The organism is Rhodoferax sp. P2_H8_2, from assembly GCF_056403235.1.
On sequence record NZ_JBFUFW010000009.1, the window covers coordinates 1 to 54,806 of the forward strand.

Genomic DNA, 54,806 nt, shown 5'->3' on the forward strand with positions numbered 1-54,806 from the left:
GATTGACGTCATTTTCGGGACGCAAGGATTGACGTCATTTTCGGGACGCAAGAAATCAGTGTCTACGAACTGACTCAAGCGGGATTGAAGCCCAGCGAATTCAGTATAGGTAAACCAATCTACTCGCGTGGTATTTGGCTTGCAGGGAATCTGGCAATGCCCGATGCTGAGATTGCCCAGTGGCGCCGCGCCTTTGATCAGGTCTCTCAAGATGGCACTTATAGAAAAACTTTGCGTAAGTACCAAATCACTGAACGAACGTGTCAGTAAAGCCGTCCGTCTGATACTCGCACTTTGATGTCAGCTCAGGGGCTATCCGCCGGAGCAACCGCTAGACAGCTTTGTCTCGAATCCGGTCCCCGCGAATTGCATCAATCTCGCAGAAAGTTAGCTCAATGCTCTTCCGCCGGCGTATCCGGCAGCGCCCGTGACCGCAACACGGTCGCCAAAATCCCGCTGGTCACGATGACGGCGATACCGGCCCAGCCCATGGGCGCGATGTGGTCGCCGAACAGCACCAGGCTGAACCCCACGGCAAACACGATGCCCGCGTACTGCATGCTGGCCACCACCAGCGTTGCGCCCTGGCTGTAGGCGCGGGTCATGCACCATTGGCCTAGCGACGCGAGGATGCCAATCGGGATGACCCAAGCGGCGTCTTGCCAGCGGACTGCAGACCAAGGCGTGAATTGGGTGGTCAACATGCCGACGGCGCCGACTACGGCACTGCCCACCGAGAAATAGAACACTGTGCGCTCTTCGGGCTCGCCGACTCTGCCTAGTGCGGTGACCTGCATGTACGCGAGCGCAGCGCCCATGCCGGAGAGCAGGCCTACGACACCGGCGAACAACTGGTTCTGGTCGATGGTGGGTTGCAAGGTCATCACCACGCCGGTGAAGCCCATGAACACCGTGCCCAAGAGCGCGCCTTGCGGTTGCTGTTTTCCGTAGAGCAACGCGCCACCGACGACAAAGGCGGCAACCCAGACGCCACTCATGTAGTTCAGCGTCATTGCAGTGGCCAGCGGCAAGTGCGCGATGGCGTAGAACCAGGAGCTGAGCGACACGACGCCGATGAAACTGCGCCAGACATGCATCATCGGTACCGGCGTGCGCAGGCTGGCGCCGCGTGCGCGCACGACGATGGCCATAAAGATCACGCTGACGATGCCGCGGTAGAACACCAGCTCCATCGTGCCAAAGCTGGCGGACGCGAACTTGATGCCCACGGCCATCAAGGCAAACCAGAACGAAGCCAACACCATCCACAAGGCTTGCATGATTTTTAGGAGGAAAAAGTGCCTGAAAGGCGCGTGGAATGTGCGTAAGCAGCTACTGAAACTATAGCGACGCCAACGACTGCGGTCCGACCTGGCGGCGGTACCACTCGTGGAAGTGCTGCATGCCGTCTTCCATCGGGCTTTGATAAGGGCCGGTTTCGTTGTCGCCGCGCGCAAACAGTGCGGCGCGGCCGGCATCCATGCGCTCGGCGATTTCGTCGTCTTCGATGCAGGTTTCCATGTAGGCCGCCTGCTGGGCTTCGACAAACTCGCGCTCGAATGCGGCGATCTCTTCGGGGTAGTAGAACTCGACCATGTTCATGGTCTTGTTCGGTCCCATTGGGTGCAGCGTGGAGACGGTCAGCACATGCGGGTACCACTCGACCATGATGTGCGGGTAGTAGGTCAGCCAGATCGCGCCAAACTTGGGCGGCACGCCGCCGGTGTAGTTCAGCAACGCCTTTTGCCAGCGCTCGTAGGTCGGTGAGCCGCCGGAGGCGTCGGCCTTGCCGAGGCGGTTGGCCACGCCCACGGTTTGCACCGAGTAGTGGTCCTTGAACTCCCAGCGCAGGTCTTCGCAGCTGACGAACTGGCCCAGGCCCGGGTGGAACGGACCTACGTGGTAGTCCTCCAGATAGACCTCGATGAAGGTCTTCCAGTTGTAGTTGCACTCATGCATTTCCACGCGGTCCAGCACATAGCCGTCAAAGCTCAGGTCGGCGCGCGGGCCCATATTGGCTAGCTGGCTGGCAACGTCGATGCCGTTGGATTCGAACAGCAGGCCGTTCCATTCCTGCAGCTTGTAGTTGTTCAGGTTCAGGCAGGGGTCTTGGGCGAAATGGGGTGCGCCGATCAGCGTGCCGCTCTGGGTTCCGTTGTCACCTGCGTGCGCGCCGCTGTAGGTCCAGCGGTGCAGCGGGCACACGATGTTGCCGCCTGTACCGCTGGGGATACCTTTGTCGTTGTGCGTCAGCGAACCGCGGCCCTTGAGCATCACGGCCTGGCGGTGGCGGCAGACGTTGGAGATCAGCTCCACACCACCGGCGTTACGCACCAGCGCGCGGCCTTCTTTTTCCTGGGGCAGGGCGTAGTAGTCCCCGACATTGGGAACGGCCAGCGAATGGCCCACGTAGCGGGGGCCGTGCTGAAAAATGCGCTGCATTTCGAGCGCATAGAGCGCCGGGTCGAAATAGCTGGATACGGGTAGTTGTGGCTGAGTCGAATGAACTTTCGCCGGAGCCCGCATGGTTACTACGTTTGCGGGCTGCTTCCACTCTTGCGGGAAGCTGTTTTCGCGCAGATTTTGCACAATCTCGGTCCTTAAGGATGCAAAAAACCCCCGATGCGGGGGCTTAGAGGGCAGCTACCTTGAGAGCTGCCGGGGCTGTGGATTGTAGCCGCAGCCCGACGCTGGGCGCACAAACTAAGGGCTTTCAAGGCCTAAAATCACCGGATTGCGCTTTCTCGCGCCCTATTTTCGAAAACTCAATACGCATGCCCAAGGCTTCTCCCGCATCCCCCACCTCTGCCCAAGCAGACCCGGCCAGCTTTGAAGCTGGCATGCAAGAGCTGGAATCCCTGGTCGCCAAGCTGGAGTCCGGCGAGATGCCACTGGAGCAGTTACTGTCGGGTTACCAACGCGGCGCGGCGCTCTTGGAGTTTTGCCGCGGCAAGCTGCAGGCTGTGGAAGACCAGATCAAGGTGTTGGACGATGGCGTACTCAAACCCTGGAAAGCCTCGTGAGTAGCAGTACGGCAATGCTGGCCGAACGGCCCGACGTGTTTGACTTAGCCTCATGGAGCAAGGCACAACTGGCGCGCGTCGAACGCGCGCTGGAGCAGTGGGTCACGGCGGACACCCCACAGGGCGGTGAACATGGCGCACCCGCAGAGTTGGTGGAAGCAATGCGCTACGCCGTGCTGGACGGCGGCAAACGTCTGCGGCCCTTGCTGGTGCTGGCCGCGCACGAAGCGTTGTCTGCCGGTTCGGCAGGTGATGCCGCTGCACTGAGGGCGGCTTGTGCCGTAGAACTGATCCACGCCTACTCGTTGGTACACGATGACATGCCCTGCATGGACAACGATGTGCTGCGCCGCGGCAAGCCCACCGTGCATGTGAAATTTGGTGAAGCCGGCGCACTGTTGGCGGGTGACGCCTTGCAGGCGCTGGCGTTTGAGTTGCTGACGCCCGTTGATGACTCGGTCGAGCTGGCCACGCAGGCGCGCCTGTGCAGCCTGCTGGCGCGCGCGGCGGGCAGCGCCGGCATGGCGGGCGGACAGGCGATTGACCTGGCCAGCGTAGGCTTGCCGTTGAACGAAAGCCAGTTGCGTGAGATGCATGAGCTGAAGACCGGTGCGCTGTTGCAGGGCAGCGTGGTGATGGGTGCGCACTGCGCGCATCCCAGCGCCGAAGCGCTCGCATCGCTGAACACGTACGGCGCCGCGATTGGTCTGGCATTTCAGGTGGTGGACGATATTCTGGATGTCACCGCCGACTCCGCCACACTGGGCAAGACCGCGGGCAAAGACGCAGAGAACGACAAGCCGACCTACGTGTCGCTGCTGGGTCTGGAGCGCAGTCGCGCTTATGCGCAGGAACTGCTGCAACAGGCGTTGCATGCACTGGATTGCCCCACATTGAAAAATGCCCACGCTTTGCGCGCACTGGCCGATATGGTAGTCAACCGCGCCAGCTGATCGACATCCCATCAAATTATTCAATAAATAGGCCTCTAGACCGCATAAAACATGCGTAAGCAGCTACCAAATTAATAGCATGTCCAATACCCCGTACCCTCTGTTGCAAACCATCAACGCGCCCGAAGACCTGCGCCAGGTGCCGCGTGCGGATCTGCATGCGCTGGCCGACGAGTTGCGTGGCTACCTGTTGGACAGCGTCTCCAAAACCGGCGGCCACCTGAGCTCGAATCTGGGCACGGTAGAGCTGACGCTGGCGCTGCACTATGTGTTCAACACGCCCGACGATCGTTTGGTGTGGGACGTAGGTCACCAGACCTATCCGCACAAGATCCTGACCGGCCGACGCGACCGTATGCACACGCTGCGCCAGCTCGGCGGCCTGTCCGGCTTTCCGCAGCGCGCCGAGAGCGAGTTCGATACCTTTGGCACCGCGCACTCCAGCACGTCGATCTCCGCCGCGCTGGGCATGGCATTGGCCGCGCGCATTCAGGGCAAAGACAACCATTCTGTGGCCATCATTGGTGACGGCGCGCTGACGGCGGGCATGGCGTTTGAGGCGCTGAACAATGCCGGCGTCGAAGACTGCAAGCTGCTGGTGATCCTGAACGACAACGACATGAGCATCAGCCCGCCCGTAGGTGCGCTGAACCGGTATCTGGCGCAATTGATGAGCGGCAAGTTTTACGCCGCTGCCAAGAGCGTCAGCAAGACCGTGCTCAAGGGCGCGCCGCCGCTGTTCGAGCTGGCCAAGCGCATCGAGGAGCATGCCAAGGGCATGGTCGTGCCCGCCACGCTGTTCGAGCAATTCGGCTTCAACTACATCGGCCCCATCGATGGACATGATCTGGATTCGCTGATCCCCACACTGGAAAACATCAAGAACCTCAAGGGTCCGCAGTTCCTGCACGTGGTCACCAAAAAAGGCCAGGGCTACAAGCTGGCCGAGGCCGACCCGGTGGCCTACCACGGCCCCGGCAAGTTCGACCCGGCGGTCGGTTTGGTCAAGTCCAGTGCGCCCACCAAACAGACGTTCACGCAAGTGTTTGGTCAATGGCTGTGTGATATGGCCGAGCAGGACACGCGCCTGGTTGGCATCACGCCGGCGATGCGCGAAGGCTCGGGCATGGTCGAGTTTGAACAAAAGTTTCCCGACCGTTATTTCGACGTGGGCATTGCCGAACAGCACGCGGTTACCTTTGCTGGTGGTTTGGCGACCGAAGGCTTGAAGCCGGTGGTGGCGATCTACTCCACCTTTCTGCAGCGCGCGTATGACCAGTTGATCCACGACGTGGCGATCCAGAACCTGCCGGTGGTGTTTGCATTGGATCGCGCGGGCCTGGTGGGTGCCGATGGCGCGACCCACGCTGGTGCGTACGACATCCCCTATCTGCGCTGCATCCCGAACATCAGCGTGGCGTGCCCGGCCGATGAAAACGAATGCCGCCAGTTGCTCAGCAGCGCGTTTGAGCAAGACCACCCGGTGGCCGTGCGCTATCCGCGCGGCGCGGGTGCCGGTGTGGCGACCCAGCCGGGGCTGGAGCCACTGCCGTTCGGCAAAGCCGAGCTGCGCCGCCAAGGCACAGGCATTGCGATTTTGGCCTTCGGCACATTGCTGTACCCGGCGCTGCAAGCGGCAGAGGCCTTGAATGCGACCGTGGTCAACATGCGCTGGGCCAAGCCACTGGATACCGAGATGCTGCTGCAAGTGGCGCGCAGCCATAAAGCCATCGTCACGCTGGAAGAAGGCGCGGTGATGGGCGGTGCAGGCAGTGCGGTGCTGGAAGCGCTGCATGCGGCCGATGTATCGCTGCCAGTACTGCAACTGGGCTTGCCCGACACGTTTATCGAGCATGGTGACCCGGCCAAGTTGCTGGCCCTGCAGGGGCTGGATGCCGCAGGCATACAGCAGTCGATTCGCAAGCGGTTTGCTGCGCTGTTGCAGCCGATGGCGCGCGCGGCTTAATACCCACAAGCAGGCTCTTGCCTTTCAGATAGCTTACGCTGATCCCCGGGGTAAACCCGCAGCGTTTCGCGAGCGTGTGTTCCTACAATTCCGGGTGACGCAACACAACCGGAGAACATCGCATGGATCGTCGTTCAATACTTAAAAACGCAGGCATTGCTGGCGTACTGGCCGCAGGTGCGGCACCCGCGGTACACGCGCAGGCAGCAGTCCGCTGGCGCCTGGCCTCCAGCTTCCCGAAGGCGCTGGATACCATTTTTGGCACGGCCGAAATCTTCGCCAAGCACGTCAAGGAAATGTCGGGCGGCAAGTTCGAAATCTCGGTGCATGCAGCCGGTGAAATCGCCCCCGCCTTTGGCGTGGTCGACGCGGTGCAGCAGGGCTCATTGGAGTGCTGCCACACGGCGCCGTATTACTTCTTTGGCAAGAACGAAGCCTTTGCTTTGGGCTGCGCAATCCCCTTCGGCCTGAACAGCCGCCAGATGACCGCATGGATGTACCAGGGCAATGGCCTGACGCTGATGCGCGAGTTCTATGCCAAGTACAGCATCATCAATTTCCCGATGGGCAACACAGGCGCACAAATGGGCGGCTGGTTCCGCAAGGAAATCAAGACCGTGGCTGACTTGAAGGGTCTGAAGTTCCGCACCGGTGGCTTCCCCGGCAAGGCGATTGAACGTCTGGGCGTGATTCCACAAAACATCCCCGGTGGCGAAATCTATACTGCGCTGGAAAAGGGCACGATTGATGCGGCCGAATGGATCGGACCGTACGATGACCAGAAGCTGGGCTTCAACAAGGTTGCGCCGTACTACTACTACCCCGGCTGGTGGGAAGGCGGTCCTCAGCTGGACCTGTTCATCAACCAGAAGGCCTACGACGCACTGTCGGCCGAGAACAAGGCGATTGTCGAAAACGCTGCGGCCTACGCACACACCGACATGCAGGCCAAGTACGATGCCAAGAACCCCGCCGCGCTGAAGCAGCTGGTGGGCTCGGGCACCAAGCTGCGCCAGTTCCCCAAGGAAATCATGCTGGAAGCGTTCAAGGAAGCGATGGCGCTGTACAGCGAGCTCAACGCAAAGAACGAAGACTGGAAGAAAATCTACGCCGACTACTCCAAGTTCCGCGCTGATTCCAACCTGTGGTTCCGCTTCACTGAAGCGACGTTCGACAAGTTCATGCAAGACCAGAAGCTCTGATCTGGTTGAAAACAAAAAACCGCGCTCGTGTAGCGCGGTTTTTTTATGTCTGCTGTCGAAACTTCGGCCAGAGCAGATTGATCGCCAGCCCGCTCATCACCAGTGCAGCGGCAATGATCTTCCAGGACGGAAGCGACTCGTGCAGGAACCACGCGGAGGCACCCATGCCGAACACAGGCACCAGCAGGGCCATCGGTGTGATCGTGGCGGCAGGGTGGCGTGCCAGCAGCCAACCCCAAGCGGCGTAGCCAAACAGTGTGTTACCCCAACCTTGCCATGCGACTGCGGCCCAGGTTGCCAGATCGGCGTTTTGTACGCCATGAGAGATGCTGTCCCAGCCTTCCATCATGAAGGACAGTGCGAAAAGCGGTGGCACGGCAAATGCGCTGGACCAGACCACGTAAGCCAGCATGTTGGAAGGTGCGCCCTGTTTGGAGGCGATATTGCCGCCCGCCCAGGACATCGCGGCCAACAGTATCAAAGCCAAGCCCAGTACGGTGGTGGTGCCATCCGTATGCAGGCCAATGGTGGCGATGCCTGCGGTCGCCATCAAGAGCGCAAACCACTGGAACATCTGCACACGCTCGCCGTTCAGCCGCATTGACAAACCGATGGTGAAAAACACCTGGACCTGAATCACCAGCGATGCGATGCCGGGAGAGATATGGCCGTTCATGGCCACGTACAACAGGCCGAACTGGCCCATACCAATCAGCAAGCCATAGGCCGCGAGATTGCCGATGCGCACATTGGGTTTGGGCAGGAAGAACATCGCCGGCAACAGCGCGAACGTGAAGCGCAGCGCCGCAAACAGCAAGGGCGGGAGATGGCCCAAGGCGATCTTGATAACGACGAAGTTGGTGCCCCAGACGGCGACCACCGCCAAGGCCAGCAGGAAGTGGCGAAGTGAGAGAGTGGATCGCATGGGTTGATTGTGCCGATTGACTGCCGATTACCGGCGCTGTGCGGCTTGCACATGCTGTTCGAGTCGCTGCATTTCCGCGAGCATGGCCGGGCCGGTCACGTAGAGCACGGCCAGCTTGTTGCCAAAGGTCTTGGTGTACAGGCGCGGCGCAATCAGCCAGTCCAGGCCGGGGACACGGACCAATTTGGCATAGGCCAGTTCATTCAGCGCTACACGTTTGCGCCACACCCAGCTTTGCTCCAGTGTGTCCGCAGTGAGTCGTGTCTTGCCGCGCAGGATGTGCCACTCGGTGAAGAACATCATGGCCAATGCCGCGACGATCCAACCGCTGGATTGCAGGTTTGCCTGCAACACGCCTTGCGACCACATTTGCCAGGCCCACAGCGCGGCCAGCGTCACGATGGCAACGGCCAAAAATTTGAAACTGGCCGAGAACGAAGCGCACTCGAGCAGAGGCTGCTGGGGCCTGAATCCCGTTGCAACGGGCTGGGGCAAAGCAGCAGCGTCGGCGCTACTTCTTGAAGAGGTCGTCAATTTTTTTCTGCTCGTCGTCTGCAGCTTTGTCAGAGGCGGCGCTGCTGGCGGCGGCATCGGGTTGCTGTGCTGGCAATTCGCCGGGCTTCAGTTCAACCGCGGGCGGAGCTTCTTCGGTGGGCATTTCGATCTTGACCTTGTCCAGATCTACTTCCACTTTTTCGTCCAGAAACATGGTGACCGATTGCGGTACAAAAATGACGACCAATACCAGAATGACCTGCATGATCACCCAGGGAATGGCGCCCATGTAGATGTCATTGGACTTGACGGGCACCGGGATGCGCTTGTCCTTCCACAGCGAGTCTGCAATCCCGCGCAGATAGAACAGTGCAAAACCGAACGGCGGATGCATGAAGCTGGTTTGCAGGTTGACGCACAGCAGCACGCCAAACCAGATCAGGTTGATGCCCATTTTCTCGGCCACCGGGGCCAGCATGGGCACGATGATGAATGCTATCTCGAAGAAGTCCAGAAAGAACGCGAGGAAGAACACAAACAGGTTTACGACGATCAGAAAGCCGATCTGGCCGCCTGGCAAGCCGGTCAACAGATGCTCGACCCACTTGGCGCCGTCCACGCCCTGGAATACCTGGCTGAATACGCGCGAGCCAATCAGGATGAAGACCACCATGGCGGTGATGCGCATCGTGCCGGACATCGCTTCCCAGATCAGAGCCTTGGTCAGGCGGCGAGACATCGCCGCCAAAATCAGCGCGCCAACCACGCCCATCGCGCCCGCTTCAGTGGGTGTGGCGATAGCGGTGTTCTGAAACGGCAGGCCGCCCATGGAGCCCAGCACGGTGAAGATCAACACCGCGGAAGGAATGATGCCGCGCAGGCACTTCTTCCACAGCGCCCAGCCATCCAGCGTCCGGTCGGTGACCGGGATACCCGGCAGGTGATCGGGCTTGATGCGGCTCAGTGCGAACGTGTACGCGGCAAACATCAGCACTTGCAGGATGGAAGGACCCCACGCGCCCTTGTACATATCACCCACGGGCTGGCCCATCTGGTCGGCCAGTACCACCAGCACCAGCGAGGGCGGCACCAGTTGGGTGATGGTGCCGGAGGCTGCCAACACGCCCGTGGCGTAGCGCATGTTGTAGTTGTATTTCATCATCACCGGCAGTGAGATCAGAGCCATCGCAATGACCTGGCCTGCGACGGTGCCGGTGATAGCACCGAGGATGAAGCCGACAATGATGACCGAGTAGCCCACACCGCCACGCACCGGGCCGAACAGTTGGCCCATCGAGTCCAGCATGTCTTCGGCGAGGCCACACTTCTCCAGAATCGTGCCCATGAAGGTGAAGAACGGAATCGCCAGCAGCAGTTCGTTGTTCAGGATGGAGAACAGCGAGATCGGCAGATTGCCCATGAAGGCGGCCGGGAACCAGCCCATTTCAATTGCGAAGAATCCGCTGGCAAGCCCTAGTGCGGCCAGTGAGAACGCCACCGGGAAGCCGATCAGCATGATCAGTACCAGCCCGGCGAACATGATGGGGGGGAAGTTTTCCATTTGCATACGCGATACCTGTATTTTTCTTGTTGTTGCGACCGATTACTGCAACGGCTTTTCGTAGTGGGTGTCCATCTCGAACTTGCCTTGCAGGTAGGCCACACGCTTGATGATTTCGGCCAAGCCTTGCAGCAAGACCAACGCAAAGCCCAGCGGCATCGCCAAGGTCACGGGCCATCGAATCAGGCCACCGGCGTTTTGTGACATTTCACCCGAGTTATAGGTGCCCAGGAAGTAGCCCCAGCTTAAGTAGGTCAGTAGGGTAATGACGGGCAGCAGAAAGAAGACCAGACCGAACAGGTCGACATAGACCGGGGCGTTGCGTTTGAGTTTTCCGTAGATCAGGTCAACACGGACGTGTTCGTTCAACTTGAGTACATGGGGTGCGCCCACCATCACCATGTAGGCGAACAGGTACCACTGAATCTCAATCATGGAGTTGGAGCTCCAGCCGATGCCGTAGCGTATAAAGGCATTGCCCGCGCTGATCAGCGCTGCCAATAGCACTGTCCAGGAGGCCAGCACGCCAAATTTCTGGCTGATCCAGTCCATGGCCAATGCAAGTTTCAATAGGACAGACACGTGAGCTCCAAGGTTTGAACGACCCGTGGATGGTGCCTGAATCCACTGTAGAAAACCTGACGAAGGGACTTGGTGTTTACCCTAGCTTCACCTCAGGTTTTGCAAGCGAAGTTACGTGCCAAATAGGCTTCCAAGGCGCATGAATCAGGCGTGAGCAGCTATAAAAAAGCTAGCGGAGCGGATGCCTGCAATGGTCAAAACCAGTGAACCCAATACGTGCACGCTTGCAGTGCCGAGTGCCAGCGCATAGCGCTGTTGGCCCAGCATAGCGACCACTTCTGCCGAGAAGCTGGAGAAAGTGGTCAAGCCGCCCAGAAAGCCCGTGATGATGGCCAGCCTCCACGCCGGGTCCAGATTGGGCATGGCCTGAAAAATGGCGACGCATATGCCGATCAAATAGCCGCCAATCAGGTTGGCCGCCAACGTGCCCATCGGCAGGGCTGTGCCCGCCGTCACGTTGGGGTTGAGCCAAAGCCCGAGTTGCCAGCGTGCCAGTGCACCCAAGCTCGAACCAATGCAAATGGCGACAATGGCAAGCATTACTTTTTGTCCTCGCTCTTATCCTGTGCATAGGCTTGTCCGTTGACGGTCAGCCCGGCGTCCGACAGGCGCTTGGCAACCGCGGGCTTGATGCCTTTGACGCGTTGCATGAAGTCGGCCCAGTCTTTGAACGGACCTTTTTCACGCGCCTTCAGAATGCGCGCGGTACTGGCCGGGCCCAGGCCTTTAACACTGTCCAGCTCCGCTTCGTTGGCTTTGTTGACATCGGTGGCCCAGGCCAGCAAGGGCAGGCACAAAGCCAGGCAGATGACGAGTGATTTCAGCATCGCAAACTCCTGGTGGATTGGGTTTAAGCCTTGCGGCTGGCCAGCCAGTTCACATATTTGCCCACGCCGGTTTGCACATCGACAAACGCGTGGTCGCACCCGGTGGCGCGCAGCGCGGTCAGGTCCGCCTGGGTATAGCACTGGTACTTGCCACGCAGCGCGTCGGGGAAGGGGATGTATTCGACCAGACCCTTGGCAGCCACATCGGCCAGTGGCAAGGCGGCGTCGCCTTTGATGGCACGCAGCGCATTGACGACTGAGCTTGCCACGTCATTGAATGGCTGCGCCCGGCCCGAGCCCAGATTGAAGATGCCGCTTTGTGCCGGATGGTCAAAGAACCACAGGTTCACTGCGACCACGTCATCGACGAACACGAAGTCGCGCATCTGGCCACCGCCGGGATAGCCACCGTATTCACCAAACAGCTTCACTTTTCCTTCGGCCTGGAACTGGTGGTACTGGTGAAACGCGACGCTGGCCATGCGCCCCTTGTGCTGCTCACGCGGGCCGTAGACATTGAAGTAACGAAAGCCAACGACCTGGTTGGTGCGGCCGGCCTTGGTGCGCTCGAAGTTGGCGCCGCATTCGCGGCGCATGCGCTGGTCGAACAGCAGCTTGGAATAACCGTAGACATTCAGCGGCGCTTCAAACGCTGGGTCTTCCCGGAAGGTGTCCGAGCCGCCATAGGTGGCTGCCGAAGAGGCGTAGAGCAACCGCGCGCCGCGCTTCTGGCAGGCCTGAAACAAGTGCCACGACAACGTGTAGTTGTTGGCCATCATGTACTTGCCGTCCTGCTCCATCGTGTCGCTGCAAGCGCCTTCGTGGAACACGGCTTCCACCTGTCCGTAACTACCTGCGGCAAACGCGTCGTAAAAGGTATCGGCGTCTACATAGTCCGCAATCCTCAGGTCGGCCAGATTGCGAAACTTGTCGCCTTGCTTCAAATCATCGACGGCAATGATGTCGTCAATGCCGCGGGCATTCAGGCCCTGGATGATGTTGCTGCCAATAAAACCGGCAGCGCCAGTAACTACGACTCGGGTCATACAAATAGCTCCTCGTACGACACGGTGGCCGTACCAAATTTACCGACCACAATGCCACCCGCCCGATTGGCTAGCGGCATGGCCTCGCGCAGCGACAGGCCAGCACCAACCAGCGCCGCCATCGTGGCAATCACCGTGTCACCTGCACCGGTCACATCAAACACTTCGCGCGCCATCGCAGCGACGCTGAGTTCGCCTTCGTCGTCGTACAGCGTCATGCCTTCTTCACTGCGGGTCAACAGCAGGGCGCTCAATTGAAGCTGCTTGCGGAGATTTTGCGCCTTGCTGCGCAGCTCGTCTTCGTCGCGCCAGCCGCCCACGGCCTGTTGCAGTTCAGCGCGGTTGGGCGTGATGACGGTGGCACCGGCGTAGCGTGAATAGTCCGAGCCCTTGGGGTCGATCAGCACGGGTTTGCCTGCAGCGCGCGCATGGTCGATCATGTGGTGGACGTGGTCCAGCCCGCCCTTGCCGTAATCGGAAAACAGGATGGCCTGTTGCTGCGGCAACAGCTCCAGAAACGAGGCGGTTTGCGATGCCAACACCTCGCTCTTGGGCGTGTTCTCAAAGTCCAGACGAATCAGCTGCTGCTGGCGACCGATGATGCGCAGCTTGACGGTGGTCTGCAGCGCCGCATCACGGCCAAATCGGGGCGTGATGCCGGTCTGTGCGACCAGGGCTTCCAGCTTGTGGCTGGCGTCGTCATCGCCCACCACGGTCAGCAAGGTCGCTTGCGCGCCCAATGACACCACGTTGCTGGCCACGTTGGCGGCACCGCCAATGCGTTCTTCTTCACGCGTGATGCGCACCACCGGGACGGGTGCTTCGGGGCTGATGCGGTCTACGGCGCCGTACCAGTAGCGGTCGATCATTGCGTCACCCACGACGAGGACGCGCGATTTCGCCAACGTGCTTTTTTCGATCTTCATTGTCATAGTTCTTCTACGCGCTTGGGGGGATAGCTGTCCCACGCCTGGCAGCCGGGACATTGCCAGAAGTGTTGTTTGGCCTCAAAGCCGCACGCCGCACAGCGGTACCGGGTCAGCGGCTTGACGGCATGGTCCAGCGCGCGCTGGACCTGGGGGTGGAATTGTTCGTGCTCCAGCTTTTCACCGGCGATCCATTTGCTCGCTGCCACCAGCGAGGGTTCGGTTTCCAGATGGTGCGCATACCAGTCGCGTGCGGTGAGCGCCGCGTCAGGTTTTTGCGCTTCCAGCGCGACGATGGCATCCAACACATCCAGCGAATGGGTGTCGGCGTAGACGGCCTTCAGGCGCTCCAGTGCCGTGGTTTCCTGGCCGCAGGCGATTGCGTATTGCGCCAACAAAGGGGCCAGAAGCGGGATGGCGACGGGTGTATCGCTGAGTGCCTGCAGCAACGTGGCGCAAGCTTCTTTGGTGTGACCCTGCGAGGCCTGCAGTTGCGCCCAGGCCATGCGCGGGCGTGGCGCTTCGGGCGCAGTGGCCATCGCGCGTTGGTACAGGGCTTGCGCTTGCGAGACATCGCCGCCGTTTTGCAGTGCGGCCGCCTGTTCGCACAGGTAATGCGCCAGTCGGCCTTTGAAACTGCCTTGGCCGCTGTTCTCCAGCTTTTGAGCGACCTCTGCAGCATGTTCCCAGTCGCGCGAACGTTCGTAATTGGCGAGCAGTGCCAGACGGGCTTGCGCTTCAAAGCGTGTGCCTTCCAGCTTCAGCAACGCTTCCTCGGCGCGATCCAGCAGGCCAGCCTTCAGATAGTCCAGTGCCAGCGCATGTTGCGCACGGTGCAGGTCATCCGCCACCAGATCGCCGCGCGACAGCAGGTGCTGGTGCACGCGCACGGCGCGCTCGTATTCGCCGCGGCGGCGGAACAGGTTGCCCAAAGCGAAATGCAGCTCCGAGGTGTCCGGGTCGCTTTGCACGGCTTCGATGAAGGCATCAATCGCCTGGTCTTGCTGTTCGTTGAGCAGGAAGTTCAGACCCTTGAAATAAGCCTTGGGCGCTTGGCGGTTTTCCATGCGCAACTGGCGCAAATCCAGGCGCGATGCCAGCCAGCCCAGCACAAAGGCGATGGGCAGGCCCAGCAGTATCCAGGTCAGATCAAAGTCCATGCGGTGCCGGGTTAATGTTCTTATCAGAAGGAGAGGCCGTGGCAGCGATCTGGCGGGCCAGTGCGGCGGCTCGGCGGTGTTGCCACCAGCGTGGCACCATGCCAAGAATGCCAATCACCAGACCCAGCGTGAAGGCGGTGAGAACAATCAGCACCATCGGTACTGTCCATTGGTGGCCGAAGAAAAAGCGCACCGTGGCATCGCCCTGGTTATTCAGGGCAAACGCGAACAGGGTAAAAAAAATGGCCGCTTTAAGTAACCACTTAAAGAGCCATGCGACTTGTTTCATTCATCTCCTCGGTGTCGAGGGGATTCTACCGTTCCAGACCCATCTTGCAGATCAGGTTTTGGTCTTGGATACCAGCTCGGCAGTACGGGTGTCCACAGCCTCACGCAGGGCCTTGCCTGGCTTGAAGTGGGGAACGCGTTTTTCGGGGATCGCAACACTTTCGCCACTGCGCGGATTGCGGCCCATGCGGGGCGGGCGACGGTTGATGGAGAAGCTTCCAAAACCACGGATCTCGATGCGGTGTCCACGTACCAGTGCGTCGTTCATGGCGTCCAGAATGGCCTTGACGGCAAATTCTGCATCGCGATGGGTCAGCTGACTGAAACGGTTGGCCAGTTCTTCAACGAGGTCGGAGCGGGTCATGGTGTGAAAAATCCAAAGATGAAAAAACGACCGGTACCCAAAGAACTCTTGGGGCGGCCGGTCGTTAGATCAGAACAGAATCTAATCAGTTGGGGACAGAGCTAAAGATCTGTCCCGCAAACTTATTAGTTATTGTCCAGCTTCGCGCGCAGCAGGGCGCCCAGGCTGGTGGTACCAGCGTTTTCACGGGCGGAAGACTGGCTCAGAGCAGCCATGGCTTCGCCTTGGTCAGCAGCGTCCTTGGCCTTGATGGACAACTGGATGTTGCGGGTCTTGCGATCCACGTTGACAACCACAGCCGTCACTTCGTCGCCTTCTTTCAGCACATTGCGAGCGTCTTCAACGCGGTCGCGGCTGATTTCGGAAGCGCGCAGGTAACCAATGATGTCTTCACCCAGGTCGATTTCAGCGCCCTTGGCATCCACGGTCTTGACCTTACCGGTCACAACCTGGCCCTTGTCGTTGATCGACACGAAGGTGGTGAAAGGATCGGAGTCGAGTTGCTTGATACCCAGGGAGATGCGTTCGCGGTCCACGTCGACGGCCAAAACGATGGCTTCGACTTCTTGGCCCTTCTTGAACTCACGCACAGCGGCTTCGCCGGTTTCGTTCCAGGACAGGTCGGACAGGTGCACCAGACCGTCGATACCAGCAGCCAGACCGACGAAAACGCCGAAGTCGGTGATGGATTTGATCGGGCCCTTGACGCGGTCACCGCGCTTGGTGTTCTGAGCGAACTCTTGCCATGGGTTGGCCTTGCACTGCTTCATGCCCAGGGAGATGCGACGCTTGTCTTCGTCGATTTCCAGAACCATGACTTCGACTTCGTCACCCAGGGCAACGATCTTCGAAGGAGCAACGTTCTTGTTGGTCCAGTCCATTTCGGACACGTGCACCAGACCTTCGATTCCGGGTTCCAGTTCCACAAACGCGCCGTAATCGGCGATGTTGGTGATCTTGCCGAACATGCGGGTACCTTGGGGGTAACGGCGATTCACGCCCATCCATGGGTCGTCGCCCATTTGCTTCAGACCCAGAGACACGCGGTTCTTTTCGGTGTCGAACTTCAGGATCTTGGCAGTGATCTCTTGACCAGCAGTCACCACTTCGGAAGGGTGACGTACACGGCGCCATGCCATGTCGGTGATGTGCAACAGGCCGTCGATACCGCCCAGGTCAACGAACGCACCGTATTCGGTGATGTTCTTGACCACGCCTTGCACCACAGAACCTTCTTTGAGGGTGTGCATCAGCTTGGCGCGCTCTTCGCCCATGGACGCTTCCACCACAGCGCGGCGGCTCAGCACCACGTTGTTGCGCTTGCGGTCCAGCTTGATGACCTTGAATTCCATGGTCTTGTTTTCCCAAGGAGACAGATCCTTGGTAGGGCGTGTGTCGACCAGCGAGCCGGGCAGGAATGCGCGGATGCCGTTGACCAGAACGGTCAGACCGCCCTTGACCTTGCCGGAAGTGGTACCAGTGACGAATTCGCCGGATTCCAGGGCCTTTTCCAGGCTCATCCAGGAAGCCAGACGCTTGGCCTTGTCGCGGGACAGGATGGTGTCGCCATAACCGTTTTCAACGGAGTCGATGGCCACGGAAACGAAGTCGCCAACTTGCACTTCGAGTTCGCCCTTGTCGCTCTTGAATTCTTCGATTGGCACGTAGGCTTCGGACTTGAGGCCAGCGTTGACAACAACGAAGCTGTGCTCGATGCGTACGACTTCAGCGGTGATAACTTCACCGGTGCGCATTTCCGAGCGTTGCAGAGATTCTTCAAATAGGGCTGCGAAAGATTCAGACATTTGTGTTGCAGTTTGCACTGCGGGGTTAAGTTATCGAACCCCAAGGCCGGTGCGCATGCAGCGCGAAAGGAGCCGTGGGGACCAAAAACCTTTTAAGCGGACTTAAAAGGCTGCTTGCTTTGCCACCAGTCCAGCACGGCCTTGATCGATGTTTCCACCGTCAAATCCGAGTTGTCCAGCAACTGGGCGTCTACAGCGGGCTTCAAAGGGGCGACAGGCCGGGAGGCATCCCGGGCGTCGCGGGCCTCGAGGTCCGCGCGTAAGTATGGGAGTATAGCTGGAATTCCCTTTGAAATCAACTGCTTATAGCGTCTTTCTGCGCGGCAGGCGGCGCTGGCGGTCAAATAGACCTTCAGCGGCGCATCCGGGAAGATGACGGTGCCCATGTCGCGCCCATCGGCCACCAGGCCGGGGAGCTGGCGAAAGCTACGCTGAAACTCGATCAAAGCCGCCCGTACCTTAGGGAAAGCCGAGACTTTGGAGGCGTTCATGCCCGCTTCTTCGGTGCGGATGGCGTCGCTCACGTCTTCGCCGTCCAGCAGTATTTTGGCGCCCCGGAATTTGATCGACAGGCTGTCCAGCAAGGCGACAATGGCCCCTTCGTTGGCCAGATCCAGCGCAATGCCATCCCGGGTCGCGGCCAGACCGGTCAGACGGTAGAGCGAACCAGAGTCCAGAAAGTGGTACCCCAGCTTTTGCGCCAATTCGGCAGCCAGCGTGCCTTTGCCCGAGGCTGTGGGGCCGTCCACGCAGATTACGGGAATGGCTTCCGGCTCGGTCTGGGCGACCGAAAACAGGGCTTCAAAGTAGTCGGGAAAGGTCTTGGCGACACACTTGGGGTCTTCGATGCGGATCGGCAGTTTCGCGGGGTTGAACGCCGCCAACGAGAAGCACATTGCAACGCGGTGGTCGTCGTAGGTATGGATGCTGCCGGTGGTCCAAGCGTCTTTTGTGGCCGGCGGCGTGACCTGGATGAAATCCGCCCCTTCGACGACCGCAGCACCCAGCTTGCGAAGTTCAGTCGCCATTGCGGCAATGCGATCGGTTTCCTTGACGCGCCAGCTGGCAATGTTGCGCAGTGTGGTCGTGCCCTCGGCGTACAGCGCCATCACAGCCAGCGTCATTGCGGCGTCGGGGATGTGGTTGCAGTCCAGATCAATCGCCTTCAGGGGCCAGGCGCCACGCTCAATATGCAGCCAGTTGGGCCCACTCTGGATAGTGGCACCCATCATCTGTGCCGCTTCCATGAAGCGGATATCGCCCTGAATGGAGTCCGCGCCCACGCCCTGAACCCGAATGCCATTTTGGCCGCCAGTGCCTGTCGCAATTGCGCCAAGTGCTATGAAATAGCTAGCAGACGAAGCATCGGCTTCGACGTGCAGCGAGCCTGGCGAGCGCATTTGGGCACCCGCAGGAATCGTGAAGCGTTGCCAGCCGTCGCGTTGGACAGTGACACCAAATCGCGCCAGCAAATTGAGCGTGATTTCAATGTAGGGACGCGAAATCAGTTCGCCGACGACCTCGATCACGATGTCCTGTTTTGCAACCAATGGCAACGCCATCAACAATGCAGTCAGGAATTGGCTGGACACATCGCCGCGTACCTGGATGGGCGCTTCCAGCTTTAACGAAGGCGCGCCAATGTGCAAGGGAGGAAAGCCGTCGTTGCCCAAGTAGTCAATGGAGCAGCCCAGCTGGCGCAGCGCGTCGACCAGGTCGCCAATCGGGCGCTCGTGCATGCGTGGCACACCCGAGAGTTCAAAGTCGCCACCCAGCACGGCCAGGGCCGCAGTCAGCGGGCGCATCGCGGTGCCTGCATTGCCCAGAAACAACTTGGCGGCAGGGTTGGGCAGGTGGCCGCCCAGACCGGTGATATGGACTGTTGCCCCGTCTTCCCGGACCTTGCAACCCAGCGCCCGCAGCGCGATCAGCATCACACGGGTGTCGTCCGAGTCCAGCAGGTCGTGAATGGCGGTTGTGCCTTCGCTCATTGCCGCAAGCAGCAGCACGCGGTTGGAGATACTTTTGGAGCCGGGGAGGGTGACCGTGCCAGAGGCGCCCTGCAGCGGCGGCAGGTCCAGAAACGGAATAGCAAACATGGATCTAAAGTGTTGAGGACAGAGCTAAAGATCTGTCCCGCAAGGTTATTTATTCATCTTGGACGTCATGGTCCAGTTGGCGCGGGTTTCGCTGGCTTGCTCCAGCAGGCCCTCCAGCGCTTCGGCGTTGCCGCTGGAAATCATCAGCTCCAGGGCTTGCAGGTTGCGTTGAAAAATCTTGCTTTGGGCCAGCAGCTCTTCGCGGTTGGAAACCAGAATGTCGCGCCAGACCTTGGGATCGCTGGCGGCGATGCGGGTGAAATCCCGAAAACCGGGACCTGCCAGAGAAAGGTAATCCTGACCCTGGGGCTGACCCGAGATGGCATTCATCAACGCGAAAGAGATCAGATGGGGCAGGTGGCTGACGGCGGCAAATGCGGCATCGTGCTGCTCGGGCGACATCTTCAGAACCCGGCAACCCAGCGCGGTCCACAGGTCCACTGCTTTTTGCAATTGGGCGGTCAGTGTGCGCTCAATCGGCGTCAGGATGATCTGGCGACCTGCGTACAAATCCACATCCGCGTGCTCCACGCCCGACACTTCCTTGCCAGTGATGGGGTGGGCGGGCACAAACGAGCCGATATGTTCGCGCAGTGCGCGGCGGCCCGCGTCAATGACATCGCGTTTGGTCGAGCCGACGTCCATGATCAGCATTTGCGGCGTGACCAGGTGTTTGATTGCCTTGAAAGTGGCCTCGGTGGCAGCGACCGGAACCGCAATCAGAACGATGTCTGCACCAGAGACTGCCAAAAGCGCGGAAGGCGCCTCAATGTCGATCACGCCCATCAGGCGCGCGCGCTCGGTGGTGCTGGGTGACTTGCTGTAGCCAACGACCCGCTTGACCAGGCCGGCACGCTTCATTGCCAGCGCAAACGAGCCGCCCATCAGGCCGCATCCGATCAAACCGAGTTGTTCAAACATAAGGGCCCAGGTTATTCAGTGACGGGATAGGCGCCCAGAACTTTGTAGAAAGCGCACAGGCCTCTCAGCTCGTCCAGGGCAGCGGCGACATGCGGCTGCGATGGGTGTCCCGCAATGTCGATATAAAAGTAATACTCCCATTGCCCGGATTTTGCCGGACGTGACTCGAAACGGGTCATGGAAACGCCATTATTTTTCAGCGGCACCAGCAAATCGTGCAACGCCCCGGGCCGATTCGGCACGGACACCACAAGGCTGGTGCAGTCCTTGGCCGAGGCGGGTGGCATGGCCAGCGTTTGCGGCAGGCAGATCACGGCGAATCGGGTGCGGTTGTAGGCCTCATCCTGGATTGCGTGGGCGACGATGTGCAGGCCAAACTGTGCGGCCGCACGGGGGCTGGCCAACGCTGCCCAGGTCGGGTTTGTAGCGGCCAGGCGGGCACCCTCGGCATTGCTGGAAACGGCGCGGCGTTCAGCATTGGGCAGATGTTGCGACAGCCAGCCCTGGCATTGCGCCAGCGCCTGTGGATGGGCCAACACCACATCAATGTCTTCCAGTGAATTGGTCTGGCGCAGCAGGTTGTGGCGGATCAACAGGCTGATCTCGCCGACGACGTGAACCGGCGAACGCAAAAACAAATCCAGCGAGCGCGTGACCACACCCTCGGTCGAGTTCTCCATTCCGACAACGCCATACTGGGCGGTGCCTGCGGATGTGGCGTGGAACACCTCGTCAAAGCTGGAGCAATAAATCAGGTCGGCAGCACTGCCGAAGAACTCGATGGCCGCTTGTTCGCAGAAGGTCCCTTGCGGACCCAGCACGGCGACGCGCTGAGGCGCTTCGAGCGCCAGGCATGCCGACATGATTTCGCGCCAGATCGATGCGACATGCTGGTTCAGCAATGGGCCTGGGTTGGCGTCCTGGATTTTTTCAATGACCTGGGCCACGCGGTCCGGGCGAAAAAAAGGCGAACCTTCTTTGCGTTTGAGTTCACCGACTTTCTCTGCCACGTGGGCACGCTGATTGACCAAGGAGAGCAGTTGCTGATCGAGGGAGTCGATCTGGGTGCGCAGTGACGCCAGTTCTTCGGTCTGCAGGGGTTGGCTCATGGATTAGTGTTCTCAGACGTGCGGATTCAGGCGTGTTTTCGTTCGAATTCTCGCATGTATGCCACCAGTGCCTGCACTCCTGCCAGTGGCAACGCGTTGTACAGGCTGGCGCGCATGCCGCCCACGGATTTATGCCCCTTGATCTGGAGCAGTCCCGCCTCTTTGGCGCCTGCGACGAAGGCATCGTTGCGCGATTCGTCGCGTAAAAAGAAAGGCACGTTCATCCGAGACCGGGCATTGCGGGCCACGCCGTTCATATAGAAATCCGAAGCATCAATCGCTTCATATAGCAGCTCGGCTTTGGCGATGTTGCGTGCTTCCATCGCCGCGACGCCACCTTGGCGCTTGAGCCACTGGAACACCAGTCCGGCCATGTAGATGGCGTAGGTGGGCGGCGTGTTGAACATCGAGCCGTTGTCGGCGACAACCTTGTAATCGAACGCACTGGGGCAAATGGACAGCGCGTGGCCGAGCAGGTCTTCGCGCACCACGACCAGCGTCAAACCGGCTGGGCCCAGGTTTTTTTGGGCACCGCCGAACGCCAAGCCGACTTTGCTCCAGTCCACTGGACGCGAAGCTACATGGGAAGAGAAGTCGATCACCAGCTCGGCATTGGAGCCAAGGGCTTTCAGATCGGGCAGGGTCTGGAATTCGATGCCGTTGATGGTCTCATTGGTGCACAGGTGTACGTAGCTTGCATCGCTTTGCAGCTCCCATTTCGCGACAGGTGGAATGGCAGTAAAGCCATCGGCCTTGCCGGAAGCGGCAATATGCGTTTCGCAGTATTTGGCGGCCTCTTTGTGGGACTTCTCGCTCCAGCTGCCGGTCACAACGAAGTCAACCTTGCCGGGCTGGCCGGCCGCAGCGCGCAGCGCGCTGAGGTTCATCGGCACGATGGCGTTTTCTGCCAGTCCGCCGCCTTGCATGAACAGGATCTTGAAGTTTGCCGGCACCGCCAGCAGCTCGCGCAGGTCGCTTTCCGTCTGTGCATAGATAGACTGAAACTCCTTGCCGCGATGGCTCATCTCCATCACGCCCATTCCACTGCCATGCCAGTCCAACATCTCGCACGCGGCTTGCTCCAGTACCTCTTGCGGCATGGTGGCCGGGCCGGCCGAGAAGTTGTAAGGTCTTTGCATCAGGCGGAATTTATGTCAAATCGGGCTGCAACGCCCGTACTAAAGGCGTGAGCAGCTATCAAAAACAGAGCGGTCAGGCGTCGTCACTGACGTCGTTGATATCGCCCACAGCATCCGGGTCAGCCACATTGGCGTCGTTTTCCACAATGCGTTGCAGGCCGCCGAGCTTGGAGCCCTCGTCCAGACCGATCAGTGTCACGCCCTGCGTCGCACGGCCCAGTTCGCGGATTTCGGAAACGCGGGTACGCACCAGAACGCCCTTGTCCGTGATCAGCATGATCTCGTCGTCCACATGCACCAGCGTGGCGGCAACTACCTTGCCGTTGCGCTCGGATTGCTGGATCGCGATCATGCCCTTGGTACCGCGGCCGTGGCGGGTGTATTCGGTGATGTTGGTGCGCTTGCCGTAGCCGTTCTCGGTTGCGGTAAGCACCGACTGCTGTTCATCTTCGGCGACCAGCATCGCAATCACGCTTTGCGTGTCGTCCAGCATCATGCCGCGCACACCACGCGCATTGCGGCCCATCGGGCGCACATCGTTTTCGTCAAAGCGCACGGCCTTGCCGCCATCGGAGAACAGCATCACGTCGTGCTTGCCGTCGGTCAGCGCCGCGCCAATCAGGAAGTCGCCTTCGTCCAGGTCCACGGCAATGATGCCGGCCTTGCGCGGGTTGCTGAATTCGTCCAGTGCAGTTTTCTTGACCGTGCCCATGCGGGTCGCCATGAACACGTATTGGTCTGCCGGGAAGGTGCGTTTCTCGCCGGTCAGGGCCAGCACCACAGTGATCTTTTCGCCTTCTTGCAGCGGGAACATGTTCACGATGGGGCGGCCGCGTGAACCGCGTGAGCCAGCAGGCACTTCCCAGACCTTGAGCCAGTACAGGCGGCCGCGATTCGAGAAGCACAGCAGGTAATCGTGTGTATTCGCCACAAAGAGTTGGTCGACCCAGTCGTCTTCCTTGGTGGCTGTGGCCTGTTTGCCGCGGCCACCGCGCTTTTGGGCGCGGTATTCGTGCAAAGGCTGGCTCTTGATGTAGCCGCTGTGGCTCATCGTCACCACCATATCGGTCGGCGTGATCAGGTCTTCGGTAGACAGGTCAAACGAGGAGTGCTCGACCAGCGAACGGCGTGCGCCCAGCTTGGTCTGGCCGAATTCCTGTTTTACATGGCCCAGCTCTTCGCCAATGATGGTGGAGACGCGTTCGGGCTTGGAGAGGATGTCCAGCAGATCTTCGATCTCGGCCATGACTTCCTTGTACTCGGCGATGACTTTGTCCTGCTCCAGACCCGTCAGGCGTTGCAGACGCATTTGCAGGATTTCCTGCGCCTGCGTGTCGGACAGGCGGTATAGACCGTCGTTGCCCATGCCAAATTCTTTTTCGAGGCCGTCCGGGCGATAGTCATCGGCGTTGACCACGCCGCCATCGGCGCGCGTGCGGGTGAGCATCTCGCGCACCAGCTTGCTATCCCAGGGGCGGTTCATCAACTCGACCTTGGCCACCGGTGGCGTCGGTGATTCGCGAATGATGCGGATGAACTCGTCGATGTTGGCCATGGCCACGGCCAAGCCTTCCAGCACGTGGCCGCGTTCGCGGGCCTTGCGCAGGTTGAACACCGTACGGCGTGTCACCACTTCACGGCGGTGCTGCAGGAATACCTCGATCAGGTCCTTCAGGTTGCACAGCTTGGGCTGGCCATTCACCAGCGCCACCATATTGATACCGAAGGTGTCCTGCAACTGCGTTTGCTTGTACAGGTTGTTCAGCACCACTTCAGGCACTTCGCCACGCTTGAGTTCGATCACCAGGCGCATGCCGGATTTGTCCGACTCGTCCTGGATGTGGCTGATGCCTTCGATCTTTTTCTCGTGTACCAGCTCAGCCATGCGCTCTTGCAGGGTCTTTTTGTTGACCTGGTAGGGCAGCTCGTCAACGATGATGGCCTGGCGCTGGCCCTTGTCGATGTCTTCAAAGTGGCACTTGGCGCGCATCACGACGCGGCCACGGCCGGTGCGGTAGCCGTCCTTCACGCCATTGATGCCATAAATAATGCCGGCGGTAGGGAAATCCGGCGCCGGGATGATTTCCATCAAGTCGTCGATGGAGGCTTCCGGGTTGCGCAGCATGTGCAGGCATGCGTCCACCACTTCATTCAGGTTGTGCGGCGGGATATTGGTAGCCATACCCACGGCGATACCGCCAGAGCCGTTAACCAGCAGATTGGGGATGCGGGTGGGTAGAACCAAAGGCTCTTTTTCAGAGCCGTCATAGTTAGGCCCGAAGTCGACCGTTTCCTTGTCCAGATCGGCCAGCAGTTCGTGGGCCATCTTGGAAAGGCGGATTTCGGTGTAACGCATCGCCGCTGCGTTGTCGCCGTCGACCGAGCCGAAGTTGCCCTGGCCGTCGACCAGCATGTGGCGCATCGAAAAATCCTGCGCCATGCGAACGATGGTGTCGTACACCGACTGGTCACCGTGCGGGTGGTACTTACCGATCACATCCCCCACGATACGTGCGGACTTTTTATAGGCGCGGTTCCAGTCGTTGTTCAGCTCGTGCATCGCAAACAACACCCGGCGGTGCACCGGCTTCAAGCCGTCACGCGCATCGGGGAGGGCGCGGCCCACAATCACGCTCATGGCGTAATCGAGGTAGCTCCGGCGCATTTCCTCTTCTAGGCTGATGGGCAGGGTTTCTTTGGCGAACTGGGTCATGGAAGGGAAATCGCTATGTCAGGGACAACCTGCCATTCTACGGCCCAGGGCGCTGTCGCAAACCCGCAACATCCTGGTGCGCATATCCCTTCCTTGGTGCCCTGTGTGCGGCAGAACACCGAAAGTTGTAACAGCTATGGCACAATCGTCCGAACGTCTTAAGTGGTGCTTGTGCCATAGAGACGTCTAACCAAGATTCGCAGCGCCGCTGCAGTTTGCTTCGCTCAAAAGGAAAGTCATGAAATCAATGAATAAAGTAGCCCTCCTGATTGCAACCGCGGCACTCGCAACTGCTGCTGGCGCCCAAGAAATCCACAACTGGAAGAGCGCTTCCGGCGACGTCTGGAAAGACTCGATTGGCCGTTGCTGGCGTGATTCCATGTGGACGCCTGCTACCGCAGCCCCTGGCTGCGATGGCTATATTGAGCCAAAGAAGCCTGAGCCAGTGGTTGCTGCCCCCGCACCAGTTGCTGCTCCAGCACCTGCTCCAGCACCTGCACCAGCTCCTGCCCCCGCACCAGCTCCAGTGGCCAGCAAGGTAACCTATGCTGCTGATGCATTCTTTGACTTCGACAAATCCGTTCTGAAGCCAGAAGGCAAAGCCAAGCTGGACGATCTGGTGGGCAAGGTCAAGGCCATCAATCTGGAAGTCATCATCGCTGTGGGCCACACTGACTCCACAGGTACTGATTCCTATAACCAGAAGCTGTCCGTCAAGCGTGCAGACGCTGTGAAGGAATACCTGGTTGGCAAGGGAATCGAAAAGAACCGTGTCTACACAGAAGGCAAGGGCGAACTGCAACCCGTGGCTGACAACAAGACCAAAGAAGGTCAAGCCAAGAACCGCCGCGTAGAGATCGAAGTAGTCGGTACCCGCGTCAACAAGTAATCAGATTCTCTGATTCTCCAGAAAGCCCGCTTTGGCGGGCTTTCTGCTTTTTGGGAGCATATTTCTTTGGTCGATAATCGCGCCATGACTGAAACTGTGAATGCAGACCCGGCTGAACTGGCCAAGTTTTCTGATTTGGCCCACCGCTGGTGGGACCCGCAAAGTGAATTTCGCCCTTTGCACCAGATTAACCCGTTGCGTCTGGAGTGGATCAATAGCCAATGCCCCCTGAATGGCAAGAAGGTACTGGATATCGGTTGTGGAGGCGGGATTCTGTCGGACTCAATGGCGCGCAAGGGCGCAACGGTGCTGGGCATAGACCTGTCGACCAAGGCCCTGCGCGTGGCACAAATGCATGCGCTGGAAGCGCAAACCCCCAATATTAGCTACCGCGAAGTCAGCGCCGAGAACCTAGCGGAACAGGAACCCGGTACGTATGACGCGGTCACCTGCATGGAAATGCTGGAACACGTGCCCGACCCTTCGTCGGTGGTGCGTGCCTGCGCAGCGCTGGTCAAGCCGGGAGGCTGGGTGTTTTTCTCGACCATCAATCGCAATGCCAAATCCTTTCTGTTTGCGATCGTCGGTGCCGAATATGTGCTGAACATGTTGCCGCGCGGTACGCACGAGTACGCCAAGATGATTCGCCCCAGTGAGTTGACGTCTTACAGCCGCAGCGCAGGCCTGGAAACCGTAGGACTGCGTGGTCTGGAACACAACCCGTTGACAGCGCGTTACTGGCTCAGCGACAACACTTCAGTCAACTACATGGTGGCCACGCAAAAGCCGCTGGGGCTGGCGGCGTGAGGATGTTTGCCGGCGTTGCCGCCATCCTGTTTGATCTGGACGGAACCTTGATAGACAGTGCACCTGATTTGGGTGCGGCGGCAGATCAGATGCGCGTCAAGCGCGGGATGACCTCGCTGTCTCAGGAGTCTTACCGGCCGCACGCCGGGGCAGGTGCGCGCGGTATGTTGGGAGTAGCGTTTGGAATTACTCCGGACCATGCGGACTTCCCGGATATGCGCGAAGAGTTTTTTCGCAACTACGAGCAGCGTATGACGCACAACACGCGCGAGTTCGATGGTGTGGCCGATTTGATCGCAACGTTGCAAGCCAACGCGCTCCCATGGGGTGTAGTGACCAACAAATCTTCCCGATTTACCGACCCGCTGACCCGCGCCATGCCGCTGTTTGCCAGCGCCGGAACGATTGTGAGTGGAGACACTACGCCGCACGCGAAGCCGCACCCGGAGCCCTTGCTGGAAGCTGCGCGACGTCTTGGCGTGGCACCAGAGCGCTGCGTCTATGTGGGTGATGATGAACGGGACATCGTGGCCGGCTTGGCGGCAGGCATGCGCACCGTCGCCGCTACCTACGGCTATTTGGGCGCCAAGTCCGATACCCAGAGCTGGGGAGCCCATGCGCAGATAAATTCTCCGCAAGGGCTCTTGCAATTGCTGATGAAGGACTAAAATACGTTCTGAGGGCCTGCACTGGTTTCGACACGGGTTCGGACGCGCAGCAGGGCATGTCGAGCTGAATGTGCTCGTAAAACTGATTCAAAAAAACTAACTGCAAACGACGAACGTTTCGCACTCGCTGCTTAATCGCACGTGAGCCTCACAACAGTCAGCCGATAGGCTGGGCAAGGGCAACGCAAGTTGTCCCGGCTGTGGGGTAATTTAATTCGGCTGGGCTTGCCTTGGGTAACTTAGGGTGGGTCGAGAAAATAGGTTGCTGGCGATTTGCATAGCGTGCCACTGCGCGATGTGAAAAGCGAGATCCAAATCAGACGGCTACACATGTAGAACTGTTCGAAGAAGGCTTGTGGACGCGGGTTCAAATCCCGCCAGGTCCACCAATTCCCTCTGACAAGAGCCACCGATCCGCAAGGGTTGGTGGCTTTTTTCTTATCCGCTCAATCTGTTACTTTCCCTCGCGTGGCCTTCAGCGTCGACCGCTGGCTCTTGCCTTCCAGTCGCCGCTGGCGTGAGGCCCTGGTTGGCTTGGTGGGTTTGCGCGGAACCGGTGGAGTTGCCACGCTTTGCACCAATTCATGGAGGCGCGCAAACGCGTCCAGCCGGTTCTGATCTTGGGTGCGGTAGCGCTGGGCCTTGAGGACCAGCACGCCCTCGCCGGTGATGCGACTGTCGCGTAGAGCAAGGAGCCTCTCCTTCACATCGTCAGGCAGGCTGGAGGCTGCAATGTCAAAGCGCAAATGAATAGCGCTGGACACTTTATTGACATTCTGGCCACCCGCGCCTTGTGCGCGAATCGCAGTGATGTGGACTTCAGATTCCTGAACGACAAGCAAAGTTTGCACGCTGCATTTTTCTGTTGTGAGGGAGGGGGCGCCAGATGCAAAGACGATGGATTTTCGCCTTACACTGGACGCATCCTACTTTAACCATTGACGGAGGAAGACATGGCCAAAGGTCAGCAAAAATCGAACAAGGAATCCAAGAAACCGAAGAAGGATTCTTCGCCACCCAAGCCGATGACGATGTCTGGCGAACCGGTACGCGCGACCATCGTGACCGCAGTGATGCCCAAGGGCAAGGAAAAGAAAAAGGCGCTCTAAGCCCTCCCAAGCCCGGTCCGCCGGGCTAATGGTTCAGTTCACTTGAGCGGCTGTCCAGCGGGGTGATGAAGGAGTTGTGGTCCCAGCCCGAGGGCAGGCGACTCTCAGGGCTATCGCTGGTCTGGCTCATCTCTGCATCGAGACGGGCAAAGCCGCTGCTCTTTTCGCCAGCGGTGCTTTGGCTGCGTTGCCGTGTGACGGCGGCCTGCAGGTTTTCACGCACGTTTCTGAATCGCATTTCCAGATCATCGCGCCCGACGCCCTTGACGGCGTGTTCACCCAGGAAAGCGGTGCGAATCTGCGCCAGATGCGGCAGATTCTCTGGGTCTACGACCCAGTAGCGCACGCCGCATTGCGCCAGAAGCGTGTGCTTGAGTGTCTGGTTGGACATCGACAGGCCTTGCGGCCCCGGCACATCGACGCAACCAATGACCCGGCCTTCGGCATCGCACACAGTGAAGCTGCAATACAGGCCGTTGAGAATCTTGTACCAGTGGATGGCTTCGGTGGGGACTGCCGGAGTGGTGAAGCGGGTGACGGGCAGCTTGATCAGGATTTGCTGGTCAAACATGACCTTGGTCAGCCAGATCCAGACGCGGCGCTCGCGGCTATTGACCAGCAAACGCAGTTTGAGAGGCCATTCGCGAGGAATCCGCCGTTGTTCCCTGAGCGTCAACTTCTGCCGCCAGAAGACGAGTCCAGCACCCAAGGCGATGCCTGACAGTGCACCGACCAGAAACCATATGAGCATTTTCACCACCCTGAAGTAAGCCCTCTGACGGGGCTTCTTATTGGTGAAACAGTTTACCTGCGCTTCGGTTTTGAAGCTAGTTGTAAATCCTGTCGATCTCCGGCGTGCATTCCAGCAACAGGGCAATCAGCGCAGGGTCAAACTGACTTCCCGCATGGTCGCGCAGGTACTGCAGCGCATCGGCCATGGGCCAGGCCTTTTTGTAGCAACTGGCGCTGAGCAGCGAATCCAGCACATCTGCCACCGCAACGATGCGCCCAGCCTGGCTGATCGCATCGCCGCGCAAGCCCTTAGGGTAGCCCGAGCCGTCCCAGCGTTCGTGGTGCTCCAGCGCGATGGTGGCGCCGAGTGCATGTACAGGCGATGCCGATTGCGAGAGCAGCGCGTGGCCTTCTTGTGCATGGGTCTTCATCAATTCCCATTCCTGCGCATCCAGCGGGCCGGGCTTGACGACGATGCTGTCGGGCACGCAAGCTTTACCGACATCGTGCAGTGAGGCTGCAATCTCCAGCAACTCCACCTCACGCTCCGGTTGTCCCAGTTTGGCAGCCAACAACCCTGCAATAAGGCCGACGCGATGCAGATGCAGTGAGGGCTGGCTGTTGCGCTTCTCGATTGCGCCACCCAGGATCGAGATCGTGGCACGGCGTGCGCGCTCGGTACTGGCGCGAAGCAGTAGCGCGTCGTAGGAAATCGCCACATTGCTGGAGAAAATTTCCAGCAGCTCGCGCGCCATGTCGTTGATGGGCTCGGGGAATTGCATGTAGATCATGCTTTCGCTGCCGGCCTTAGTGCGGAAGTAGCCCGCGTAGTAATACTCGCCGTGGTGGCTGCGCTTATCCCGCAAGGTTTGCTGCAGCGCGTCCTGCACTTCCGGGGGCAGGTTGCTGACCTGTTCATCTTCCATCAACTGCGAGTACGCCTGCGTCGCTGCCAATACCTTGATGCGCCCATTGGCGGAGTTGGCGGTGTAGGCTGTCAAGTGGCTGGCGCACAGGCCCTCACCATTGAGGTTCAGCAGGAAGTTCACCTGCTCCAGCACGGCAGACGCAAAGCTACGCAAATTGTGCGAGTCATAGACCTCAGCGATGGCTTCGATAGAGCGGCGCAGGCCCTGGCGGGCGTGCTCAATGCGCATCAGGTCGCGGTAGGCGCGCAGACCGGCGTAGAAGACCGTTATCAGCTTGCGTCGGGTCAGGTCGGTCTTTTCCTTGTAATCGTTGATGTCATAGTCTTTGATGACCTGCTCTTCCGGCGCCTGGCCGGGCTGGCCGGTACGCAACACGATGCGCACGTTCAGGTTGCCGATGTCTTCGCGGATATACCGTGCCAGCTCCAGTCCGGCATGTTCGGTTTCCATCACCACGTCCAGCAGGATCAGCGCAAAGTCGTTAGGGGCTGCCAGTACGGTGCGCGCCTCTTTGGCGCTATAGCAATGGGTGAATTCCAACCCACGGCCATCCATTTCGAAGCCCCCCATGACCAGCTTGGTCACTTCGTGCACGGCTGGTTCGTCGTCCACCACCAGGACCTGCCAGGCTTGCACCCCAAGGCGCAGCGTGGGCGCAGACTGCTCGTCGGTAAACACCAGATCGTCTGACATGCGGACAACGTGCCTCGTGTGATTGGGGGAGTCCGCCAGTCTACCGGATAACTGCATGAACGAGGCGATACTAGCGGCATGCAATTGCAGGACATTCTTTATTCCCAGGGCTTCGGCACACGGCGTGTTTGCGCCGGTTTGATCCAGCAGGGCCTGGTACAGGTTTATGAATCAAATGAGGCCGAAACGCCCGTCCCCTGTGCGCAAGCAGCTACTGAATTTGTAGCAGAAGGCCTGCGCTTCCGGGTACAGGGCGTGGACTGGCCGTACTTTGACAAGGCCTATCTGGTCCTGAACAAACCGACTGCGACCGAATGCTCGCAAAAGCCGTCGACCTACCCCAGCATCTACACGCTGCTGCCGTCCCCCTTGCGGCTGCGCCCGCAAAAGGCAGCAGTGCAAGGCGTGCAGGCGGTTGGTCGGCTGGACCAGGACACCACCGGAATGCTGCTGTTGACCGACGACGGCAAGTTCATTCACCGCATGAGCTCGCCAAGGCACCATGTGCCCAAGGTCTATGAGGTAACAGTCAAGCACCCGCTGGACGACAAGCAGGTGCAAAAGCTGCTGAGTGGTGTGGTTCTGGATGACGACCCCAAGCCGGTGAAGGCGGCGGCGTGCGAGGCGGTCAGTGAATTCCATTTGCGCCTGACGTTGACGGAGGGCAAGTACCACCAGGTCAAGCGGATGGTGGCTGCTGTTAGCAACCGGGTGGAGGGTTTGCATCGGTCGCAAATTGGCGGATTGCGGCTTCCTGACGACCTAGGGCCAGGCCAGTGGCGATGGCTCAGCGCGGACGATTTGGCTCTGATTTCCGCCTGAAGGGGCATTTTTGCGGGGCGGTACACTAGCTGCCTCTTGCAAAGTGACTCCCTGTGACTATTTTTTCCCGTTTTCTGGCGGCTTTGGCGGCTACTCTGGTGTGGCTGGCTCAGGCGAATGCCCAGGCTCCGTCTCCTCCCGTTTTCGTACTCAACTCGCAGGACGCCAGCGTCAGCGTGATTGATCCTGCCACCTGGAAGGAGCAGCAGCGTATTCCGACGGGCAAGGAGCCGCACCATCTGTACCTGACGCCAGATGAAAAGTCGCTGATCATTGCCAACGCGTTGGGCGATTCTCTGCTGTTTCTCGACCCGAAAACGGCCGCCGTTCAGCGCACCGTGCGCGGCATTCTGGACCCCTACCAGTTGCGTTTTTCTCCCGATATGCAGTGGTTCGTCACGGCGGCGAACCGGTTGAACCACGTGGACATTTACCGCTGGAACGGCAGCGAGCTGACGTTGGCCAAGCGCATCGCTACCGGCAAAACGCCCAGCCACTTGTGGATCGACAGCAAGAGCACCACCATCTACACCACCATGCAGGACAGCGATGAACTGGTGGTGATCGATTTGCCGACACAAACTCTGAAGTGGCGCGGCAAGACGGGCGCGTTGCCCGCTGACGTGTTTGGCACTGCGGATGACAAATTCATCCTGATTGGCCTGACCGGTGGTAAGGGCGTGGAAGTCTATGACGTGACCGGCCCCTCGCCCAAATTGGTCAAAACCATTCCTACCGGTGCTGGCGCGCACGCGTTTCGCAGTGCGGGTGACAAGCGCCATGTATTCGTCAGCAACCGTGTGGCCAACACCATCAGCAAGATCGACACCGCCACGATGACCGTGGTCGACAACTACCCCGCGCCTGGCGGGCCGGACTGCATGGACCTGTCGCCCGATGGCCGCATTCTCTATGTCAGCTCGCGTTGGATTGGCAAGATGACCATGATTGACACCACCACCCGAGCCATTGTTCGGCAGGTTAAAGTGGGGAAATCGCCCCATGGCGTCTGGACACTGGACCATGCTGCACGCTGAACCTCTGCCTTCCGCATTCCGATTTGCTACTGTTTTAGTAGCTGCTTACGCAATATCTGCGGGCGCTGTAGCCCAATCGCGCTGTGAAAAACCGGTGTACCTGACGTTGGATACGGGCCATATGGAAGTCGCGCCACTGGTGGCCGATGTACTGAAGCGCAATCAGGTCCGCGTCACTTTTTTTGCAGCCAATGAGCGCACGGTGACGGGCGACGGAAGCTTGGGCAATTACTGGGGGCTGTGGTGGAAAGCGCGGGGCGCCGAGGGCCACGAATTCGCATCGCATACCTATGACCACGTCTACTGGCGCGGCGACATCAAGGGCGTCAAGCCAAGCTTCCGGATGCGGCCATCGGCTGGCGCATTCGAAGGCCGCGAGTTCACCTGGGACGCCGCCAAATACTGCGCGCAGATTGACCAGGCCGCGCAGCGTCTGGCCGATTTCACGGGCCGAAAAGCTTTGCCGCTATTCCGTGCACCTGGCGGTTTTACGTCACCGCGTCTTTTGGAAGTTGCTAAGGCGTGTGGTTATGCGCATGTGGGTTGGTCTGCCGCGGGCTTCCTCGGCGATGAACTCCCCAGCGAAAAGTTCAGCAACGATGTGCTGCTGAAAAAGGCGCTGCGCGATATCAAACCCGGCGACATCCTGATGGGCCACCTGGGCATTTGGTCGCGCAAGGACCCGTACATGCCGGCCAATCTCGAGCCCTTGATCGTAGGCCTGAAGGAACGCGGTTTCTGCTTTGAGACCTTGCGCGAGCACCCGGCCTACAAAGACTGGATTGCAGCGCATCCTTGACATGGATACGCTGACTGGACTGTTCTCGGACGCGCAGGCGTGGGCTTTTGAAACCCTGCTGCAGCCCTTGATGTTTGCGCTGGGGCTTGGCGGATTTCTGGAGGACGGCTACAGCGCCACAGGCTGGGTGCTGGTGGGGCTGCTGCAATTGCTGGTCATGGTGGTGCTGATCGCACCGCTGCAGCGCTGGCGTCCGGCAGAGCCTACGAGCGACCGCGCGGCTATCCGCGTGGATGTGCTCTACACCTTGATCCACCGCCTGGGACTGTTTCGTCTGGCCATGTTTTTCTCGCTGGACCCGCTGCTCGACGATCTGTTCGGCTGGGGTCGGGTAGAGGGCCTGTCGACTTTCCATCTGGATGATCTTTGGCCCGGCGTGACGGATGGACCTTGGGTTAGCTTCGCGCTGTACCTAGTCGTTTTCGACCTGGTGAACTATTGGATCCACCGCGCGCAGCATGGCTTCAACTGGTGGTGGAAGCTGCATGCGCTGCACCATTCGCAGCAGCAGATGACGATGTGGAGCGACAACCGCAACCACTTGCTGGACGATGTATTGCGCGACGTGATCATCGCAGTCGTTGCATTGGCCATCGGCATCGCCCCGGGGCAGTTTGTGGCCGTCGTTGCCATCACCCAGCTGTTTGAAAATCTGCAACATGCAAATGTGCGCATGTGGTTTGGCAAGCTCGGCGAGCGGCTGTGGATCAGCCCGCGTTTTCACCGGGTGCACCACAGTGTGGAGGCAGACAAACAAGGCGCCAATTTCGGCGTCTTGCTGCCCTGGTGGGACATGCTGTTTCGCACGGCCGACTTCGAACTCAAATACGAACCCACCGGCGTGCGTGACCAGGTGGAGCAGGGTGTCGATTACGGGCGCGGCTTCTGGTCGCAGCAGTGGCTTGGCCTGAAACGGTTGGTGAAGCGATGAATGCAGTGATCGATGCCTTCTGGCGCGCCGCAGCCTATTGCCTGCGCCCGCGCATTGTCTTTTTCTCGCTGGCCCCGCTGGTACTGATGGTGGGCGCGACCGTTCTGCTGGGCAACTTCTTTTGGGAGCCCGCGCTGGAGGCCATGCGCGGTTTGCTCGAATCCACCGCGATGCTGCGCAATATGTGGGACTGGATGGCGCGCGCCGGTATGGGGCCAGCCAAAACAGTGTTGGCCCACTTGCTGTTGATCTTCGGTATCACGCCGTTGATCGTGATGGTCTCACTGCTTCTGGTGACCTTGCTGATGACACCGATGATGGTTCGGCTGGTAGCGCGTCGGCGTTTTGCGGATTTGCAGGTGCTGGGCGATACCGGTTTTCTGAAGGGCCTGTGGTGGTCATTGGTCTCGCTGGCGCTGGCACTGATCGCGATGGTGGTGACGATTCCGCTGTGGCTGATTCCGCCACTGGTGTTTGTGTTGCCGCCGCTGATTTGGGGCTGGCTCACCTACCGCGTGATGGCGTTTGATGTGCTGGCTATTCACGCCACTACCGAAGAGCGGCAACTGCTTTTCAGGGAGCACCGTCTGCGCCTGCTGGCGATGGGCATATTTTGTGGCTACATGGGCGTAGCGCCCAGCATCGTCTGGGTGTCAGGGCCCATGATCGCGGCGATGTTTGTTGTCCTGGTGCCACTGGCGGTTTGGATTTACACGCTGGTCTTCATCTTTTCATCGTTGTGGTTTGCCCACTACTGCCTGACCGCGCTGCGTCAATTGCGCAACCGGCCGCCAGCGCCTCCGGCGACCGTGGTCGAACACACTCTGCGCGAGTTGCTGGAGCCATGAACTTCGGTCTCATCATCATTGGCGACGAAATCCTGTCCGGCAGGCGGGCCGACAAGCATTTGGCCAAGGCGATAGAACTGCTGGGTGCGCGCGGTTTGCAGGTCGCCTACGCAGACTATGTGGGCGATGCGCCTGAGCGCATCACGGCGACGCTGCAACGCGCGTTGGCGTCGGGCGACGTGGTGTTTTCCTTTGGCGGCATTGGTGCCACACCGGACGACCACACACGCCAGTGCGCGGCCAGGGCGTTGGGCGTTCCATTGCAATTGCATCCCGAGGCCAAGCGCCTGATTCTGGAGCGTATGCAGGATGTCGCGAAAGAGCAGGGCACACCTTATGAGCCCGAGCGCGCCGACAACCTGCATCGACTGAACATGGGCATGTTCCCCGCGGGCTGCGAGATCATCCCCAATCCGTACAACAAGATCCCGGGGTTTAGCTGCGTCGGTCAGAGAGACAATTCCCCGCAGGGCCGCCCCAAGGGGAATTCGCCCCCTCGGGGGGCAGCGACCCGCGAAGCGATGGAGCGTGGGGGCATACATTTCTTGCCCGGCTTTCCGGTGATGGCCTGGCCCATGGTGGAGTGGGTGCTGGACACGCACTACGCGCCCCTGTTCCATGCAAAGCCCCATGAGGAGCGTTCGATCATCGTATTTGGCGCAATGGAAGCGACGCTAACGCCGATGATGGAAGCGCTGGAGCAGCAATATGCAGTGAAAGTATTCAGCCTGCCCAGCGTAGACCACCCTGAATTTGGCAAGCACATCGAACTGGGCGTCAAAGGCGCGCCTGAAGCGGTAGCGACTGCATACCCCGCCATGCTGGGACAACTTCATGCCCTGCAGATCGGGCTTGGCCCTGAAATGGTGCGTTGAAAATATTGCACTAATTAGGTGCAAATTTGGTAATCCCGATTTGGTGCATCGCAAGATAGGTGGGCCTGTTACAGAGCCGAATCAAGGTGACAGAACTGCCAAAAATCCGCGCCAACTCAGGGCAGAATGGTGCGCTGCAGTCAAATTGAAAGCGGTCCATTTTTTGGCACAAAAGCTGCATTGAGACTGATGTCCTTGTTTCTACAACCCGTGTGATTTTTTTGTACTAGGAGTATTTGATGGCCAAGACCGTCGCAGACGTGATGAATATGGTGAAAGAAAACGAAGTCAAGTTTGTTGACTTCCGTTTCACCGATACCCGCGGTAAAGAACAGCACGTGACCGTGCCCGTGTCCGCTTTTGGTGAAGACAAGTTCACTGGCGGCCACGCTTTCGACGGCTCTTCGATCGCCGGCTGGAAGGGCATTGAAGCCTCCGACATGCAACTGATGCCTGACCCGAACACGGCCAACATCGATCCCTTCTTCGAAGAAACCACACTGTTCCTGCAATGCGATGTGGTTGAGCCATCCGATGGCAAGGCCTATGACCGTGATCCACGTTCCATCGCCAAGCGCGCAGAAGCCTACTTGAAGGCCTCCGGCATGGGCGACACGGCCTACTTCGGTCCTGAGCCAGAATTTTTCATCTTCGACGGCGTGCGTTGGGCCAATGAACCCGGCAAGGTGTTCTTCGAGATCGACGAATACGAAGCGCCATGGAACTCCGGTACCAAGCTCGAAGGCGGCAACCGCGGCCACCGTCCCACCACCAAGGGCGGCTACTTTCCGGTTCCTCCAGTCGACAGCACGCAAGACATGCGCGCCGAAATGTCCCTGATCCTCGAATCGCTGGGCATTCCGGTTGAAGTGTTCCACCACGAAGTGGCGGGCGCTGGCCAGAACGAAATCGGCACCAAGTTCTCCACACTGGTAGAGCGCGCCGACTGGACGCAAAACCTGAAGTACGTGGTCTGGAACGTCGCCAATGCCTACGGCAAGACCGCGACCTTCATGCCCAAGCCTTACGCTGGTGACAACGGCTCCGGCATGCACGTGCACCAGTCCATCTGGAAAGACGGCAAGAACCTGTTCGCAGGCGACGGCTATGCAGGTCTGTCTGACTTCGCGCTGTACTACATCGGCGGCATCATCAAGCACGCCCGTGCACTGAACGCCATCACCAACCCTGGCACCAACAGCTACAAGCGCCTGGTTCCTGGTTTTGAAGCACCGGTCAAGCTGGCGTACAGCTCGCGCAACCGCTCTGCATCGATCCGCATTCCGTTTGTGGCCAACCCCAAGGGTCGCCGCATCGAAGCGCGTTTCCCCGATCCATCTTCCAACCCTTACCTGTGCTTCTCGGCACTGATGATGGCTGGTCTGGACGGTATCGAAAACAAGATCCATCCTGGCGAAGCTGCTACCAAGGACCTGTACCATCTGCCTCCCGAAGAAGATGCAAAGGTTCCAACCGTGTGCCACAGCCTGGATCAGGCGCTGGGCTATCTGGACCAGGACCGCGGCTTCCTGACCAAGGGTGGTGTGTTCTCCGACTCCATGCTCGATGCCTACATTGAGTTGAAGATGGCTGAAGTGACGCGCTTCCGTATGGCGCCTCACCCTGTCGAATACGACATGTACTACTCGCTGTAAAGCGTGGAGGGTGGCGACGGCTTACAGGCCGTTACAAATCAAAAAGGACTGCGCAAGCAGTCCTTTTTTTACGTCTAAAGTGCCCGAATTGCTTTTGAATAGACCCCGGCCTGCTATGTTTTTTGATGTTTGTCGATTTTTGGAGCATACTGCCCCTCCCTGCGCGCAGTGGAACAATCGAAAGTAAATGAAACCTTTTGCCATTCTTCTTTTATTGGTAGCCACCGGGGCGAATAGTGCCCAGGCGCAGGATCGCATTTACCGTTGTGGCAACGAGTACACCAACACCGTGTCAGAAGCACAGGCGAAGACCTGCAAGCTGATCTCCAGTGCGTCAGTGACCGTGGTGCCCGCGATCAAACCCGGTCCTGCCACACGCCTCGCATCTGCCGGGCAGCGCAGTGATGCGCTGGACCAGCGTGCCAAGGACTCCGACGCGCGCATGATTCTCGAAGCTGAATTGCGCAAGGCGGAGTTGCGCCAGGAAGACCTGCTGAAGGAATACAACCGCGGCGAACCTGAAAAAACGCCACAAGACCTGCGCGAGCCGCGCAAGTACCAGGAACGTGTGGCGGAACTCAAGGCAAGCATCAGCCGCAATGAAAGCGATATTGCCGGCATCCGCCGCGAACTCACACGCGCATTGAACGCGTCCACAAGCTCTGCGGCAAAATAGCAGGCTTGAGCCCTACCGATTCCCACCTGTCGGCGCCTTCCACGGCGCAGTTCCAGTCGTTTGACCTGCTTGCCACGCTGGTGGCGGTGGTCCGTAGCGATGCGACGGTCATCTTCTCCAACTCTGCGCTTGAAGACATCCTGGGCATGTCAAGGCGGCTCATGGCAGGCACCTCGTTTGCCGAGGTGTTCACCGAACCATCCCAATTGCAAAACGCGCTGGAAGGCGCACGCGATAACGAATTTGCTGCGCTGCGCTACGACGCGATGCTGAAGCGCCCGGGTCAGGACTCCATGCCCGTGCATGTGATCATCACCCGCACCGAAGCCGCAGACGAGACCATCGTGGAGATGGTGCCGCAGGAGCAGCAAACCCGCCAGGACCGCGAAGAGCGCCTCGCCGAGCAGGCACAGACTAACAAGGAACTGATCCGCAATCTCGCGCATGAGATCAAGAATCCACTAGGCGGGATTCGCGGTGCGGCGCAGTTGCTGGAAATGGAGATGGAGTCGCCGGAGCTCAACGAGTACACGCAGGTCATCATCCACGAGGCGGACCGCTTGCAGAGCCTGGTAGACCGCTTGCTGGCACCGCACCGGCGGCCGCATCTGGTGGGCGATGTCAACATCCATGAAGTGTGTGAGCGGGTGCGCTCGCTGATATCTGCCGAGTTTCCCAAAGGGTTGGAGGTCGTGCGTGACTTTGATACCTCCATTCCCGAGTTTCGGGGTGACCGTGAACAACTGATTCAGGCGCTGCTGAACATCGCGCACAACGCGTGCCAGGCGCTGACGGAGCGTATAGCTGCCGGTGATGCACACCTCACTTTTAGGACGCGGATCGCGCGACAGGTTACGTTTGGTAAGCAGCGTTATCGGTTGGCACTGGAATTGCATGTCATAGACAACGGACCTGGCGTGCCAGATTCGATCAGGGACCGCATTTTCTATCCGCTGGTGTCGGGAAGGGAAGGTGGTTCTGGCTTGGGGCTGACATTGGCACAAACCTTTGTGCAGCAGCACCATGGCCTGATCGAAGTGGACAGCGTGCCAGGCCGCACGGATTTCAAAATTCTGATTCCGTTACCGTAATGCATTGCTAGCAGAGGACCGCAAACACATGAAGCCGATTTGGATAGTGGACGACGACCAGTCCATTCGCTTCGTTCTGGAAAAGGCGTTGCTGCGTGAGCAACTTCCCACGCGCAGTTTTTCCAATCCGCGTGATGTACTCGCCGCTCTGAGCACTGCGGCCGACGACGAGGGCCCGCAGATTCTGGTCAGCGACATCCGCATGCCAGGCGGCTCAGGCCTCGATCTGCTGGAGAAAATCAAGGCCAAGCATCCCGGTTTGCCAGTGATCATCATGACGGCGTTCTCCGATCTGGACAGCGCGGTCAGCGCGTTCCAGGGCGGTGCTTTCGAATATTTGCCCAAGCCGTTTGATTTGCCCAAAGCCGTGGAGCTGATTCGCCGTGCTGTCGAAGAAAGCCTGCGCGAAGAAGTGGCCGAAGAACGCATGGGTGAGACGCCCGAAATGCTGGGCCAGGCGCCCGCGATGCAGGACGTGTTCCGTGCGATTGGCCGCTTGAGTCAGAGCAATGTCACGGTGATGATTACCGGCGAGTCTGGCTCTGGCAAGGAGCTTGTGGCACGCGCGCTGCACAAACATTCGCCGCGCGCCGGTGGGCCGTTTGTCGCGATCAACACCGCAGCGATTCCGAAGGACTTGCTGGAGAGCGAACTGTTTGGCCATGAGCGAGGCGCGTTCACCGGCGCGCAGACCATGCGCCGTGGCCGCTTCGAGCAGGCCGATGGCGGCACGCTTTTCCTCGATGAAATCGGCGACATGCCCTACGAGCTGCAAACGCGTTTGCTGCGCGTCTTGTCCGATGGCCATTTCTACCGTGTAGGTGGGCACAGTGCCGTCAAATCCAATGTGCGCGTGATTGCCGCAACGCACCAGGACTTGGAACAACGCGTCAAGGACGGCGTGTTCCGTGAAGACCTGTTCCACCGCCTGAACGTGATCCGTTTGCGTTTACCCGCACTGCGCGAGCGAAAAGAAGATGTGGCGATGTTGACGCGCCACTTCTTGCAAGTGAGTGCCAAACAACTCGGTGTGGAACCCAAGCGTATTTCCGATGCGGCCTTGGCATGGTTGGAAGCGTTTGCGTTCCCAGGCAATGTGCGCCAACTGGAAAACATCTGCCACTGGCTCACCGTGATGGCACCTGCGCAGCTGGTCGAACCCAAGGACTTGCCACCGGAAGTGGGCGTGACGGGTGGTGTTGCTACGCCAGCGACGGTTACTGCACCAGTTGCCGCAACCAGTGAGTCCAATGCGGCTGCGTCGATTGTCACTCCTGTGACGCGTGCTACCGATGACACCAGTTGGGAAGGCGTGCTGGAGCAGGAAGCGGTAGCGCTACTGCTGTCGGGTCAGCCTGATGTCTGGGATGTGTTGACGCGCCGGTTTGAGTCGCGTCTGATTCATGCCGCGCTGGCCAACACCAAGGGTCGCCGTATCGAAGCGGCGCAAAAGCTCGGCATTGGTCGCAACACGATTACGCGCAAGATTCAGGAGTTGGGGCTGGACGACGCCTAGCATGTGGCCCCCACGCTCCGCCGCTGCGCGGGTCGCTGCCCCCCAAGGGGCTAATGTGCCTTGGGGCGGCCCGGCGGCAAATTGCCGGCGCTTATAGAGCCAGCGTCAGCACGACCGGCGCGTGGTCGCTGGGCCGCTCATTCTTGCGCGGCACCACATCAATCACGCAACCTGTCACAGATGACTTGAGTGCTTCGCTGACCAGAATATGGTCAATGCGCAGACCTTGATTGCGCCGGAAACCTCCATTGCGGTAGTCCCACCAGCTGAAGCTCTTGGGCGGCTGTGGGAACATGCGATGGCTGTCGGTGAGGCCCAGTGACACCAGCGCACGCAGGTGGTAGCGCTCTTCTTCGGTGCAATGTATCGTGCCTTCCAGGCCAATCGGGTCCCACACGTCGGCGTCGTCAAACGTGATGTTGTAGTCGCCCATCACGACCAGCTTGGGGTGGCGCGTCAGTTCTTCCTTCAGCCAGCGGCGCATACCGCTGAGCCATTCCATCTTGTATTCAAATTTCTCGCTACCGGGCTCTTGGCCATTGGGGAAATAGGCCCCCACGACGCGGATGCCATCGACCGTGCCGGTGATCACGCGTGCCATGTCATCGTCGAAGCCGGGGATGTTTTTCACGACGTCTGTTGCGGGCAATTTGGACAGCAGCGCGACACCGTTGTAAGTCTTTTGACCAAACCATTGCGCTTGGTAGCCCGCTTGCGCAAACAGATCCGCCGGGAACTTGTCATCCGTCATCTTCAGTTCCTGCAGCACCAATACGTCGACGGGGTTGGCGGCCAGCCATTCAATCACTTGCGGCAGACGGACACTGAGGGAGTTGATGTTCCAGGTGGCGAGTTGCATGAAAATACTAGGAAAAAAGGGCTGCAGAGCGCATGGAATGTGCGTAAGCAGCTATCACATATGTAGCAGAGCGGCGAGACCAACAGCCAGTCCGGCAGCGCCGGCGCCAAACATGGCGTACTCGACCCACTTCTTTTTGGTCAACAGCGCAATGGCTGCCAGTGCGATCGCAACCTGCAGAACGGTGGTGGCTTGGGCCCAGCGATGGTGCTGGTGCATCTGCTGTTCACTCTTATGGTCCCAATCGCTGGCTTCGGCTTCCAGCTTTTCGGCAGCAGTCTTGATCTCCGCCTTTTCCTTCTCGTAGCGCTCGACTTTGGCGGCGTACTTGGCCTTGTCATCTTCCTTGGGCGCGAGCGTCAAAGCCAATTCGGTCAAGGATTGTTTTGTGCTCTTGGCCTGGTAGAAGTTCCATTGATTGGACGCTTCGGTCTTCTTGATGGCAGCATCGTTTTTGTACAGGCCTGCGTTGGCCTGTGTCGCACCGCCCATATACGAGAAGATCGCGCCAATGGTGGCAATGATCGCGGTGAACATCGCGATCTGGTTGATCATGCCGCCCGTGCCGTGGTCGCCGTGGCCACCCTGGGTTGCGTGCTCCAACTCGTGATCGTGTGGGCCGTGAACGTGAAAACTACCACCTGACATGCATACTCCTTTTGAATAACTTGCGGGACAGATCTTCAGCTCTGTCCCCAACTGATTAGCTCTTGTAGGTCACAAAACTGTAGTTGAGGCCGGTGGCAGAAGTGTGACTCTCGCGGCTGACTTCTTTCCAGCCCGGACCAAATTTGGGCGCCAGCGTGTCGCCTTCAAACTCCGCATCGATTTCGGTCACCACAGCCGACACCGCCAGCGGCATCGCCAGCTTGTAAATTTCTGCTCCGCCCATGACCCAGGCATTGCCGTCCAGTGGGCACATGCCCATCGCGTCAAACAGCGAGTTTGCGGTCTTGGCACCCGGCGCCTGCCAGTCCTTTTGCCGCGTGATGACGATGTTGAGCCGCTCCGGCAAGGGACGGTACTTTTCCGGTAGCGAGTCCCAGGTCTTGCGACCCATGATCACGGGTTTGCCCAATGTCACCTTCTTGAAATTGGCAAGGTCCTCGGGCAGATGCCAGGGCATCTTGCCGTCCTTGCCGATCACGCCATTGGCAGAACGTGCCAGTATCAGGTGCAGCTTCATGGGACCTCCGGGAAGTAGTTTGATCCGGTTTTAGACAGCCACCGGCGCCTTGATCGCGCCGTGGCTTTCGTAGCCTTGAACTTCAAAGTCTTCAAATGCGTAGTCGAAGATTGAATCCGGTTTGCGCTTGATGTGCAAGGTGGGATACGCGAACGGCGTGCGGCTCAGTTGCAGCTCGACCTGTTCGTGGTGGTTGCTGTAGATATGGCAATCGCCACCAGTCCAGATGAAGTCGCCCACATCGAGATCGCACTGCTGCGCGACCATATGCGTCAGGAGCGCGTATGACGCAATGTTGAACGGCACGCCCAGAAAAATATCGGCGCTGCGCTGGTACAGCTGGCAGCTCAGTTTGCCTTTACCGCCCTCGGTGTCTGCAGGGGCCACATAGAACTGGAAGAAAGCATGGCAAGGCATCAGTGCCATTTTGTTCAGCTCGGCGACGTTCCAGGCGCTGACGATGATGCGGCGCGAATCTGGGTTGCTCTTCAGCGTCTTGATGACGTCGGCAATCTGGTCGATGTGGCCGCCATCGGGTGTTGGCCAGCTGCGCCATTGCACGCCGTAGACCGGGCCCAGATCACCATCGGGCTTGGCCCATTCGTCCCAGATGGAGACGCCGCGCTCTTTGAGCCAATTGTTATTGCTTGAGCCGGTCAGGAACCACAGCAGCTCCTGGATGATGGAGCGTAAATGGACTTTTTTGGTTGTGACCAGAGGAAAGCCTTCGTTCAGGTCAAAGCGCATCTGGTAGCCAAACACGCTCTTGGTGCCCGTGCCCGTGCGGTCGGATTTGGCAACGCCCGTGGTGTACACATGGCGCATGAAGTCTTCGTATTGGGAACGGATGGGGCGTGTCATGGGAGGTGCAAAAGAATTGGGGTTCTGGGCGAACAGACGGGATTTTAGGCCTTGCAGGCGGCTCAGGTCATACCATCGAGCATGCTGGTGACAACCAGCAGCGCCAGCAGCACGACGACGACCACCGGCATGATGGCGCCCAGGCCTGCCCAGGTCGCCAGCAGGCCAAACGCCCCCGGAATGATGGCGCCACCGGCATAGGCCAGGCTCATCTGTCGGCCAATCACCATGCGCGCGACATCGTCCGGGAAACGGCGTGCGGTTTCGTGCATCAGCGACGGGAAAATCGGCGCGCAGCCCAGACCCATCAGTACCAGTCCGGCCATGGACAGCGGTGCGGGCAAATCGGGAAATGCAAACAGCGTGGCACCCGCGGCGGCGACACAAATTCCCAGTTGCACCAGTTTGCGGTTGCCCAATTTGTTGGCGATCAGGCCCACACCAAAGCGGCCTGCGGTGATGGCGCCGAAGTACAGCGACACCCATACTCCCGCCATGGTCTGCGTCACACCGCGGCTGCCCACCAGAATGCTGGCAGCCCACAGGCCGGTGCCCATCTCAGCGGCTACATAAAACAGGAAGGTCAGCGGTGCCAGCCACAGGGCCAGCGGATTGATGGGTTTGAACTCCACAGGCTTGGCATGTGTGGCATCGTCGCTGGGGGGTGTCGCGTTCTCTTTCGACCATAGCGAGAGCGTGAGCCACAGCACAATCGCCAGCACTATTTGCACCATTCCTATGCTGCGCGCGCCCACGGTCCAGCCGCCGCTACTTGCCAGCGCTGCGCCCATGATCAGCGGCCCGGCAGTCGCGCCGATGCCCCAGAAACCATGCAACCAGTTCATGTGGCGCGACGAGTAATGCGCGGCGGCAAAGTGGTTCAGGCTGGCATCGACCGCACCGGCACCCAGACCCAAAGGAATGCCCAGTGCGACGAGCCAGATAAACGACGGTGCGTAGGAGAACCCAATCAGCGCCAGCGCCGTCATCAGGCAACTGGCGGCGACAACGACGCCCGTGCCTATGCGCTTGGTGATCGCCGCAGACAGGAAGCTGGCACTGGCGGAGCACACCGTCATGGTCAGCGTGATGAAGCCCATGGCAGCCAGCGGCTGGCCCATATCGGCGCGAATCGCGGGCCACGCGACGCCCAGCACTGCGTCCGGCAAGCCCAGACTGACAAACGACAGATACACCAAGGCCAGTAGGAGCCAATGCGCCATGAAAGAGTCCTGTTAAACCCGGACCACGCGGCCAGGGTTCATCGTGTTGTTCGGATCCAGCGCCTTCTTGATCTCGCGCATCAGCGCCAGCGCGACCGGCGATTTGTGCTGCTCCAGCTTGTCGCGCTTCAAGCTGCCAATGCCATGCTCAGCCGAGATCGAGCCGTTGTAGCGGTCCACGACGTCGTAAACCAGGGAGTTGATGGGTTTCTCCTGGTTGCGCAAAAAGGCTTCGGCATCGGCGCGTGCCGGGGCTTGCACGTTGTAGTGCAGATTGCCGTCTCCCAAGTGGCCGTAGTTCACCAGGCGCACGCCGGGAAACGCTTGCGCCAGTGCGGTATCGGTCTCGGCGACAAAGGCCGGGATGCGCGATACGGCAATGGATATGTCGTGCTTGATGTTCAGGCCTTCCTGGGCCTGGGCCAGCGGAATGCTCTCGCGGATATGCCACAGCGCATGCGCCTGCGCGATGTTTTCGGCGACCACGGCGTCGGTCACGCAGCCCGTTTCCAATGCGGCCTCCAGCAGGCGCTCCAGTTGTTCGCGGGCATGGGCTTCCGAGACGTTGTCCGAATGCTCCAGCACGACACAGTAGGGCGATTCGCCAAATGGCACGCGCTGCTGTGGGAAGTGTTTGACGACCAGGCTCAGCGCAAACTGGCCCATCACCTCAAAGCCGGTCAGGCCGGAGCTCAGCACCTTGTGCGCAATGCCCAGCAACTCCACCGCAGCGTCCAGCGAAGGCACGGCCGCCAGCGCGGTGAGTTGCGCGGCGGGTAAGGGGTACAGCTTCATCGTTGCAGCAGTGATCACACCCAGCGTGCCTTCAGAGCCAATGAACAAATGGCGCAGGTCGTAGCCGGTGTTGTCCTTGCGCAGGCCGGTCAGGCCGCTCCAAATTTCGCCTAGCGCGGTAACCACTTCCAAACCCAGGCACAGCTCGCGCGTATTGCCATAGCGAACCACCTGCGTGCCCCCCGCGTTGGTGGCGAGGTTGCCGCCAATCGTGCAACTGCCTTCAGCCGCCAGGCTCAGCGGAAACAGAAAACCCGTTTCTTCGCAGGCTTCCTGCAATGTCTGCAATATGCAGCCGGCTTCTACGGTCACCGTCAGATTGGCCGCGTCCACCAAGCGGATGCGGTTCATGCGCGCCAGGCTCAACACAATTTGTGTGCCGCTGGCATCGGGCGTGGAGCCGACCACCATGCCGGTGTTGCCGCCTTGCGGCACGATGCTGACGCCTGCTTGTACACAGGCTTTGACGACGGCTGCTACTTCTTCGGTAGTCGCGGGGCGCACCACGCCCAAGGCCTTGCCGCGCTCGCGCTGGCGCCAATCCACTTCCCAGGCCGACAAATCGCCTTCGCTCAATACATTGGGGGCGCCAACAATCGCGCGCAGCGCGTCTAGCAGAGCAGAAGTACTCATGGTGCAACGGTCTCCACGTCAGCAGTTGCCATCAACCGCGCGTTGCGTTGGCGCAGCCGCACATGCAATGTGCAGGCCACAAACAGCGTGAGGCACAGCAGGATTTCTATCCCGGCCAACAAGTTGCCGGGCCATTTGTCGCTCCAGGCGCGCACCACGCCTTCAATGAAATACAACCAGACCACCAGACTGACCCAGCGGTAGGTGTACATGCGGTTTTTCAGCAGACCGGCCAGCGGAATGCACAGGGGTACGACTTTGAGCGCGAGCAAGGTGCCACCGGGGCGAATCGGCGCGAGCACCAGTTCCCACGCCACGCCGAGCAGGATCAGCCCCAGCACGCTGCCGACGGCCATCCATCGGGTGAATTCAACGGAAGTTTGCGTGGTGGGTGTGGAGTGAGTGGTAGACATCAGGCGCATAGCTTAAATGATCGCCCGGACACAGGTGTTCCCCTCTTGTCAGCGCTGCGCGAAGGTTATAGGCTGGTTCAGACCTAATCGAAGTCTGGAGCCTGTGCTATGACTTTCTCGATGCAACTGCGAAACGCCGTCGGCCTGGGTCTGGTCTTGGCCAGTCTTGCACTGAACGTTCGCGCGCAATGCAATCGGGTGGTCTTGACCTCCGACCCGGCGTATCCACCCCTGCACTGGTACGACGGCGAGACCCTGCAAGGGGCCAGCATTGAGATCGCCAAGCGGGTGTTGGAAGATCTGAAAATCCCCTACGAAGTCCGCTATGTCGGCCCCTTTCCGCGTGTGTTGGCACTTGCAGAGCGTGGTGAAGTGGACATGATTGCCACGCTCAAAAAGACACCAGAGCGCGAGGCGTTTTTGCTTTACCCCACGACACCTGCGCTATCGAATCCGGTGTCGGTATTCAGCTTTCAGGAGCATCCCTTCGAATTCAAAGGGCGGCAGGATTTGATCGGGCGCCGTGGCGGGATTACCCGCGGCAATCTCTTTGGAAACGGGCTGGACGAGTTTTTGAAAGAAAAGTTGAATGTGGAGGAAGCCAACAGCCCCGAAGCCAATTTCAACAAGCTGGCGCTGGGTCGCATCGATTACTTCATTACCGGCTACTACACCGGCATGGCGCTGCTGCTCAAGCGCGGCGACGAGGAGCGCTTCATTGCCAATGCGCCGTTTTTGGTGGACACGCCCAATTTCGTGGTGTTGACCCGCCACGGAAAATGCGCCAGCAAGCTCGAGCAGGTGGAGGCCCGTATGGCGCTGCTGAAGAAAACCGGCGTGCTGGAAGAACTGATCCGCAAGAGCTTTCAAAAATGGAAAACCCGTCCGGTCATGGCAGACAAGTAGGCGGCGATTGGCCCGGTGCGGGATGGCATGATGGCGGGATGCATTTGACGAATTGGATTGAGCGGTTCAGAAACTGGCTGCAGGATGTCGCCCGCTTGCCGTGGCTGGAGGCGGCACACACACTGCGCGAGCGTTTCCGCGAAGACCGCCTCAGCTTGACGGCCAGCAGCCTGACCTTTACCACCACGATCGCACTGGTGCCTTTCATCACCGTGGCACTGGCGGTGTTCACCGCGTTCCCGATGTTTGCGAAGTTCCAGGACGTATTGCAGAAGTGGCTGATCGAAAGTCTGGTGCCCGAAAACATCGCGCGCCAGGTGCTGGGTTATTTGACCCAATTTGCAGGCAAAGCCAGCAAGCTGGGCGCTGTAGGTCTGGTCGCGCTGCTGGGCTCAGCGCTGGCGCTTATTTTCACGATTGACCGCACACTCAACAGCATCTGGCGCGTGCGCAAGCCGCGTCCGTTTGCGCAGCGGGTCCTGATCTACTGGGCTGCGATCACGCTGGGGCCGCTGGTGCTGGGCGCCAGCCTGAGCATGACCTCGTATGCGGTGTCAGAGTCCAAAGGCCTGGTGGCCTCGCTGCCGGGCGGCTTTACGCTGCTCTTGGACCTGTTGCAGTTCATGTTGGTTGCGGGCGGCACGGCGGCCATGTTCCGCTACGTGCCCAACACCCATGTGCGCTGGGGCCATGCGTGGATGGGCGGCGTGTTTGTGTCGATGGGCGTTGAAGTAGCGCGTCGCGTGCTGGCCTTCTATTTGGCCAAGGTGCCTACCTATTCGGTGGTCTACGGCGCGTTTGCGACCGTGCCCATTCTGCTGGTCTGGATTTATGTGGCCTGGGTCATCGTATTGCTGGGTGCGGCGCTGACGGCCTATGTGCCCAGCCTGCTGGCGGGCCTGCCGCGCAAGCGCTCCAGCGCAGGCTGGCAGTTTCAGTTGGCGCTGGAGGTATTGCGCATGCTTGATAGCGCGCGCCATACCGGTCAGCGGGGCTGCACCTTGGCGCAGCTGAGCAACGATCTGCGGGCTGAGGCCCAATGGCTGGAGCCCGTGCTGGAGGCGCTCACAAAGCTGGACTGGATAGCACTGCTGAACGAATCGGACGCCGCAGACGCTGGTGCGCGATGGGTGTTGCTGACCGATCCAGAAGCGACTGAGCTGGCGCCGCTGATGCGTGCGCTGCTGTTGCCCAACAACGAGGCTACTGAAAAACTATGGGAAAACGGCCGCTGGAGCGCATCCAGCTTGCGTGAGGTACTATAAAAAGCAGAGCGCTTAGCCCCAACGCGCGCCGCTAGATTTTGACCTTGCCAATCAGGATGTCCTTGTACATCACCCAGTCGCCCATGAAGCTCCACAGCGGGCGCTTGAAACTGGCAGGCTTGTTTTTCTCAAAGCCAAAGTGCCCGATCCACGCAAAGCCGTAGCCCCACAGTGGGGCGGTAATCAGAAAGATCCACGCGCCGGTCGTGAAGAATAAGGCGATGCTGGACAGCACCAGCGACGAGCCCACAAAGTGCAGTCGGCGGCAGGTCAGGTTGCTGTGTTCAGTCAGGTAGAACGGATAGAACTCGGCGAACGAGGTCATCTGCTTTGGGTCTACGCTGCTTGCGGTTTCCACGGCGGTGTTCATGGTCATGTCTCCTCTGATGTTCAGTATTGTGCCGTTGGGTAAGGTTTAGTCCAGCTTGGCACCGGACTTGGCCACAGCGTCGGCCCAGCGTGGCATTTCAGACGCCAGAAACTTCGAAAAATCCTCTGCGCCCAGAAACGCCGGGTCCGCGCCCTGGCTCAGCATACGGGTCCGCACGTCCGGCATAGCCATCACCTGTTTGAACGCGTCGCTGAGTTTGGCGACGACGTCTTTGGGCGTTCCGGCGGGTGCGAGGAACCCGTAGAAGCCGACGACCTCAAAGTTCTTGATGCCGGACTCGATCACCGTAGGCACATCGGGCAGCGCCGGATTGCGCTCGCGGCTGGTCACGGCCAGCGCGCGCACTTTGCCCTGCTTGTGGTAATTCGCCGCCTGCGGGATGGACTCGGCCATGAACTCGACCTGACCGCCCATCAGGTCGGTAAACGCAGGCGCGCTGCCGCGGTAGGGGATGTGCACCATGAACAAACCGGTGGCTGACTTGAACATCTCGGGTACCAGATGGCTGATGCCGCCGTTGCCCGCCGAGCCGTAGTTGATCTGGCCGGGGCGACTCTTGGCGTAGGCCACAAATTCCTTCAGCGTATTCGCAGGTACCTTCGGGTTGACCAAGAGCGCCAGCGGTTGCATCGCGGTGCGCGCAATCGGCGTGAAGTCACGCAGCGTCGCGTAGGGCAGCTTGGTGTACAGGCCGGGGTTGATCACCATCACGCCAGTATTGGCCAGCATCAGCGTGTAGCCATCAGCGGGCGCCTTCATCACCTCTTGCGCACCCACCGTGCCGCCCGCGCCTGATTTGTAGTCCACCAAAATCGGTTGCCCAAGCACGGTTTGCAACTTGTCGGTCAACAGCCGCGCATGCTGGTCCAGCGGACCGCCTGCCGGGAAGCCGATGATGATCTTGATCGGCTTATCGGGGAAGGCGGCGAAAGCGAAGCCTGTGCTGGCCATCAATGCAGCAGAGATCAGCGTGCGGCGAAAGAGGGAAGGGGTCATGGAGACTCCGGTTAGCGATTCAGGAATTCTTTCAATGCAGACAACGTGGCCTCAGGTGCTTCGGTCATCTGATGGTGGCCTACGGCAAGGCTAACCACCGAATGCATTTTTCCACTGGATTGCGCTTTGGCTATCAGGGTTTGTGCGGCCTTCGGGATTGTCATCTGGTCCACCGCACCCAGCAGGAACAGCACGGGGCAGTTGACTTGCTCCATCGCCTGTTCGCCATTCGCATAGTTATTGCAGGCACTGAACCCGCGGTGGAACAGGTTGACCTCGGTATTGCTGGCAATCACCCGGCGGCCCAGCGCGAGGCTGCTGCCAAAAATCCAGGTGCCGGGCGCCACGGGCGGTGCCAGCGAACTGCGTGAAAACACATTGACCATATGCAATGCCTTCTCAGGCTCGTTCAGCGCCGCGTCCAGCAACGGTTGTGAGACTTTCATCGGGTAGGCAGTACCCACCAGCGCTAGGTGGCTGATGCGATCCTTCAGATGTCCGGCGGTTTCCAGTGCAATCAGCGAGCCCCAGCTGTGGCCCACTAGCGCCGCCTTCTGCACACCCGCCGCATCGAGCAGTGCAGTAATGAACGTTGCTGCGTCTTCCACGCTCGCAGGCGCTTGGCCTTCACTGCGGCAATGGCCGGGCAGATCGACCGCGAGGACGTTCCAGCCATGGTTGGCAAAGTAGCGGCTCTGCAAGATCCAGACGCTGTGGTCATTGATCACGCCGTGGATGAATACGACGGTGGGCTGTGCGGGATTGAAGGCTTTGCCACCGGTGTAGCAGTAGGCGGTTGCGCCGTTGACGGTGAGCTTCATGCGATGCCTTTCGACGAGCCGCCTCTAGAAAGGCATGCGCCCCCTTCGGGGGGCAGTGAACGTAAGTGAACGTGGGGGCTCATATCTTCTCCGCCGCCTTCAGGGCGCGCTTCAAGTCATCAAGCAAGTCCGCGCTGTCTTCCAATCCAATCGACAGCCGAATCGTTCCCTGTGTGATGCCCCCTTTGGCCAATGCTTCGTCGTCCATGCGGAAATGCGTGGTGCTGGCCGGGTGGATCACCAGGCTGCGGCAGTCGCCCACGTTGGCAAGGTGGCTGAATACCTTCAGCGCTTCGACAAACGCCTTGCCTTGCGCGCGTGAGCCTTTCAAATCAAAGCTGAACACGGAGCCCGCGCCCTTGGGCAACAGTTTTTGCGCCAGCGCATGGCTGGAGTGGCTCTCCAGCATCGGATGACCGACGCGCGACACGAATGGATGCGACGCCAGCAGTTCAACGACCTTCGCGGTATTGGTCATGTGCCGCTCCATGCGCAGCGATAGCGTTTCTATGCCTTGCAAAATCAGCCAGGCCGAATGCGGACTCATGCAGGCGCCGAAGTCACGCAGGCCCTCGCGCCGCGCGCGCAGCAGGAAGGCGCCGACGGTGGACTCTTCGGTGAACACCATGTTGTGGAAACCCGCGTAGGGCTCGGTCAGCTCAGGGAACTTGCCCGACTTGTCCCAGTCAAACGATCCGCCATCGACGACGATGCCGCCTATCACCGTGCCGTGGCCGCTCAAGAATTTAGTGGCCGAGTGGTAGACCAGATCCGCGCCTTGCGTGAAGGGTTGGACCAGCCAGGGCGAGGTGAGGGTGGAATCCACCAACAGCGGCACACCGGCGTCGTGCGCGATCTGGGATACGGTCGGTGTGTCCAGCACGTCCAGCCCAGGGTTGCCCACGGTTTCGCCAAAGAACAGCTTGGTATTGGGTTGCACGGCCTTGCGCCAGCCGTCGATATCGCCGGGCTGCACAAAGGTCGTATCAATACCAAAACGGCGCAGCGTGTAATGCAACAGGTTTTGCGAGCCGCCGTACAGCGCGGTGCTGGCGACGATATGGCCGCCCGCGCCCATCAGCGTGGCAATCGCCAGATGCAACGCGGCCTGGCCGCTGGCGGTGGTTATCGCGCCAATGCCGCCTTCCAGCGCCGAAACGCGCTGCTCCAGCACCGCGTTGGTTGGGTTGCTGATGCGCGAATAGACGTGTCCCGCACGTTCCAGATTGAACAGCGAAGCGGCGTGTTCGCTCGACTCGAAAACGAAAGACGTGGTCAGGTGAATCGGCACGGCGCGCGCGCCCGTGGCGTCGGGCGTGGCGCCTGCGTGCAGGGCAAGCGTGTCAAATCCGGGGTCGGAATAGCCGGGCATCATGCCTCCCGACGAGCCGCCTCTAGGGAGGCATGCGCCCCCATGGGGGGCTGCGAACGAATGTGAGCTTGGGGGTTCATACTGTCTCCAAGGTTTTTTATTGGGCTTAAGTCTGCGGGATTGTGGGCTATATTTCGGCGATACGGCGAATTCCAGCGCCCCACCGGAAGCACCATCTAGGAAGCACCATGAAAGTCAGCGACATCCTGCGCGTCAAGGGCGGCGGCACGCTCTACACCACCACTCCGGAAGACAGTCTGGCTGATGCCGCCAAGCTGATGGCGGAAAACGACATTGGTTCACTGGTGGTTTTGTCACACGGCCGCGTCGTGGGCATGTTGACCTTTCGCGAAGTGATCAAGGCCACTGTCAAGAACGGTGGCGCATTTGGCACGACTACGGTCTACCGCGCCATGGATTCGGGTCCGTTGATTTGCACCATGGAAACCGAAATGGACGAGGTGCGCCGCATGATGCTGGACCGCCACGCGCGCTACATGCCAGTGATTGACAACAGCATGCTGATGGGTGTGATCAGCTTCTACGACGTGGCCAAGACGGTGGTGGATAGCCAGAACTTCGAGAACAAGATGCTGAAAGCCTACATCCGCGACTGGCCTGAAGGCAAGGACCCGGCTGAAGCGTCGTCCTGAGTGACCCCGACCACCCGCAAAGTCGTACAGGCCGTCCTGTACGAAAGCGTCGCCATCGCCGTCGTCACACCTGTTCTGGCGCTGGCTTTTTCACATCCTCCGGGTTCGGCCTTTGTTCTATCGGCGGTGATGTCCACCATCGCGCTAGCATGGAACTATTTGTTCAACAGCCTGTTCGAACGCTGGGAAGCCCGTCAAACGGTTAAGGGCCGTTCGCTGGCCCGTCGCATTGCGCATGGCGTCGGCTTTGAAGGCGGACTGGCGCTGATCCTGTTGCCAGTGATGGCCTGGTGGTTGGATGTCTCGCTGCTCGAAGCGCTCATCGCCGATATGGGTTTGCTGGCGTTTTTCTTTTTCTACACCGTGACGTTTACCTGGGCGTTTGACAAGGTATTTGGCTTGCCGGATTCGGCGAAATAGGCCCCCGATTCAGCCCATGCTGGCGTGAATCATCTCCCGCACCCGGGGATAAATCTGTGCGTTCCACTTCTTGCCGCTGAACACGCCGTAGTGCCCCACACCAGCCTGGACATGGTGGGTCTTCATGTAGGGGCGGATGCTGCTGCACAGGTCTTGCGCGGCCACGGTCTGGCCAACAGCGCAGATGTCATCGCGCTCGCCTTCGACGGTCATCAACGCAGTACGGCGGATGGCAGCGGGGTTGACGATGCGGTCCTTGTAGGTGAGCTTGCCCAGCGGTAAGTCGTAGGTCTGGAAGACCTTTTCCACCGTCTCCAGATAGAACTCTGCGGGCAAATCGTTGACCGCCAGATATTCGTCGTAGAACACCTTGATGATGTTGGCCTTTTCCAGATCGCCGTCAACCAGATGCTGGTACATGTCCTTGAAGGACTGTTTGTGGCGGTCCAGGTTCATGCTCATGAAGGCGCTGACCTGCACAAAACCGGGGTAGACGCGGCGCATGTAGCCCGCGTGCGGCAGCGGCACATGGCTGATCAGATTTTTCTCAAACCACTCGATAGGCTTGCTGGTGGCCAGTGTGTTGACGCCGGTGGGGTTCACGCGGCAATCCACTGGGCCAGCCATCAGCGTCAGGCTGCTGGGCTGCGCGGGGTTGTCGTCTTCAGCCATGATGGCCACGGCCGCCAGCGCCGCCACACAGGGCTGGCAGACTGCGACCACATGGGTGCCGGGGCCAATCGCCTCGGTGAAGCGGATCATGTGGTCGATGTAATCGTCCAGCCCGAACGGGCCGTGCTTCAGCGCGACGTCGCGGGCGTTATGCCAATC

At 59.6% G+C, this 54,806-nt stretch carries 57 protein-coding genes and 1 other RNA gene (1 of these 58 running past the window's edge); 23 read left to right on the forward strand and 35 right to left on the reverse strand.

Annotated features, from left to right (window positions below; translation table 11 throughout):
* The 3 genes from AC1DV6_RS14945 to AC1DV6_RS14955 all read right to left on the reverse strand — a co-directional run.
* Positions 1-210 (reverse strand): hypothetical protein (locus AC1DV6_RS14945; protein ID WP_477978730.1); only part of this gene is annotated, 210 nt, incomplete at its 3' end.
* Positions 211-392: 182 nt separating this feature from the next.
* The gene (locus AC1DV6_RS14950) at positions 393-1,280 is read right to left on the reverse strand and encodes a DMT family transporter (protein ID WP_477978732.1); all 888 of its coding nucleotides are present in this window, start codon (positions 1,278-1,280) and stop codon (positions 393-395) included.
* A 61-nt stretch (positions 1,281-1,341) separates the two neighbouring features.
* Positions 1,342-2,526, reverse strand: a complete 1,185-nt coding sequence (locus AC1DV6_RS14955) for an aromatic ring-hydroxylating oxygenase subunit alpha (protein ID WP_477979060.1) — start codon at positions 2,524-2,526, stop codon at positions 1,342-1,344.
* 248 nt (positions 2,527-2,774) lie between these two features.
* On the opposite strand from AC1DV6_RS14955, the gene AC1DV6_RS14960 reads away from it, so the two are divergent.
* The 4 genes from AC1DV6_RS14960 (at position 2,775) to AC1DV6_RS14975 (ending at position 7,144) form a co-directional block, all read left to right on the forward strand.
* Positions 2,775-3,023 carry an exodeoxyribonuclease VII small subunit gene (locus AC1DV6_RS14960; protein WP_477978734.1) on the forward strand — a complete coding sequence of 83 codons (249 nt, stop codon included), beginning with the start codon at positions 2,775-2,777 and terminating at the stop codon, positions 3,021-3,023.
* 14 nt (positions 3,024-3,037) lie between these two features.
* Positions 3,038-3,976, forward strand: coding sequence for a polyprenyl synthetase family protein (locus AC1DV6_RS14965; RefSeq protein ID WP_477979062.1), 939 nt, complete (start codon positions 3,038-3,040; stop codon positions 3,974-3,976).
* 79 nt (positions 3,977-4,055) lie between these two features.
* A complete protein-coding gene (gene dxs / locus AC1DV6_RS14970; protein WP_477978736.1) occupies positions 4,056-5,942 on the forward strand; it encodes a 1-deoxy-D-xylulose-5-phosphate synthase in 1,887 nt (628 codons plus the stop codon).
* A 122-nt stretch (positions 5,943-6,064) separates the two neighbouring features.
* Positions 6,065-7,144, forward strand: a complete 1,080-nt coding sequence (locus tag AC1DV6_RS14975; protein ID WP_477978738.1) for a TRAP transporter substrate-binding protein — start codon at positions 6,065-6,067, stop codon at positions 7,142-7,144.
* Between the two features lie 43 nt (positions 7,145-7,187).
* Here AC1DV6_RS14975 and AC1DV6_RS14980 read toward each other — a convergent pair whose 3' ends face one another.
* The 17 genes from AC1DV6_RS14980 to gyrA form a co-directional block, all read right to left on the reverse strand.
* The gene (locus tag AC1DV6_RS14980; protein WP_477978740.1) at positions 7,188-8,069 is read right to left on the reverse strand and encodes an EamA family transporter; all 882 of its coding nucleotides are present in this window, start codon (positions 8,067-8,069) and stop codon (positions 7,188-7,190) included.
* A 27-nt stretch (positions 8,070-8,096) separates the two neighbouring features.
* The gene (locus tag AC1DV6_RS14985; RefSeq protein WP_477978742.1) at positions 8,097-8,483 is read right to left on the reverse strand and encodes a hypothetical protein; all 387 of its coding nucleotides are present in this window, start codon (positions 8,481-8,483) and stop codon (positions 8,097-8,099) included.
* Between the two features lie 97 nt (positions 8,484-8,580).
* Positions 8,581-10,131 (reverse strand): TRAP transporter large permease, encoded by a 1,551-nt coding sequence (locus tag AC1DV6_RS14990; protein ID WP_477978744.1) that lies wholly within the window; start codon positions 10,129-10,131, stop codon positions 8,581-8,583.
* A 36-nt stretch (positions 10,132-10,167) separates the two neighbouring features.
* Complete coding sequence (locus AC1DV6_RS14995) at positions 10,168-10,707, reverse strand: TRAP transporter small permease subunit (protein WP_477978746.1); 540 nt, start codon at positions 10,705-10,707, stop codon at positions 10,168-10,170.
* A gap of 144 nt (positions 10,708-10,851) precedes the next feature.
* Entirely contained in the window at positions 10,852-11,247 is a 396-nt protein-coding gene (gene crcB / locus AC1DV6_RS15000) for a fluoride efflux transporter CrcB (protein ID WP_477978748.1), read from the reverse strand.
* A complete protein-coding gene (locus AC1DV6_RS15005) occupies positions 11,247-11,534 on the reverse strand; it encodes a ComEA family DNA-binding protein (RefSeq protein WP_477978750.1) in 288 nt (95 codons plus the stop codon). Before AC1DV6_RS15005 ends, crcB begins: the two co-directional genes overlap by 1 nt.
* 23 nt (positions 11,535-11,557) lie before the next feature.
* Complete coding sequence (rfaD, locus tag AC1DV6_RS15010; protein ID WP_477978752.1) at positions 11,558-12,580, reverse strand: ADP-glyceromanno-heptose 6-epimerase; 1,023 nt, start codon at positions 12,578-12,580, stop codon at positions 11,558-11,560.
* Positions 12,577-13,506, reverse strand: coding sequence for a D-glycero-beta-D-manno-heptose-7-phosphate kinase (gene rfaE1 / locus AC1DV6_RS15015; protein ID WP_477978754.1), 930 nt, complete (start codon positions 13,504-13,506; stop codon positions 12,577-12,579). The genes rfaD and rfaE1 overlap by 4 nt, the downstream gene beginning before the upstream one ends.
* Positions 13,507-13,508: 2 nt before the next feature.
* Positions 13,509-14,666: a lipopolysaccharide assembly protein LapB gene (gene lapB, locus AC1DV6_RS15020; protein WP_477978756.1), complete on the reverse strand. Its 1,158-nt coding sequence runs from the start codon at positions 14,664-14,666 to the stop codon at positions 13,509-13,511.
* Positions 14,656-14,955: a LapA family protein gene (locus AC1DV6_RS15025; protein WP_477978758.1), complete on the reverse strand. Its 300-nt coding sequence runs from the start codon at positions 14,953-14,955 to the stop codon at positions 14,656-14,658. Before AC1DV6_RS15025 ends, lapB begins: the two co-directional genes overlap by 11 nt.
* Before the next feature lie 51 nt (positions 14,956-15,006).
* Entirely contained in the window at positions 15,007-15,318 is a 312-nt protein-coding gene (locus AC1DV6_RS15030; protein ID WP_477978760.1) for an integration host factor subunit beta, read from the reverse strand.
* 125 nt (positions 15,319-15,443) lie between these two features.
* A complete protein-coding gene (gene rpsA / locus AC1DV6_RS15035) occupies positions 15,444-17,123 on the reverse strand; it encodes a 30S ribosomal protein S1 (protein ID WP_477978762.1) in 1,680 nt (559 codons plus the stop codon).
* 92 nt (positions 17,124-17,215) lie between these two features.
* Entirely contained in the window at positions 17,216-19,222 is a 2,007-nt protein-coding gene (locus AC1DV6_RS15040; RefSeq protein ID WP_477978764.1) for a bifunctional 3-phosphoshikimate 1-carboxyvinyltransferase/cytidylate kinase, read from the reverse strand.
* Between the two features lie 45 nt (positions 19,223-19,267).
* Positions 19,268-20,143 (reverse strand): prephenate dehydrogenase, encoded by an 876-nt coding sequence (locus AC1DV6_RS15045; RefSeq protein WP_477978766.1) that lies wholly within the window; start codon positions 20,141-20,143, stop codon positions 19,268-19,270.
* Positions 20,144-20,154: 11 nt separating this feature from the next.
* Positions 20,155-21,252, reverse strand: a complete 1,098-nt coding sequence (pheA, locus tag AC1DV6_RS15050) for a prephenate dehydratase (protein ID WP_477978768.1) — start codon at positions 21,250-21,252, stop codon at positions 20,155-20,157.
* 26 nt (positions 21,253-21,278) lie between these two features.
* Entirely contained in the window at positions 21,279-22,391 is a 1,113-nt protein-coding gene (serC, locus tag AC1DV6_RS15055; protein ID WP_477978770.1) for a 3-phosphoserine/phosphohydroxythreonine transaminase, read from the reverse strand.
* A 73-nt stretch (positions 22,392-22,464) separates the two neighbouring features.
* Positions 22,465-25,104 carry a DNA gyrase subunit A gene (gyrA, locus tag AC1DV6_RS15060; RefSeq protein WP_477978772.1) on the reverse strand — a complete coding sequence of 880 codons (2,640 nt, stop codon included), beginning with the start codon at positions 25,102-25,104 and terminating at the stop codon, positions 22,465-22,467.
* A 238-nt stretch (positions 25,105-25,342) separates the two neighbouring features.
* Between gyrA and ompA the strand changes: the two genes are divergently transcribed.
* The 4 genes from ompA to ssrA all read left to right on the forward strand — a co-directional run bounded on the left by ompA (position 25,343) and on the right by ssrA (position 27,857).
* Positions 25,343-25,993 (forward strand): outer membrane protein OmpA, encoded by a 651-nt coding sequence (ompA, locus tag AC1DV6_RS15065; RefSeq protein ID WP_477978774.1) that lies wholly within the window; start codon positions 25,343-25,345, stop codon positions 25,991-25,993.
* A gap of 84 nt (positions 25,994-26,077) precedes the next feature.
* Positions 26,078-26,800 carry a bifunctional 2-polyprenyl-6-hydroxyphenol methylase/3-demethylubiquinol 3-O-methyltransferase UbiG gene (gene ubiG / locus AC1DV6_RS15070; protein ID WP_477978776.1) on the forward strand — a complete coding sequence of 241 codons (723 nt, stop codon included), beginning with the start codon at positions 26,078-26,080 and terminating at the stop codon, positions 26,798-26,800.
* A gap of 2 nt (positions 26,801-26,802) precedes the next feature.
* Complete coding sequence (locus AC1DV6_RS15075) at positions 26,803-27,468, forward strand: HAD family hydrolase (RefSeq protein WP_477979064.1); 666 nt, start codon at positions 26,803-26,805, stop codon at positions 27,466-27,468.
* 12 nt (positions 27,469-27,480) lie between these two features.
* Positions 27,481-27,857: a transfer-messenger RNA gene (gene ssrA, locus AC1DV6_RS15080) on the forward strand.
* Positions 27,858-27,914: 57 nt separating this feature from the next.
* Here ssrA and arfB read toward each other — a convergent pair.
* Positions 27,915-28,319 (reverse strand): alternative ribosome rescue aminoacyl-tRNA hydrolase ArfB, encoded by a 405-nt coding sequence (gene arfB, locus AC1DV6_RS15085; protein ID WP_477978778.1) that lies wholly within the window; start codon positions 28,317-28,319, stop codon positions 27,915-27,917.
* Positions 28,320-28,421: 102 nt separating this feature from the next.
* Between arfB and AC1DV6_RS15090 the strand changes: the two genes are divergently transcribed.
* Complete coding sequence (locus AC1DV6_RS15090) at positions 28,422-28,577, forward strand: hypothetical protein (protein ID WP_477978780.1); 156 nt, start codon at positions 28,422-28,424, stop codon at positions 28,575-28,577.
* A gap of 25 nt (positions 28,578-28,602) precedes the next feature.
* Here the strand turns inward: AC1DV6_RS15090 and AC1DV6_RS15095 are convergent, their stop codons facing one another.
* Positions 28,603-29,328: a hypothetical protein gene (locus AC1DV6_RS15095; protein WP_477978782.1), complete on the reverse strand. Its 726-nt coding sequence runs from the start codon at positions 29,326-29,328 to the stop codon at positions 28,603-28,605.
* Between the two features lie 76 nt (positions 29,329-29,404).
* The gene (locus AC1DV6_RS15100; protein ID WP_477978784.1) at positions 29,405-30,931 is read right to left on the reverse strand and encodes a DUF3369 domain-containing protein; all 1,527 of its coding nucleotides are present in this window, start codon (positions 30,929-30,931) and stop codon (positions 29,405-29,407) included.
* A 78-nt stretch (positions 30,932-31,009) separates the two neighbouring features.
* On the opposite strand from AC1DV6_RS15100, the gene AC1DV6_RS15105 reads away from it, so the two are divergent.
* The 10 genes from AC1DV6_RS15105 to ntrC all read left to right on the forward strand — a co-directional run bounded on the left by AC1DV6_RS15105 (position 31,010) and on the right by ntrC (position 41,181).
* Complete coding sequence (locus AC1DV6_RS15105) at positions 31,010-31,753, forward strand: 16S rRNA pseudouridine(516) synthase (protein WP_477978786.1); 744 nt, start codon at positions 31,010-31,012, stop codon at positions 31,751-31,753.
* 53 nt (positions 31,754-31,806) lie between these two features.
* Positions 31,807-32,790, forward strand: coding sequence for a YncE family protein (locus AC1DV6_RS15110; RefSeq protein WP_477978788.1), 984 nt, complete (start codon positions 31,807-31,809; stop codon positions 32,788-32,790).
* Positions 32,777-33,589 carry a polysaccharide deacetylase family protein gene (locus AC1DV6_RS15115; RefSeq protein WP_477978790.1) on the forward strand — a complete coding sequence of 271 codons (813 nt, stop codon included), beginning with the start codon at positions 32,777-32,779 and terminating at the stop codon, positions 33,587-33,589. Before AC1DV6_RS15110 ends, AC1DV6_RS15115 begins: the two co-directional genes overlap by 14 nt.
* 1 nt (position 33,590) lies before the next feature.
* Complete coding sequence (locus AC1DV6_RS15120) at positions 33,591-34,520, forward strand: sterol desaturase family protein (protein WP_477979066.1); 930 nt, start codon at positions 33,591-33,593, stop codon at positions 34,518-34,520.
* On the forward strand, positions 34,517-35,368 hold the full coding sequence (locus tag AC1DV6_RS15125) for an EI24 domain-containing protein (protein WP_477978792.1): 852 nt from the start codon (positions 34,517-34,519) through the stop codon (positions 35,366-35,368). The genes AC1DV6_RS15120 and AC1DV6_RS15125 overlap by 4 nt, the downstream gene beginning before the upstream one ends.
* A complete protein-coding gene (locus AC1DV6_RS15130) occupies positions 35,365-36,243 on the forward strand; it encodes a competence/damage-inducible protein A (RefSeq protein ID WP_477978794.1) in 879 nt (292 codons plus the stop codon). The genes AC1DV6_RS15125 and AC1DV6_RS15130 overlap by 4 nt, the downstream gene beginning before the upstream one ends.
* Before the next feature lie 239 nt (positions 36,244-36,482).
* Positions 36,483-37,898 carry a type I glutamate--ammonia ligase gene (gene glnA / locus AC1DV6_RS15135; RefSeq protein ID WP_477978796.1) on the forward strand — a complete coding sequence of 472 codons (1,416 nt, stop codon included), beginning with the start codon at positions 36,483-36,485 and terminating at the stop codon, positions 37,896-37,898.
* A gap of 187 nt (positions 37,899-38,085) precedes the next feature.
* Positions 38,086-38,574: a hypothetical protein gene (locus tag AC1DV6_RS15140; RefSeq protein WP_477978798.1), complete on the forward strand. Its 489-nt coding sequence runs from the start codon at positions 38,086-38,088 to the stop codon at positions 38,572-38,574.
* A 5-nt stretch (positions 38,575-38,579) separates the two neighbouring features.
* Positions 38,580-39,665 (forward strand): nitrogen regulation protein NR(II), encoded by a 1,086-nt coding sequence (glnL, locus tag AC1DV6_RS15145; protein ID WP_477978800.1) that lies wholly within the window; start codon positions 38,580-38,582, stop codon positions 39,663-39,665.
* A 28-nt stretch (positions 39,666-39,693) separates the two neighbouring features.
* On the forward strand, positions 39,694-41,181 hold the full coding sequence (gene ntrC, locus AC1DV6_RS15150) for a nitrogen regulation protein NR(I) (RefSeq protein ID WP_477978802.1): 1,488 nt from the start codon (positions 39,694-39,696) through the stop codon (positions 41,179-41,181).
* Positions 41,182-41,272: 91 nt separating this feature from the next.
* On the opposite strand, the gene AC1DV6_RS15155 is transcribed toward ntrC, so the two are convergent.
* From AC1DV6_RS15155 to AC1DV6_RS15185, 7 genes are all read right to left on the reverse strand, one after another.
* The gene (locus AC1DV6_RS15155) at positions 41,273-42,040 is read right to left on the reverse strand and encodes an exodeoxyribonuclease III (protein WP_477978804.1); all 768 of its coding nucleotides are present in this window, start codon (positions 42,038-42,040) and stop codon (positions 41,273-41,275) included.
* Positions 42,041-42,094: 54 nt separating this feature from the next.
* On the reverse strand, positions 42,095-42,688 hold the full coding sequence (locus AC1DV6_RS15160) for a DUF4337 domain-containing protein (protein WP_477978806.1): 594 nt from the start codon (positions 42,686-42,688) through the stop codon (positions 42,095-42,097).
* A gap of 55 nt (positions 42,689-42,743) precedes the next feature.
* Positions 42,744-43,226, reverse strand: a complete 483-nt coding sequence (locus AC1DV6_RS15165; protein ID WP_477978808.1) for a dihydrofolate reductase — start codon at positions 43,224-43,226, stop codon at positions 42,744-42,746.
* A gap of 30 nt (positions 43,227-43,256) precedes the next feature.
* Complete coding sequence (locus tag AC1DV6_RS15170; RefSeq protein WP_477978810.1) at positions 43,257-44,087, reverse strand: thymidylate synthase; 831 nt, start codon at positions 44,085-44,087, stop codon at positions 43,257-43,259.
* Positions 44,088-44,149: 62 nt separating this feature from the next.
* Positions 44,150-45,310, reverse strand: coding sequence for an MFS transporter (locus tag AC1DV6_RS15175; protein ID WP_477978812.1), 1,161 nt, complete (start codon positions 45,308-45,310; stop codon positions 44,150-44,152).
* Between the two features lie 12 nt (positions 45,311-45,322).
* A complete protein-coding gene (locus AC1DV6_RS15180; RefSeq protein ID WP_477978814.1) occupies positions 45,323-46,738 on the reverse strand; it encodes an FAD-binding oxidoreductase in 1,416 nt (471 codons plus the stop codon).
* Entirely contained in the window at positions 46,735-47,151 is a 417-nt protein-coding gene (locus tag AC1DV6_RS15185; protein ID WP_477978816.1) for a DUF2069 domain-containing protein, read from the reverse strand. The genes AC1DV6_RS15180 and AC1DV6_RS15185 overlap by 4 nt, the downstream gene beginning before the upstream one ends.
* A gap of 108 nt (positions 47,152-47,259) precedes the next feature.
* Between AC1DV6_RS15185 and AC1DV6_RS15190 the strand changes: the two genes are divergently transcribed.
* Both AC1DV6_RS15190 and AC1DV6_RS15195 read left to right on the forward strand, forming a co-directional pair.
* Positions 47,260-48,057, forward strand: a complete 798-nt coding sequence (locus AC1DV6_RS15190) for a substrate-binding periplasmic protein (protein ID WP_477978818.1) — start codon at positions 47,260-47,262, stop codon at positions 48,055-48,057.
* A gap of 38 nt (positions 48,058-48,095) precedes the next feature.
* Positions 48,096-49,322 carry a YihY family inner membrane protein gene (locus AC1DV6_RS15195; RefSeq protein WP_477978820.1) on the forward strand — a complete coding sequence of 409 codons (1,227 nt, stop codon included), beginning with the start codon at positions 48,096-48,098 and terminating at the stop codon, positions 49,320-49,322.
* Between the two features lie 31 nt (positions 49,323-49,353).
* On the opposite strand, the gene AC1DV6_RS15200 is transcribed toward AC1DV6_RS15195, so the two are convergent.
* The 4 genes from AC1DV6_RS15200 to AC1DV6_RS15215 form a co-directional block, all read right to left on the reverse strand.
* Complete coding sequence (locus AC1DV6_RS15200) at positions 49,354-49,692, reverse strand: Mpo1-like protein (RefSeq protein ID WP_477978822.1); 339 nt, start codon at positions 49,690-49,692, stop codon at positions 49,354-49,356.
* Between the two features lie 45 nt (positions 49,693-49,737).
* Positions 49,738-50,664: a Bug family tripartite tricarboxylate transporter substrate binding protein gene (locus AC1DV6_RS15205; RefSeq protein ID WP_477979068.1), complete on the reverse strand. Its 927-nt coding sequence runs from the start codon at positions 50,662-50,664 to the stop codon at positions 49,738-49,740.
* Positions 50,665-50,720: 56 nt separating this feature from the next.
* Complete coding sequence (locus AC1DV6_RS15210; RefSeq protein ID WP_477978824.1) at positions 50,721-51,530, reverse strand: alpha/beta fold hydrolase; 810 nt, start codon at positions 51,528-51,530, stop codon at positions 50,721-50,723.
* A 79-nt stretch (positions 51,531-51,609) separates the two neighbouring features.
* On the reverse strand, positions 51,610-52,902 hold the full coding sequence (locus AC1DV6_RS15215; RefSeq protein WP_477978826.1) for an O-acetylhomoserine aminocarboxypropyltransferase: 1,293 nt from the start codon (positions 52,900-52,902) through the stop codon (positions 51,610-51,612).
* A gap of 188 nt (positions 52,903-53,090) precedes the next feature.
* Here AC1DV6_RS15215 and AC1DV6_RS15220 point away from each other — a divergent pair, with 188 nt between their 5' ends.
* On the forward strand, positions 53,091-53,555 hold the full coding sequence (locus AC1DV6_RS15220; RefSeq protein WP_477978828.1) for a CBS domain-containing protein: 465 nt from the start codon (positions 53,091-53,093) through the stop codon (positions 53,553-53,555).
* Positions 53,556-53,975, forward strand: coding sequence for a PACE efflux transporter (locus AC1DV6_RS15225; protein WP_477978830.1), 420 nt, complete (start codon positions 53,556-53,558; stop codon positions 53,973-53,975).
* A 9-nt stretch (positions 53,976-53,984) separates the two neighbouring features.
* Here AC1DV6_RS15225 and AC1DV6_RS15230 read toward each other — a convergent pair whose 3' ends face one another.
* Positions 53,985-54,806, reverse strand: the 3' portion of a protein-coding gene (locus tag AC1DV6_RS15230) for a polyhydroxyalkanoate depolymerase (protein WP_477978832.1). Its footprint extends 399 nt past the window's final position; the window shows 822 of its 1,221 coding nt (coding positions 400-1,221); its start codon lies beyond the right edge, outside the window; its stop codon occupies positions 53,985-53,987.

What these genes read in the sequence shown, in the direction of transcription:
- AC1DV6_RS14950 (WP_477978732.1), bottom strand. Translation starts at nt 1,280, where the DNA reads ATGCAAGCCTTGTGGATGGTGTTGGCTTCGTTCTGGTTTGCCTTGATG.
- AC1DV6_RS14955 (WP_477979060.1), bottom strand. Translation starts at nt 2,526, where the DNA reads ATGCGGGCTCCGGCGAAAGTTCATTCGACTCAGCCACAACTACCCGTA.
- AC1DV6_RS14960 (WP_477978734.1), top strand. Translation starts at nt 2,775, where the DNA reads ATGCCCAAGGCTTCTCCCGCATCCCCCACCTCTGCCCAAGCAGACCCG.
- AC1DV6_RS14965 (WP_477979062.1), top strand. Translation starts at nt 3,038, where the DNA reads ATGCTGGCCGAACGGCCCGACGTGTTTGACTTAGCCTCATGGAGCAAG.
- dxs (WP_477978736.1), top strand. Translation starts at nt 4,056, where the DNA reads ATGTCCAATACCCCGTACCCTCTGTTGCAAACCATCAACGCGCCCGAA.
- AC1DV6_RS14975 (WP_477978738.1), top strand. Translation starts at nt 6,065, where the DNA reads ATGGATCGTCGTTCAATACTTAAAAACGCAGGCATTGCTGGCGTACTG.
- AC1DV6_RS14980 (WP_477978740.1), bottom strand. Translation starts at nt 8,069, where the DNA reads ATGCGATCCACTCTCTCACTTCGCCACTTCCTGCTGGCCTTGGCGGTG.
- AC1DV6_RS14990 (WP_477978744.1), bottom strand. Translation starts at nt 10,131, where the DNA reads ATGCAAATGGAAAACTTCCCCCCCATCATGTTCGCCGGGCTGGTACTG.
- crcB (WP_477978748.1), bottom strand. Translation starts at nt 11,247, where the DNA reads ATGCTTGCCATTGTCGCCATTTGCATTGGTTCGAGCTTGGGTGCACTG.
- AC1DV6_RS15005 (WP_477978750.1), bottom strand. Translation starts at nt 11,534, where the DNA reads ATGCTGAAATCACTCGTCATCTGCCTGGCTTTGTGCCTGCCCTTGCTG.
- rfaD (WP_477978752.1), bottom strand. Translation starts at nt 12,580, where the DNA reads ATGACCCGAGTCGTAGTTACTGGCGCTGCCGGTTTTATTGGCAGCAAC.
- rfaE1 (WP_477978754.1), bottom strand. Translation starts at nt 13,506, where the DNA reads ATGAAGATCGAAAAAAGCACGTTGGCGAAATCGCGCGTCCTCGTCGTG.
- lapB (WP_477978756.1), bottom strand. Translation starts at nt 14,666, where the DNA reads ATGGACTTTGATCTGACCTGGATACTGCTGGGCCTGCCCATCGCCTTT.
- AC1DV6_RS15025 (WP_477978758.1), bottom strand. Translation starts at nt 14,955, where the DNA reads ATGAAACAAGTCGCATGGCTCTTTAAGTGGTTACTTAAAGCGGCCATT.
- AC1DV6_RS15030 (WP_477978760.1), bottom strand. Translation starts at nt 15,318, where the DNA reads ATGACCCGCTCCGACCTCGTTGAAGAACTGGCCAACCGTTTCAGTCAG.
- rpsA (WP_477978762.1), bottom strand. Translation starts at nt 17,123, where the DNA reads ATGTCTGAATCTTTCGCAGCCCTATTTGAAGAATCTCTGCAACGCTCG.
- AC1DV6_RS15040 (WP_477978764.1), bottom strand. Translation starts at nt 19,222, where the DNA reads ATGTTTGCTATTCCGTTTCTGGACCTGCCGCCGCTGCAGGGCGCCTCT.
- AC1DV6_RS15045 (WP_477978766.1), bottom strand. Translation starts at nt 20,143, where the DNA reads ATGTTTGAACAACTCGGTTTGATCGGATGCGGCCTGATGGGCGGCTCG.
- pheA (WP_477978768.1), bottom strand. Translation starts at nt 21,252, where the DNA reads ATGAGCCAACCCCTGCAGACCGAAGAACTGGCGTCACTGCGCACCCAG.
- serC (WP_477978770.1), bottom strand. Translation starts at nt 22,391, where the DNA reads ATGCAAAGACCTTACAACTTCTCGGCCGGCCCGGCCACCATGCCGCAA.
- gyrA (WP_477978772.1), bottom strand. Translation starts at nt 25,104, where the DNA reads ATGACCCAGTTCGCCAAAGAAACCCTGCCCATCAGCCTAGAAGAGGAA.
- ompA (WP_477978774.1), top strand. Translation starts at nt 25,343, where the DNA reads ATGAAATCAATGAATAAAGTAGCCCTCCTGATTGCAACCGCGGCACTC.
- ubiG (WP_477978776.1), top strand. Translation starts at nt 26,078, where the DNA reads ATGACTGAAACTGTGAATGCAGACCCGGCTGAACTGGCCAAGTTTTCT.
- AC1DV6_RS15075 (WP_477979064.1), top strand. Translation starts at nt 26,803, where the DNA reads ATGTTTGCCGGCGTTGCCGCCATCCTGTTTGATCTGGACGGAACCTTG.
- AC1DV6_RS15090 (WP_477978780.1), top strand. Translation starts at nt 28,422, where the DNA reads ATGGCCAAAGGTCAGCAAAAATCGAACAAGGAATCCAAGAAACCGAAG.
- AC1DV6_RS15095 (WP_477978782.1), bottom strand. Translation starts at nt 29,328, where the DNA reads ATGCTCATATGGTTTCTGGTCGGTGCACTGTCAGGCATCGCCTTGGGT.
- AC1DV6_RS15100 (WP_477978784.1), bottom strand. Translation starts at nt 30,931, where the DNA reads ATGTCAGACGATCTGGTGTTTACCGACGAGCAGTCTGCGCCCACGCTG.
- AC1DV6_RS15105 (WP_477978786.1), top strand. Translation starts at nt 31,010, where the DNA reads ATGCAATTGCAGGACATTCTTTATTCCCAGGGCTTCGGCACACGGCGT.
- AC1DV6_RS15115 (WP_477978790.1), top strand. Translation starts at nt 32,777, where the DNA reads ATGCTGCACGCTGAACCTCTGCCTTCCGCATTCCGATTTGCTACTGTT.
- AC1DV6_RS15120 (WP_477979066.1), top strand. Translation starts at nt 33,591, where the DNA reads ATGGATACGCTGACTGGACTGTTCTCGGACGCGCAGGCGTGGGCTTTT.
- AC1DV6_RS15125 (WP_477978792.1), top strand. Translation starts at nt 34,517, where the DNA reads ATGAATGCAGTGATCGATGCCTTCTGGCGCGCCGCAGCCTATTGCCTG.
- AC1DV6_RS15130 (WP_477978794.1), top strand. Translation starts at nt 35,365, where the DNA reads ATGAACTTCGGTCTCATCATCATTGGCGACGAAATCCTGTCCGGCAGG.
- glnA (WP_477978796.1), top strand. Translation starts at nt 36,483, where the DNA reads ATGGCCAAGACCGTCGCAGACGTGATGAATATGGTGAAAGAAAACGAA.
- AC1DV6_RS15140 (WP_477978798.1), top strand. Translation starts at nt 38,086, where the DNA reads ATGAAACCTTTTGCCATTCTTCTTTTATTGGTAGCCACCGGGGCGAAT.
- ntrC (WP_477978802.1), top strand. Translation starts at nt 39,694, where the DNA reads ATGAAGCCGATTTGGATAGTGGACGACGACCAGTCCATTCGCTTCGTT.
- AC1DV6_RS15155 (WP_477978804.1), bottom strand. Translation starts at nt 42,040, where the DNA reads ATGCAACTCGCCACCTGGAACATCAACTCCCTCAGTGTCCGTCTGCCG.
- AC1DV6_RS15160 (WP_477978806.1), bottom strand. Translation starts at nt 42,688, where the DNA reads ATGTCAGGTGGTAGTTTTCACGTTCACGGCCCACACGATCACGAGTTG.
- AC1DV6_RS15165 (WP_477978808.1), bottom strand. Translation starts at nt 43,226, where the DNA reads ATGAAGCTGCACCTGATACTGGCACGTTCTGCCAATGGCGTGATCGGC.
- AC1DV6_RS15170 (WP_477978810.1), bottom strand. Translation starts at nt 44,087, where the DNA reads ATGACACGCCCCATCCGTTCCCAATACGAAGACTTCATGCGCCATGTG.
- AC1DV6_RS15175 (WP_477978812.1), bottom strand. Translation starts at nt 45,310, where the DNA reads ATGGCGCATTGGCTCCTACTGGCCTTGGTGTATCTGTCGTTTGTCAGT.
- AC1DV6_RS15180 (WP_477978814.1), bottom strand. Translation starts at nt 46,738, where the DNA reads ATGAGTACTTCTGCTCTGCTAGACGCGCTGCGCGCGATTGTTGGCGCC.
- AC1DV6_RS15185 (WP_477978816.1), bottom strand. Translation starts at nt 47,151, where the DNA reads ATGTCTACCACTCACTCCACACCCACCACGCAAACTTCCGTTGAATTC.
- AC1DV6_RS15190 (WP_477978818.1), top strand. Translation starts at nt 47,260, where the DNA reads ATGACTTTCTCGATGCAACTGCGAAACGCCGTCGGCCTGGGTCTGGTC.
- AC1DV6_RS15195 (WP_477978820.1), top strand. Translation starts at nt 48,096, where the DNA reads ATGCATTTGACGAATTGGATTGAGCGGTTCAGAAACTGGCTGCAGGAT.
- AC1DV6_RS15200 (WP_477978822.1), bottom strand. Translation starts at nt 49,692, where the DNA reads ATGAACACCGCCGTGGAAACCGCAAGCAGCGTAGACCCAAAGCAGATG.
- AC1DV6_RS15205 (WP_477979068.1), bottom strand. Translation starts at nt 50,664, where the DNA reads ATGGCCAGCACAGGCTTCGCTTTCGCCGCCTTCCCCGATAAGCCGATC.
- AC1DV6_RS15210 (WP_477978824.1), bottom strand. Translation starts at nt 51,530, where the DNA reads ATGAAGCTCACCGTCAACGGCGCAACCGCCTACTGCTACACCGGTGGC.
- AC1DV6_RS15215 (WP_477978826.1), bottom strand. Translation starts at nt 52,902, where the DNA reads ATGCCCGGCTATTCCGACCCCGGATTTGACACGCTTGCCCTGCACGCA.
- AC1DV6_RS15220 (WP_477978828.1), top strand. Translation starts at nt 53,091, where the DNA reads ATGAAAGTCAGCGACATCCTGCGCGTCAAGGGCGGCGGCACGCTCTAC.